56 protein-coding genes and 1 tRNA gene (1 of these 57 running past the window's edge) are annotated in these 55,622 nt (G+C 65.5%); 24 read left to right on the forward strand and 33 right to left on the reverse strand.

What is annotated here, in order from left to right; all coding sequences use genetic code 11:
- Positions 1–374: 374 nt before the first annotated feature.
- From D4Q52_RS21570 to folE, 4 genes are all read right to left on the reverse strand, one after another.
- Positions 375–1,544 (reverse strand): DUF2336 domain-containing protein, encoded by a 1,170-nt coding sequence (locus tag D4Q52_RS21570; protein WP_119858690.1) that lies wholly within the window; start codon positions 1,542–1,544, stop codon positions 375–377.
- 383 nt (positions 1,545–1,927) lie between these two features.
- Positions 1,928–2,947 (reverse strand): transglycosylase SLT domain-containing protein, encoded by a 1,020-nt coding sequence (locus D4Q52_RS21575; protein ID WP_119858634.1) that lies wholly within the window; start codon positions 2,945–2,947, stop codon positions 1,928–1,930.
- A gap of 273 nt (positions 2,948–3,220) precedes the next feature.
- Positions 3,221–3,667, reverse strand: a complete 447-nt coding sequence (hisI, locus tag D4Q52_RS21580) for a phosphoribosyl-AMP cyclohydrolase (RefSeq protein ID WP_182915403.1) — start codon at positions 3,665–3,667, stop codon at positions 3,221–3,223.
- A 28-nt stretch (positions 3,668–3,695) separates the two neighbouring features.
- Positions 3,696–4,385, reverse strand: a complete 690-nt coding sequence (folE, locus tag D4Q52_RS21585; protein ID WP_119858636.1) for a GTP cyclohydrolase I FolE — start codon at positions 4,383–4,385, stop codon at positions 3,696–3,698.
- 264 nt (positions 4,386–4,649) lie between these two features.
- Here folE and D4Q52_RS21590 point away from each other — a divergent pair, with 264 nt between their 5' ends.
- Positions 4,650–5,105 carry an iron-sulfur cluster assembly scaffold protein gene (locus D4Q52_RS21590; protein WP_119858637.1) on the forward strand — a complete coding sequence of 152 codons (456 nt, stop codon included), beginning with the start codon at positions 4,650–4,652 and terminating at the stop codon, positions 5,103–5,105.
- A gap of 201 nt (positions 5,106–5,306) precedes the next feature.
- Here the strand turns inward: D4Q52_RS21590 and D4Q52_RS21595 are convergent, their stop codons facing one another.
- Entirely contained in the window at positions 5,307–6,203 is an 897-nt protein-coding gene (locus D4Q52_RS21595; RefSeq protein WP_119858638.1) for a hypothetical protein, read from the reverse strand.
- 250 nt (positions 6,204–6,453) lie between these two features.
- On the opposite strand from D4Q52_RS21595, the gene yidD reads away from it, so the two are divergent.
- Positions 6,454–6,807 (forward strand): membrane protein insertion efficiency factor YidD, encoded by a 354-nt coding sequence (gene yidD / locus D4Q52_RS21600; RefSeq protein ID WP_234831283.1) that lies wholly within the window; start codon positions 6,454–6,456, stop codon positions 6,805–6,807.
- A 97-nt stretch (positions 6,808–6,904) separates the two neighbouring features.
- On the opposite strand, the gene D4Q52_RS21605 is transcribed toward yidD, so the two are convergent.
- Both D4Q52_RS21605 and D4Q52_RS21610 read right to left on the reverse strand, forming a co-directional pair.
- Entirely contained in the window at positions 6,905–7,615 is a 711-nt protein-coding gene (locus D4Q52_RS21605) for a DUF3750 domain-containing protein (RefSeq protein WP_119858691.1), read from the reverse strand.
- A gap of 342 nt (positions 7,616–7,957) precedes the next feature.
- Complete coding sequence (locus D4Q52_RS21610; RefSeq protein ID WP_210210162.1) at positions 7,958–9,166, reverse strand: alpha/beta hydrolase family protein; 1,209 nt, start codon at positions 9,164–9,166, stop codon at positions 7,958–7,960.
- A gap of 463 nt (positions 9,167–9,629) precedes the next feature.
- On the opposite strand from D4Q52_RS21610, the gene D4Q52_RS21615 reads away from it, so the two are divergent.
- The 3 genes from D4Q52_RS21615 (at position 9,630) to D4Q52_RS21625 (ending at position 10,587) form a co-directional block, all read left to right on the forward strand.
- A complete protein-coding gene (locus tag D4Q52_RS21615; protein WP_054162855.1) occupies positions 9,630–9,839 on the forward strand; it encodes a cold-shock protein in 210 nt (69 codons plus the stop codon).
- A gap of 190 nt (positions 9,840–10,029) precedes the next feature.
- Entirely contained in the window at positions 10,030–10,266 is a 237-nt protein-coding gene (locus D4Q52_RS21620; protein ID WP_119858641.1) for a transcriptional regulator, read from the forward strand.
- A 123-nt stretch (positions 10,267–10,389) separates the two neighbouring features.
- Positions 10,390–10,587 (forward strand): TenA/THI-4 family protein, encoded by a 198-nt coding sequence (locus D4Q52_RS21625; protein WP_119858642.1) that lies wholly within the window; start codon positions 10,390–10,392, stop codon positions 10,585–10,587.
- Here D4Q52_RS21625 and D4Q52_RS21630 read toward each other — a convergent pair.
- Positions 10,577–11,005, reverse strand: coding sequence for a DUF3574 domain-containing protein (locus tag D4Q52_RS21630; protein WP_234831284.1), 429 nt, complete (start codon positions 11,003–11,005; stop codon positions 10,577–10,579). The two genes, D4Q52_RS21625 and D4Q52_RS21630, sit on opposite strands and share 11 nt — an antisense overlap.
- 1 nt (position 11,006) lies before the next feature.
- A complete protein-coding gene (locus D4Q52_RS21635; RefSeq protein WP_119858643.1) occupies positions 11,007–11,639 on the reverse strand; it encodes a TetR family transcriptional regulator in 633 nt (210 codons plus the stop codon).
- Positions 11,640–11,729: 90 nt separating this feature from the next.
- On the opposite strand from D4Q52_RS21635, the gene D4Q52_RS21640 reads away from it, so the two are divergent.
- Positions 11,730–12,392, forward strand: coding sequence for an O-methyltransferase (locus tag D4Q52_RS21640; protein WP_119858644.1), 663 nt, complete (start codon positions 11,730–11,732; stop codon positions 12,390–12,392).
- Between the two features lie 331 nt (positions 12,393–12,723).
- Here D4Q52_RS21640 and D4Q52_RS21645 read toward each other — a convergent pair whose 3' ends face one another.
- On the reverse strand, positions 12,724–13,848 hold the full coding sequence (locus D4Q52_RS21645) for an MFS transporter (RefSeq protein ID WP_119858693.1): 1,125 nt from the start codon (positions 13,846–13,848) through the stop codon (positions 12,724–12,726).
- Positions 13,849–13,912: 64 nt separating this feature from the next.
- A complete protein-coding gene (locus D4Q52_RS21650; protein ID WP_182915404.1) occupies positions 13,913–16,384 on the reverse strand; it encodes a diguanylate cyclase domain-containing protein in 2,472 nt (823 codons plus the stop codon).
- Positions 16,385–16,829: 445 nt separating this feature from the next.
- Here D4Q52_RS21650 and thrS point away from each other — a divergent pair, with 445 nt between their 5' ends.
- Positions 16,830–18,899: a threonine--tRNA ligase gene (thrS, locus tag D4Q52_RS21655; protein ID WP_119858646.1), complete on the forward strand. Its 2,070-nt coding sequence runs from the start codon at positions 16,830–16,832 to the stop codon at positions 18,897–18,899.
- Positions 18,900–19,022: 123 nt separating this feature from the next.
- Complete coding sequence (locus tag D4Q52_RS21660) at positions 19,023–19,586, forward strand: nitroreductase family protein (protein WP_119858647.1); 564 nt, start codon at positions 19,023–19,025, stop codon at positions 19,584–19,586.
- Positions 19,587–19,849: 263 nt separating this feature from the next.
- Here D4Q52_RS21660 and D4Q52_RS21665 read toward each other — a convergent pair whose 3' ends face one another.
- Together D4Q52_RS21665 and D4Q52_RS21670 are read right to left on the reverse strand one after the other, a co-directional pair.
- On the reverse strand, positions 19,850–22,318 hold the full coding sequence (locus tag D4Q52_RS21665; RefSeq protein WP_119858648.1) for a putative bifunctional diguanylate cyclase/phosphodiesterase: 2,469 nt from the start codon (positions 22,316–22,318) through the stop codon (positions 19,850–19,852).
- A gap of 173 nt (positions 22,319–22,491) precedes the next feature.
- Positions 22,492–23,547, reverse strand: coding sequence for a hypothetical protein (locus tag D4Q52_RS21670; protein WP_119858649.1), 1,056 nt, complete (start codon positions 23,545–23,547; stop codon positions 22,492–22,494).
- A gap of 256 nt (positions 23,548–23,803) precedes the next feature.
- Here D4Q52_RS21670 and D4Q52_RS21675 point away from each other — a divergent pair, with 256 nt between their 5' ends.
- Positions 23,804–24,829: a patatin-like phospholipase family protein gene (locus tag D4Q52_RS21675; protein WP_119858650.1), complete on the forward strand. Its 1,026-nt coding sequence runs from the start codon at positions 23,804–23,806 to the stop codon at positions 24,827–24,829.
- A gap of 193 nt (positions 24,830–25,022) precedes the next feature.
- Here the strand turns inward: D4Q52_RS21675 and D4Q52_RS21680 are convergent, their stop codons facing one another.
- A complete protein-coding gene (locus D4Q52_RS21680; protein ID WP_119858651.1) occupies positions 25,023–25,451 on the reverse strand; it encodes a CBS domain-containing protein in 429 nt (142 codons plus the stop codon).
- A gap of 210 nt (positions 25,452–25,661) precedes the next feature.
- Positions 25,662–26,438, reverse strand: coding sequence for a rhomboid family intramembrane serine protease (locus D4Q52_RS21685; protein ID WP_234831285.1), 777 nt, complete (start codon positions 26,436–26,438; stop codon positions 25,662–25,664).
- Positions 26,439–26,904: 466 nt separating this feature from the next.
- Between D4Q52_RS21685 and D4Q52_RS21690 the strand changes: the two genes are divergently transcribed.
- A complete protein-coding gene (locus D4Q52_RS21690) occupies positions 26,905–27,465 on the forward strand; it encodes a PAS domain-containing protein (RefSeq protein ID WP_119858653.1) in 561 nt (186 codons plus the stop codon).
- Here D4Q52_RS21690 and D4Q52_RS21695 read toward each other — a convergent pair.
- The 3 genes from D4Q52_RS21695 to D4Q52_RS21705 form a co-directional block, all read right to left on the reverse strand.
- Positions 27,447–28,334, reverse strand: coding sequence for a Crp/Fnr family transcriptional regulator (locus tag D4Q52_RS21695; protein ID WP_234831286.1), 888 nt, complete (start codon positions 28,332–28,334; stop codon positions 27,447–27,449). The two genes, D4Q52_RS21690 and D4Q52_RS21695, sit on opposite strands and share 19 nt — an antisense overlap.
- Before the next feature lie 37 nt (positions 28,335–28,371).
- The gene (locus D4Q52_RS21700) at positions 28,372–28,572 is read right to left on the reverse strand and encodes a hypothetical protein (protein WP_119858654.1); all 201 of its coding nucleotides are present in this window, start codon (positions 28,570–28,572) and stop codon (positions 28,372–28,374) included.
- Between the two features lie 88 nt (positions 28,573–28,660).
- A complete protein-coding gene (locus tag D4Q52_RS21705) occupies positions 28,661–29,380 on the reverse strand; it encodes a Crp/Fnr family transcriptional regulator (RefSeq protein WP_119858655.1) in 720 nt (239 codons plus the stop codon).
- On the opposite strand from D4Q52_RS21705, the gene D4Q52_RS21710 reads away from it, so the two are divergent.
- The 3 genes from D4Q52_RS21710 to D4Q52_RS21720 all read left to right on the forward strand — a co-directional run bounded on the left by D4Q52_RS21710 (position 29,379) and on the right by D4Q52_RS21720 (position 31,211).
- Complete coding sequence (locus D4Q52_RS21710) at positions 29,379–29,591, forward strand: hypothetical protein (protein ID WP_119858656.1); 213 nt, start codon at positions 29,379–29,381, stop codon at positions 29,589–29,591. The two genes, D4Q52_RS21705 and D4Q52_RS21710, sit on opposite strands and share 2 nt — an antisense overlap.
- Before the next feature lie 59 nt (positions 29,592–29,650).
- Positions 29,651–30,256, forward strand: coding sequence for a PilZ domain-containing protein (locus tag D4Q52_RS21715; protein ID WP_425328505.1), 606 nt, complete (start codon positions 29,651–29,653; stop codon positions 30,254–30,256).
- A gap of 331 nt (positions 30,257–30,587) precedes the next feature.
- Positions 30,588–31,211 (forward strand): transglutaminase-like cysteine peptidase, encoded by a 624-nt coding sequence (locus tag D4Q52_RS21720; RefSeq protein WP_119858657.1) that lies wholly within the window; start codon positions 30,588–30,590, stop codon positions 31,209–31,211.
- A gap of 330 nt (positions 31,212–31,541) precedes the next feature.
- Here D4Q52_RS21720 and D4Q52_RS21725 read toward each other — a convergent pair whose 3' ends face one another.
- Entirely contained in the window at positions 31,542–32,072 is a 531-nt protein-coding gene (locus D4Q52_RS21725) for a MarR family winged helix-turn-helix transcriptional regulator (protein ID WP_119858658.1), read from the reverse strand.
- Positions 32,073–32,606: 534 nt separating this feature from the next.
- Between D4Q52_RS21725 and D4Q52_RS21730 the strand changes: the two genes are divergently transcribed.
- Positions 32,607–34,094: a porin gene (locus D4Q52_RS21730; RefSeq protein WP_119858659.1), complete on the forward strand. Its 1,488-nt coding sequence runs from the start codon at positions 32,607–32,609 to the stop codon at positions 34,092–34,094.
- Between the two features lie 326 nt (positions 34,095–34,420).
- Here the strand turns inward: D4Q52_RS21730 and D4Q52_RS21735 are convergent, their stop codons facing one another.
- The gene (locus D4Q52_RS21735; protein WP_119858696.1) at positions 34,421–34,903 is read right to left on the reverse strand and encodes a hypothetical protein; all 483 of its coding nucleotides are present in this window, start codon (positions 34,901–34,903) and stop codon (positions 34,421–34,423) included.
- 176 nt (positions 34,904–35,079) lie between these two features.
- Between D4Q52_RS21735 and D4Q52_RS21740 the strand changes: the two genes are divergently transcribed.
- Together D4Q52_RS21740 and D4Q52_RS26575 are read left to right on the forward strand one after the other, a co-directional pair.
- On the forward strand, positions 35,080–35,292 hold the full coding sequence (locus D4Q52_RS21740) for a hypothetical protein (protein ID WP_119858660.1): 213 nt from the start codon (positions 35,080–35,082) through the stop codon (positions 35,290–35,292).
- Between the two features lie 12 nt (positions 35,293–35,304).
- Positions 35,305–35,463 (forward strand): hypothetical protein, encoded by a 159-nt coding sequence (locus tag D4Q52_RS26575; RefSeq protein ID WP_182915406.1) that lies wholly within the window; start codon positions 35,305–35,307, stop codon positions 35,461–35,463.
- A gap of 48 nt (positions 35,464–35,511) precedes the next feature.
- Here D4Q52_RS26575 and D4Q52_RS21745 read toward each other — a convergent pair whose 3' ends face one another.
- A complete protein-coding gene (locus D4Q52_RS21745; protein WP_119858661.1) occupies positions 35,512–36,042 on the reverse strand; it encodes a gamma carbonic anhydrase family protein in 531 nt (176 codons plus the stop codon).
- Positions 36,043–36,115: 73 nt separating this feature from the next.
- Positions 36,116–36,454, reverse strand: a complete 339-nt coding sequence (locus tag D4Q52_RS21750; RefSeq protein WP_119858662.1) for a DUF6949 family protein — start codon at positions 36,452–36,454, stop codon at positions 36,116–36,118.
- A gap of 172 nt (positions 36,455–36,626) precedes the next feature.
- On the opposite strand from D4Q52_RS21750, the gene D4Q52_RS21755 reads away from it, so the two are divergent.
- Positions 36,627–37,334 (forward strand): hypothetical protein, encoded by a 708-nt coding sequence (locus D4Q52_RS21755; protein ID WP_119858663.1) that lies wholly within the window; start codon positions 36,627–36,629, stop codon positions 37,332–37,334.
- Positions 37,335–37,670: 336 nt separating this feature from the next.
- Here D4Q52_RS21755 and D4Q52_RS21765 read toward each other — a convergent pair whose 3' ends face one another.
- The 4 genes from D4Q52_RS21765 to D4Q52_RS21780 all read right to left on the reverse strand — a co-directional run bounded on the left by D4Q52_RS21765 (position 37,671) and on the right by D4Q52_RS21780 (position 41,254).
- Positions 37,671–37,886 (reverse strand): DUF3126 family protein, encoded by a 216-nt coding sequence (locus D4Q52_RS21765; RefSeq protein ID WP_119858697.1) that lies wholly within the window; start codon positions 37,884–37,886, stop codon positions 37,671–37,673.
- Between the two features lie 181 nt (positions 37,887–38,067).
- Positions 38,068–38,895 (reverse strand): serine O-acetyltransferase, encoded by an 828-nt coding sequence (cysE, locus tag D4Q52_RS21770; RefSeq protein ID WP_119858665.1) that lies wholly within the window; start codon positions 38,893–38,895, stop codon positions 38,068–38,070.
- Between the two features lie 212 nt (positions 38,896–39,107).
- Positions 39,108–39,863 (reverse strand): alpha/beta fold hydrolase, encoded by a 756-nt coding sequence (locus D4Q52_RS21775; RefSeq protein WP_119858666.1) that lies wholly within the window; start codon positions 39,861–39,863, stop codon positions 39,108–39,110.
- Positions 39,864–40,090: 227 nt separating this feature from the next.
- The gene (locus D4Q52_RS21780; protein ID WP_119858667.1) at positions 40,091–41,254 is read right to left on the reverse strand and encodes a hypothetical protein; all 1,164 of its coding nucleotides are present in this window, start codon (positions 41,252–41,254) and stop codon (positions 40,091–40,093) included.
- Between the two features lie 208 nt (positions 41,255–41,462).
- Between D4Q52_RS21780 and D4Q52_RS21785 the strand changes: the two genes are divergently transcribed.
- Together D4Q52_RS21785 and D4Q52_RS21790 are read left to right on the forward strand one after the other, a co-directional pair.
- Positions 41,463–41,708, forward strand: a complete 246-nt coding sequence (locus tag D4Q52_RS21785) for a zinc-finger domain-containing protein (RefSeq protein ID WP_119858668.1) — start codon at positions 41,463–41,465, stop codon at positions 41,706–41,708.
- Positions 41,709–41,715: 7 nt separating this feature from the next.
- Entirely contained in the window at positions 41,716–42,915 is a 1,200-nt protein-coding gene (locus D4Q52_RS21790) for an FAD-dependent monooxygenase (RefSeq protein WP_119858669.1), read from the forward strand.
- Positions 42,916–42,928: 13 nt separating this feature from the next.
- Here D4Q52_RS21790 and D4Q52_RS21795 read toward each other — a convergent pair whose 3' ends face one another.
- Together D4Q52_RS21795 and D4Q52_RS26940 are read right to left on the reverse strand one after the other, a co-directional pair.
- A complete protein-coding gene (locus D4Q52_RS21795) occupies positions 42,929–43,333 on the reverse strand; it encodes a twin-arginine translocation pathway signal (protein WP_119858670.1) in 405 nt (134 codons plus the stop codon).
- Positions 43,334–43,371: 38 nt separating this feature from the next.
- On the reverse strand, positions 43,372–43,503 hold the full coding sequence (locus D4Q52_RS26940) for a hypothetical protein (protein ID WP_283805681.1): 132 nt from the start codon (positions 43,501–43,503) through the stop codon (positions 43,372–43,374).
- Positions 43,504–43,553: 50 nt separating this feature from the next.
- Here D4Q52_RS26940 and D4Q52_RS21800 point away from each other — a divergent pair, with 50 nt between their 5' ends.
- On the forward strand, positions 43,554–44,408 hold the full coding sequence (locus D4Q52_RS21800) for a glycosyltransferase family 92 protein (protein ID WP_119858671.1): 855 nt from the start codon (positions 43,554–43,556) through the stop codon (positions 44,406–44,408).
- A gap of 154 nt (positions 44,409–44,562) precedes the next feature.
- A complete protein-coding gene (locus D4Q52_RS21805) occupies positions 44,563–46,287 on the forward strand; it encodes a deaminase (protein WP_147407842.1) in 1,725 nt (574 codons plus the stop codon).
- Between the two features lie 109 nt (positions 46,288–46,396).
- On the opposite strand, the gene D4Q52_RS21810 is transcribed toward D4Q52_RS21805, so the two are convergent.
- Positions 46,397–46,483, reverse strand: a tRNA-Leu gene (locus D4Q52_RS21810).
- Between the two features lie 407 nt (positions 46,484–46,890).
- On the opposite strand from D4Q52_RS21810, the gene D4Q52_RS21815 reads away from it, so the two are divergent.
- From D4Q52_RS21815 to D4Q52_RS21825, 3 genes are all read left to right on the forward strand, one after another.
- Positions 46,891–48,063, forward strand: coding sequence for a M20 aminoacylase family protein (locus D4Q52_RS21815; protein WP_119858673.1), 1,173 nt, complete (start codon positions 46,891–46,893; stop codon positions 48,061–48,063).
- Positions 48,056–49,471, forward strand: a complete 1,416-nt coding sequence (locus D4Q52_RS21820; protein ID WP_119858674.1) for an amidase — start codon at positions 48,056–48,058, stop codon at positions 49,469–49,471. The genes D4Q52_RS21815 and D4Q52_RS21820 overlap by 8 nt, the downstream gene beginning before the upstream one ends.
- 205 nt (positions 49,472–49,676) lie before the next feature.
- The gene (locus D4Q52_RS21825; RefSeq protein ID WP_119858675.1) at positions 49,677–50,567 is read left to right on the forward strand and encodes a crotonase/enoyl-CoA hydratase family protein; all 891 of its coding nucleotides are present in this window, start codon (positions 49,677–49,679) and stop codon (positions 50,565–50,567) included.
- A 262-nt stretch (positions 50,568–50,829) separates the two neighbouring features.
- On the opposite strand, the gene D4Q52_RS21830 is transcribed toward D4Q52_RS21825, so the two are convergent.
- From D4Q52_RS21830 to D4Q52_RS21845, 4 genes are all read right to left on the reverse strand, one after another.
- Positions 50,830–52,548, reverse strand: coding sequence for an AMP-binding protein (locus tag D4Q52_RS21830; RefSeq protein WP_119858676.1), 1,719 nt, complete (start codon positions 52,546–52,548; stop codon positions 50,830–50,832).
- A 171-nt stretch (positions 52,549–52,719) separates the two neighbouring features.
- The gene (gene mmsB, locus D4Q52_RS21835; RefSeq protein ID WP_119858677.1) at positions 52,720–53,607 is read right to left on the reverse strand and encodes a 3-hydroxyisobutyrate dehydrogenase; all 888 of its coding nucleotides are present in this window, start codon (positions 53,605–53,607) and stop codon (positions 52,720–52,722) included.
- 36 nt (positions 53,608–53,643) lie between these two features.
- Positions 53,644–54,717 (reverse strand): enoyl-CoA hydratase/isomerase family protein, encoded by a 1,074-nt coding sequence (locus tag D4Q52_RS21840; RefSeq protein WP_119858678.1) that lies wholly within the window; start codon positions 54,715–54,717, stop codon positions 53,644–53,646.
- A protein-coding gene (locus D4Q52_RS21845) for an isobutyryl-CoA dehydrogenase (RefSeq protein WP_119858698.1) crosses the window boundary here: on the reverse strand, positions 54,714–55,622 show its 3' portion. 237 nt of this gene lie beyond the right edge of the window; only the last 909 of its 1,146 coding nucleotides appear in the window; its start codon lies off the right edge, out of view; it ends in the stop codon at positions 54,714–54,716. The genes D4Q52_RS21840 and D4Q52_RS21845 overlap by 4 nt, the downstream gene beginning before the upstream one ends.

The following is a 55,622-nucleotide window of genomic DNA, read 5'->3' on the forward strand; positions in this document are numbered from 1 at the left end:
TAACCCCCCACCCCCGCCCCCTCCCCCCCCCCCCCCCCGGCCCCCCCCCCCCCCCCCCCCCCCCCGCCCCCCCCCCCGCCCCCCCCCCCCCCGGGGCGCGCGCCCTGGGCGCGCGAACCCGGAATCCCGACGTGATAAGTACGACCTGGCTCGCCCCGCATGTCGGGATTCCAGGTTCGCGCGCCAACGGGTCCAGCCTTCGGCCGGCCCCTTCGGCCCGCCCCGGAATGACTCGCGGAGGGGCGATGCAACGTTCGCTCGCGTAGAGAGGCTCGTAGCCCGGGTGAGCGCAGCGAGACCCGGGGAGCATTGCGCGGCGGTACATCGGTCCCGGATGTCGCTGCGCTCATCCGGGCTACAGATGAGGCACGGAACTACGCCGCCATCCGCTCGAGCCGCGAGACGAAATTCTCGGCGATCAGGTCGTCGCACAAGGCGCTGGCTTCTTCGCGGGCGGATTCGGTGGCGAAGCGGCGCAGCAGAATGAGCAGCGGCGCGGCGGCGTCTTCGCTGGTTTCGCAGCGGGTCAGCACGCGTTCGACCATCAGCCGGCGCAGATGCGCCGCGCCTTGCTCGCTGCCGACGTACCCGATCTCGTGGATCGCCTCGATCGCGGCGCGGAACGCCGCGAACGTCGTCTGCGGCAGCCCGGCACGCGACAGCAACGCGCTGATACTCGTGCCGCGGCGATCGTGCAGCAGCGCGCCGACGCGGGCGAGCGGCAGACCTGATAGTTCGGCCAGCGCGTGCTCGAACAATTCGAGATTGCCGGACAACAGCGCGCGCAGGATCAGCCCGGTGGTGAGCTGGCCGGTGGCGCGCAGATGCTGCATCAGGGCACACATGTCGTCGCCGCGCGAGCGTGCTGCGACCGCAACGGTCGAGCGATCGACCGCCTCCGCAGTGGCCCGTTCGGCGCGATCGGCCGACAGCCAGCCGCGCGCGACGACGAATTGCTGCAGCGTGCCGGCGAGTTTGGCGACCAGCGCCAGCCGCGTCGCGGCCGGCAGATCCTCCAGCACCAGCATCGACTCGCGGATCGCCGCGAGATGGCCGTGGCGTTCGACGATGCGATCCCACGAGAACGGCGCCAGCTCGGCGTGGGGATTTTCGATCAGTTCGAGTGCGGCGGAGGCGCAGCCGACTTCCGCGATCGCCGCGCAGACCGAGGCCGGCAACCGGACCCGGCGCGCCACCGCGCATTGCACCGCGTCGTCGCCGGTAGCGACGAGGTCGACCAGGTCGGCGTCGATCAGCAGCGGCGAGAATTCCAGCACCGGCGCAGCCACCGAGGGCTGATCGGCCGCCAGCGCGCGCACGATCGCGGCCGGCGCCTGCGCACTGCGTGAGAAAACTTGCGCCATCGCCTGGCGCACCAAGGGGGAGACGTCGTCGAGCATCAGCAGCAGCGCGCCTTCGGCGGCGGCGCGATCGTCCGAGGACAGATCGGAGATCAGCCAGGCCCGCGCCAGCGCCCTGGTCGCCTCGGCGCGCTCGCTCGCGGGTGCGTGACGGATCCAACTAATGAACTGCCGAACGATCATGGCCATTCCGGCTGAGTGACTGACGCGATCACCTGACGCTGTGTCACCATTCGTAAACCATGCGGCTTAACAAAGGGTTCACTATGATACAGTTGAGGAATGGTTAAGTTCAGACGTTGTTAACCGGCAACCGAAAACGCCACGAGCTGCTGTTCCAGCGGGAAGCTTGACATGGCCTCTCCGCGAGTCATTCCGGGGCGACCGCCGCGCAGCGGCGGGCGAACCCGGAATCTCGCGCGGTGAAGCACGGTGCACAACAACATCGGGATTCCGGGTTCGCTCGCTACGCGAGCGCCCCGGAATGACGTGCTCGGGGCTGACGGCGCGTTGGCGTAGGTTGCGGCGCGTGGGCTCGCTGCGCTTTGCCAAACCTAGGGAAGTGATCAGCTCGCGAAGCTGCCGGTGCGGTCGCTGAACAAATCGAGCGGGGTTGGGGCGCGGACGGTTGGCGCGTAGGACAGGCCGGGCATCGCTGGCGCCGCGGATGCCGGCGGCGCGCCGACGGGCGTCACCGGGTTGGTCCACAGCTGCTGCACGGCCGGCGAGATCGGCTCGTTGCGGTCGCCGCCGAGGAACAGGGTGCGGAACATCGGCTCGCTGCTTTGCTGCGTCGGCGACGGCGTCGCGCTTCCGCCGCTGGCCGGGGCGACGTGGCGCACGTCCGGAAAGCTCGACAGATAAGCGGCGTTGTCGACCGGCGCCGCGGCCAGCACCAGCGGCGCGCCGCCGGCGGCGACCAGCGCGCTCTGCGTCGCCGGCGAGTTCGCCGCGGAATTGTAGCGTGCGCTGAGATTATCGTAGACCTGCGCGACGCTGCGGGCGTTGCCGGTGCGGTCGTAGAAGATCGATGGATTGGCGGCGGCGGCGCTGGGAAACAGCGATGCGGCGACCGCGTTCGGACTGTCCTGCGCGGTGCCGATCAGCTTGGCGGCGCCGCCGGCGCCCATGAAATGCGCCATGTACAGTTCAGCGTCGCTCGGGCGGCGGCCGAGCTCGGCGGTGAGCTTCGAACTATTGGACTGCGTCAGCGCGCCGGCCATCGCCGAACTGATCACCGGATCATTACGCAGATCCATGATGGCCTGCTTGGCCGCCGGATCGCTGACCGAGTAGCTGCCGGACGGCGACTTGCTGATCGCGTCCGCATAGGCGCCGTAACCGAATTGCGCGCCGGCTTCCTTGACGGTGCCGAGCCAGGTCTGATCGATGAACTGATACAGGCCCTTGGCCGACGAGGTCGACGCCGCCGCCTGCGGGTTGAAGTCCGACTCCATCTTGGCGGTGGTGAGCAGGTATTCGAAGCTGGCGCCGGTCGCGCCGGCGGCCTGCTTGATGGCGCCGGCGATCCTGCTGCGGGCCTGATCGACGATCGTGACCGCGGATGTGACGATGTCGGCCGACATAACGGAGCCCCCGCTCCCCGAGCGCATAGCGCGCAGCATGTCTGCGCGGACTGCGGCCGACCCTGCGGCGGTTATGGTTAACGGGGGGTTAATCCGAGGTCGAAGTCCCTTTGCCCCACACCGTCATTCCGGGGCGCGCCTCTTGGCGCGAACCCGGAATCCAGAGGTTGTGGAAACGCCGGAGTCGCAGAACCCATCGAGATTCCGGGTTCGCTCGCTGCGCGAGCGCCCCGGAATGACGTGCTTGGGGGTTAGAAGAAGGAAACGGCGTCGCTATTTGCCGTACACCTTGTCCGGATCGAACTGCCGCTCGGCATCGACCTTCGTCAGCAGCGGCTCGCCAGAGGGGTCACGGTCGATGCGGCGGTAGAAGCAAGACATGCGGCCGGTGTGGCAAGCGGCGCCGCCGGCCTGGTCGACCTTGATCCAGACCGCGTCCTGGTCGCAGTCGATCCGCATCTCCAGCACCTTCTGGACGTGGCCGGAGCTCTCGCCCTTCTTCCACAATCGCTTTCGAGAACGGCTGTAGTACCAGGCGTCGCCGCTCTGGATGGTTTTCTCCAGCGCTTCCGAGTTCATATGGGCGACCATCAAGACGTCGCCTGAACGCGCGTCGGTGGTGACGCAGGTGATGAGGCCGGCCGCGTCGAATTTCGGACGCAGCGCGATGCCCTCCTCGACGTCGTCGAGCGCGGGCGCTGAGCCGGCAGATGAAGTCACGGGCAATTCCTCTCGCAGAACCGCCGACTTAGCGGTGGTTGCGAATCATCGACATGAACCGCGCCTGCTCCGCCGGATTGTCGCGGAACATGCCGGTGTAGCGGCTGGTGAAGGTCGAGGCGCCCTGCTTGCCGATGCCGCGCACCGACATGCAGGTGTGCTCGGCCTCGATCATCACCGCGACGCCGCGCGGCTTCAGCACCTCGTCGATCGCCGCGGCGATCTGCGCGGTGAGATGCTCCTGGGTCTGCAGCCGGCGGGCAAAAATCTCCACCAGCCGCGCCAGCTTCGACAGCCCGACGACGCGCTCGACTGGCGTGTAGGCGATATGCGCCTTGCCGTAGAACGGCATCACATGGTGCTCGCAATGCGAGGTGAAGCTGATGTCGCGGACCAGCACGAAGTCGTCATAGCCGGCCGTCTCGCCGAAGGTGCGGTCGAGCACTTCGGCCGGGCACTGGTGATAGCCCTGGAACAATTCGTCATAGGCCTCGACCACCCGGCGCGGGGTGTCGAGCAGGCCTTCGCGATCGACGTTCTCGCCGATATAGGCGAGCATAGTCTTGACCGCGGCCTCGGCCTCGGCGCGCGATGGCCGCGGCTGATCGGGCTGCACCGCGACGGCGAGGAATTCCGACGGGTCGAGCTCGGCGGGCTGAAAATCGGAGCGGGCCTCCGGCAGCTTGCCGGTCCGCAGCGGCTTGATCTTGGCGTCCATCTTCACTCCGTTCGACCGGCCTCCAGGGCCGGATGTGTCACCGGGCAGACGGGCGGCCGATCGCCTTGCGTCTTGATCCCTTCGGCAGGCCGGCTTGCGCAAGTCGCTGCGCGGGCTCGGCTTCGCCAGTTTTGCCGGCGGTTTCGCGCCGCGGCCAGACTGTTTTTCACAGCCTTGCGTCCTATATAAGATGAGACGCCGGGACCGCCAAGACAGCTCCGCCGAATCCTCGGCGGCGGACGGGCCGGCCCGGAATCTCCGCGCATGCTGAACGACATCTACAACAAGCGAATCATCGAGCTCGCCGGCAATATTCCGCGGCTCGGCCGCCTGCCCGATCCCGACGCCACCGCCACGGCTCACTCGAAATTGTGCGGCTCGACCGTCAAGGTCGACCTCAAGATGGACGGCGACACGGTCAGCGACTTCGCCCACGAGGTCAAAGCCTGTGCACTCGGCCAGGCGTCGTCCTCGATCATGGCGAGCCACGTGGTCGGGTCGACCGCGGCCGAACTGCGCGCGTTGCGCGATTCGGTGCGGGCGATGCTGAAGGACAACGGCGCGCCGCCGGCGGACGGCAAGTGGGCTGACATCGCCGTGCTCGAACCGGTCCGCGACTACAAGGCCCGCCACGCCTCGACGCTGCTGACCTTTGACGCCGTGGTCGACGCGATTGGTCAGATCGAAGCCAAGCGGCAGGGCGCGGAGGCGACGGCTTAGCCGTTTAGTCCAGGGTAGGTCGCCTTGCCCGCTTTTGCCCACCGCCTCTCCGCGAGTCATTCCGGGGCGCGGCGCGCAGCGACGCGAACCCGGAATCTCGCAGTTGTGGAAACGGCAGGGTCCCAGAACAACGTCGGGATTCCGGGCTCGCATCAAGGGGCACGCCCCGGAATGACTCGCGGACAAGGTAGCGCGAACCCGCTAATGCCCCGGTGCCGGCGGCTGGCTTGGTGCCGTGCCGCCCGTCGGCAAAGCTGCTTCGGCGGTCTTGGTCGGCGCGGTCGGGGCCTGAACGAAGCGGTCCTGGACCGGCTTGGGACCGGCGGCGACCGGTGTCCTGGTCCCCTCGCCCTGTTGCGGCAGTAAGTCGGCGAGCGCCCCGGTCGTCACCAGATTGGCCTCGGCGAGTTCCTGCGCCGACATCCGGTGCAAATCTTCCCATGGCGCCACGCTGAGCGCGAGCTGAAGCAGGTCGCCGGTACCGCCCATGTCGAAGGTGTACTTGGTCAGCCGGCCGATATCGCGCTGGATGATGGTGAGGTCCTGCGCGGTGTAGCTGGCGGCGCGGGCGTCGTCGGCGCGGTCGCCCATCCAGATCTGATGCACGCGGACCCGGGCGCCATCGGGCACGTAGCGCGTGGTGCCGGACAGCAGCAGGAACACACACATCGATTCGCAATAAGCTTCGGGCACGATGCTGGCGCGCATCCCCGCCGGGGTCCGGGACTGCACGCTGGTGCCAACCGTCGTCCGCAACCCCATTTTTCGCCAGCGCCGGCCGAGCGTGATTGCGTCGTTGACGGAGCCGCCGCTCGAATCCAGCACCAGCGCGGCGCCCTGGAGCGATCGATCGCGAGCGAAGGCATCGAAATCCTTCGGAGTGTCGGCGGTGACGATCCCGACGGCGGTGATCCAGCCGCCGCAATTCGGCTCGCAGGCAACCCAATCGAACCGCATCGGCAATTTGCGCGCTTCAAGCGTGCCGCCAGCTTTGGCGAACTCCACGGGGGCCGACGCGGCACTGATCAATACCAGGCCGAGAGCCGCCGCGCGAAGCAGCGCGGATCGAGCGAACCGGGACAAGACAGCGGCGTTCACCGAGCCTCCTCACATCTTCGTCAGCGACGGCGTGAAAGGTTCCAGTCCGACCGACCAGAAATCTGTCACGCTTGCGTTATCTAATGGTCATGGAAAACGCCGGGTTGATCAATCGCAAACGCATCAACTCGTGCTGCGCTGCGCTCAACAAAGTGCGATATCTGTGCGGCTGTTGCGCAAATGCAGTAGCGCATGAGTTCCGCGCCGAGGAACCCGGCAAATCGCCGGTCAACGACAAGGCATTCTGCTCGTGAACCATTCAGCTTCACCGCGACGCGCGATCGCCCGGCTGCCCCGGCAGGCGGGACGCGGGCTGATCTGGCTGTATCGACATTCGTTCTCGGCGCTGGTCGGCTCCAACTGCCGGCATCTGCCGACCTGCTCGCAATACGGCGACGAGGCGATCGCCCGGTTCGGGCTGTGGGCGGGCGGCTGGATGACGCTGGCGCGGCTGCTGCGCTGCAACCCGTGGGGCACGGCGGGCATCGACAACGTCCCGGCCGCCCTGCCCGCTGGCGCCCGCTGGTACGCGCCGTGGCGCTACGCGCTGTGGCGCGGGGTGAATGCGCCGCCTTGCGGCTGCGGCGAACGCCATCAGCCGTAGGATGGGTTGAGCGCAGCGAAACCCATCAGCGGCGGTGCGTGAGGCTTTATGGGTTTCGCTGCGCTCAACCCATCCTACGAACCACAATCGGTGAAGATTAAATCGCGCTCAGCCCGATCCGCCCTAGTCCCGGCAGCTTGATGGCCGGGCGGCGCAGGTCGACGCCGAGCACGGCGCCGAGCAGGTTGAGTTCGATGCCTTCGATCCAGCCGAGCGTCAGGCCGGCATAGCCGCCGAGCGTGGCGCGGATACCGGTGCCGGACGCCGTCCAGCCGATCCACCCGCCGTCCCACGGATAGTCCTTGCCGATCGCGGTCGGCGGCAGCGTCGTGCACAGTTCCGGCACGGCGGCGAGCGCGGCGGCCACGAACGTGTTGGAGTTCGGGCCCGGCCAGGCGCGGTAGTCGCCATAGGCGTTGAGCTTATAGCTTTTAATCGCGGCCTCGATCTTCGGAATCATCGCAGCCGCTTCCTCGCCGTCGGCGGCAGCGATCAGCTGCGGCAGATCGCCGAACCAGCGGCCATCGGCGACGAAGCCGTTGACGCGGATCGGATCGCCCCACGCGGTGTAGTCGTAGCGGGTGTAGCGCGTCGCATGGGCCGGCTTGACCACGATCCAGCTATGCACCGCGAAAATGCCGCGCCAGCGTACGGTCCGCGCGGCAAAGACCCGGACCAGCGCCTCGGGATGCTCGGCCGCCGGCGGCAACAGGCCGGCACTGGACCGGTCCGCCGACTGCCACGACACGCTGCGATCGCCCATCATGTATTTGCCGGCCGACACCACGATCGGCACCACCAACAACATCAGAAGTAACAGCACCAATCGTCTCACGGGATTCTTCGGGATCGGGGAAGGTTGTTGATGATGAATATAGGAACGGTGCGCGCCTTCGCCACCCACGCGCCATGCGACCCGGCGGCGCGATCAAATGAGGCGATCCGGTGCAGGGGGCGCTCCAGAAGAAGCCGGAGGCACGGCTGTGACGGCTCCAACCATCAAATGCCGGCCTCACCTGACAGCCGGCGGCAAACGCCGGATCACGGAGCGGCGCCGCGATCCGAACGCGTGTTTCAGAGACATGCAAGCGGCGGAGGCTTCTCGGCAACTCGCGTATCCGCATGGTTGTCTGAGGCCTCCGAACGCGGCTCACATGGTGTCGAACCAGATCTTCCACTGCGGCACGGCGGTCGCGAATGTGCCGCGATGTGTGGTCGGGCCGGTCGAAATCGCCTCGACCCGCGTATTCCCGGCGCCCATGGCGCGCTGATAGGTCATGCCCAGCTGACCAAGCCCGATGCTGATCGCCTCGTCGCTCTCGCCATAGTAGTTGCGCACCGGTGTCTTGATCACCCAGCGATACGCATGGGTGGCGGCGATCAGCCGGCCATAGGCCGAGTCGGCGAAGAATTGCGGATCGAAATACGCCGGCCGGATCAATTTGTGCAGATCGGTCGGGACGTCGGCGGCGTTGTAGGGCTGGCGCTGATAGGCCTTGCGGGCGATGTCGTAGACATCGTCGTTGATCAATGACCGCGCCAAGCCGGGCACGCCGTAGTAATTCTCGAACGAGAACGACGACAGGATGAACAGCGACGTCACCCAGGCGGCGTCATTCTTGCGCGGAAAGCTGAGGAAGCCGTTGAGCGCGACGCCGACGTCGAGCGGCGCGCTGGCGGTGGCGGCGGCCGTCACCGGCACGCCGTCGTGCTCCAGTTTTTCCAGCATCGCCATGGTGACGAAGCCGCCCTGCGACCAGCCGGCGAGCAGCAGTTTGGTGGTTGTCAGCTTCAGATGATCCAGCACAGCGCGGCTCGCCGCCAGCAAGTCGGCGGTCGCCTGCTGATGGCTGGCCTTGACCATGTAGCCTTCCGGCTCGCCGGACGTGCCCATGCCGAAATAATCGGCCCCGATCACGATGGTGCCCTGCCCGGCGAACTGCGCCAACATCAGCTGCGTCTCCGGCGACTGCTCGGGGAACGACGGCACCTCCTGCTTTCCGTATACCGTGCCGTGCTGATACGACAGCAGCGGGAACGACGTCGCCGCGGTATCGGGAATGGCGAGCAGCCCGGTGGCGGCGATCGGCTTGTTGCCTCGTTCCGGAATCACCGACGCGTAGCTGACGCGATACAGCCGGACTGCATTGACGGCGGGCGTGTAGTCTACTTTGATCCCGGCAAAGGCCGGCGTGTCGGTGGTCAGAATCTTGTTGAGACGCTCGACGTCCCAGCGCGCGATCAGTTCGTAGGACACGTCCGACGTCGCCCGAATTGGGCCTTGCTGCTGCGCGCGGCCCGGCGATGCGGCGGCGATCGCCACCCCCAAAGCCAACACGATCCGAATCCACATTGTCATCGTTACTCCCCGTTCTGGCGCGCCGCGGTTACTGCAGATCGTGTAGCGCTTGACCGTAAACATTGTATTTTCCGAGCATCCGCCGGGAGGCGGCGCGAACGAAGACCGCGCCAGATGGGGGCTGCCCCTCACCAGTCCTCGCTTCGCTCAGGCACCTTCGCCCCGGAGAGCGAAAGGAAGGAGGCACGCGTACGATCACGTCGCACGACGGCGCGCCGCTTGCCCAACTAACGATTTGCTGATTAGCAACCATCCTGATTGCGCCGCATTGCGAACGCAATATGACGCCGAAAACGCCGCAGGCTGCTCCGCTTGTGTTGGCGGGAGGTTTCAGGTACAGTGCGGACATTCGATTAGCCGCTGTGCCTTTCTGAACGCGCCCGCGGGCTCCTTCCCAAAGACATCGATTAGTTGAACGACGTCGTGTGATGGTCGCACGACACTATGCTTTGGAGAATGGACTATGCCGACAGGCACCGTGAAGTGGTTTAATGGTCAAAAGGGTTTCGGCTTCATTGCGCCGAACGACGGCGGCAACGACGTGTTCGTGCATATCAGCGCGGTCGAGCGCGCCGGCCTTTCGGGCCTCGCGGAAGGTCAGAAGGTCAATTTCGACCTGAAGACCGACAAGATGCGCGGCAAGACCAGCGCCGAGAACCTCGAGCTGGCGTAATTACCGATCTTCCGTTTCACGGATGTACTGAAACGGCGATCTGTTGACGCGAATTGCCCCCCCCCGCTCGATCGGACCGATCGGGCGGGTGTCGGCATGTCTGGAATTAGCTTTGTTATAATTGTTCGGCCCGGAGCGCAGATCACCACCCTGTTTCATCGGCACCAGGCCTGCACGTGAGGAGATCGAGATGGTCGACAAGAACGACACCGAACGCTCACCCACCAGCATCGAGCGCGCCCGCAAGAAGCAGCTCGCGCAGGAAGAAGGCTCGCGGATGATGGCCCAGTTCCAGCAGGAAGCCGTCGCGGTGCGCAAGAACATGGAGCGCCTCCGTGCGCTGCGCCTCGCCAAGGAGTCCGAGGCTGAAGCACAGGCGGACAGCGAGCCGGCGGCCCCGAAAAAGAAGGCGCGCAAGAAGGCGTGACGCCTCGGCCGCATGCCACACCCGCCAACTCAGAGGCTTCCGAGCGTTGGTGGCGACGCCTCCCCCGTCGTTTCGGGGGCGCGCGATGCGCGACCCCGAAATGACGAATGCCAGGACTCGAGAATGGCCGTGCCCGACGATTTCCGACTGATCCGCGAGATTCGCGACGCGGGCGGTCGTGTGCAGATGTTCGGCACGCGCGATCAGAAGCGCTATGACGATCTCGTCGCGCTCGGCTGGCTGCAGCGGCTTTCGACCGATGCCAGATCGACGCATTATCGGATCACCGAGCGCGGCACCGCTGCGGCGATCAGAAGCTGACGCAGCTCGGCCGCACCGCCACCAGCACGCTCTGCTGACTGAAACGCTGCTTGTAGACCTCAGCAATGTCCGAGAGCGCCGCGCGCTTTGCTGGGTTCTCGGCGAATACGATCATCACCAGCTTGGCCTTCTCGCGAACCACGCGGTGCCGCTTCGGATCGTGCCATTGCCCGGTCCCATCGAGCACCGTGAAGCCATCCGGGAAGCGCGGCGTGATCTCCTCGGTGGCGAACCGCTTGAACTCCGCATCGCTGACGCCGGGCCGGTCGCCGATGTTGCGACCGAAGGCGAGCTCCGCGGTCAGCATCGGCTGCGCCGGGGGCGAGCACACCGGTGCCGACAACGAGGCGCATCCCGCCAGCATCGTTGCGACGGCGCAGAGGATCGGCATGCGGATCATCACGCCCGCGCTTTGCATGTCATCCTCGCCGCAGCGTCAGCAGATACGCACACAGCATATCGGCGACCGCGTCCGCATAGGCGGTGATCTCGGCCGCGCTGCGCGGACGGCTGGAGAAATCCTTGCCGAGCGCGGCGAGCGTGCGGCCGATCAGCTGCGCGGCGCGGGCCCGCGTCGCATCGGCGCTGCGCGGCGCCGCCTCGCGCAGGAACGCCGCCATCGTGCCATCCATAGCCTTGCGGACTTTGCGGGCTTCAGGCGCGTCGCGATACAGCGGCGCGGCGTCGTTCAGCGCGCCGCGCACATCCGCCTCCTCGCATTCAGAGCGGATGAAGGCATGCACCAGCCGCCGCAGCCGCTTCAGCGGCGGATCGCCGCGATCCTCGAGGATGTCGCGCAGCATTTCCGAGGTCTGCCGCCACTCGTCGCTCTGCAGCCGGAACAGGATGGCGGCCTTGTTGGGAAAGTACTGATACAGCGAGCCGACGCTGACACCGGCCTTCTCGGCGACCCGCGCGGTGGTGAAACGCGGCGCGCCTTCCTTTGCCAAAACCTGAACAGCGGCCTCGAGAACGGCTGCGACCAGCTCCGCCGAGCGCGCCTGCTGGGGCTGCTTTCGCGTGGAAAGTGAACCACTTCGGCGTTCGGCCATGGTCGCCTCGGGGAATGCGAATAGCGAATGCGAATGTTTATTCGTATTTTTGCAAGCGCGCAACAACGCGCCCAAGATCCCGGAGCAATCATGACGACCCTCACCACCGCCCCGCTCGCGCCGTTGCTGGCGCGCCTGTTCGACGATGCGGACACGCGTTCGCCGGCCGACGATCCGGCGCTTGCCGATCTGATAAACGATCGGGACCGGCTGATGCGCAGCAAGACCGATTACTTCACCTTCTACGAGCGTATGAAGGAGCAGCCGCTCGCGGTCTCGCGCGACACCGGCGCGCTGCTCTACATGTTGGCGCGGAGCATCCACGCCAACAGCATCGTCGAATTCGGCACTTCGTTCGGCATCTCGACGCTGCATCTGGCCGCCGCGCTGCGCGACAATGGCGGCGGCCGGCTGATCACCACCGAGTTCGAGCCGTCGAAACTGGCGCGCGCCAAGGCCAATCTCGCGGCTGGCGGGCTCGCCGATCTGGTCGAATGCCGCGAGGGCGACGCATTGCAGACGCTGCGCGCCGATCTGCCGGAGCGGATCGATCTGGTGCTGCTCGACGGCGCCAAGGCGCTTTACCCGGAGGTACTGGCGCTGTTGGAAGACCGCCTGGCGCCGGGCTCGCTGATCGTCGCCGACAATGCCGATTACGCGCCGGACTATCTGGCGCGGGTGCGCGATCCGGGCTGCGGCTATCTCTCGGTACCGTTCGCCGAGGATGTCGAGCTGTCGATGCGACTGCACTAACCATCGCCCACTTGGGGCACACGCCAGCCAGGCTGGCCGTAAGCGTTCGACGTCAGCCAACGCGCTCACGATCCCCTGCGATCGGAGTGCGTCGGCTGCGCTCTCCGGTCGTTCGGGACCACGACCGAGACGCATTATGGCTTTCATTTCGATCCTTCTGCCGCGCCGCGCCGTTTTACGCGCCGCCTGTCATCGTCTGGCGTTCTGCGTCGGCGACGCGCTGATCACGCTGATCGCCGGCTTGCCGCCGCATGCTCCGCCGACAACGCTGCCGGCCCTCGCGGGCGTTCGAGTGTTGCTGACACTGGCACGCGCGCTGCTTGCTTGCGGATCACGCGCGCTGCGGCGGATCGCGCGTCGCGAACACCAGCATGAGCAGCGCGAAGCTCATCACCGCAGTGGACACGTAGCCATTGGCGTGCAGCAGGCCCGCTGCGAACAGCACGCCGCCAATCGCCGAGCCGACCGCCTGGCCGAGATACAGCACCGAGGTGTTGAGCGACACGGTGGCGCCGGCGAGCGCCGGATCGGCGGTCACAAGCCGCACCTGCTGCATCGAGTTCGACGCCGCGAAACCAAGCCCCCAAATTGCCACTGCAGTGGCCATCACGGCGAAATGCCCGGCCCCGAAGGTCCAACCGGCGATGCCGGCGAGCATCAGCGCCGTGAACAGCGCCGAGGTTTTGTACGAGCCCCAGCCATCGACGATGCGGCTGGCGATCACGCTGCCGATGAAGCCGCACACCCCGTAGACCGCGAAAACCAATCCGATCTCGGCGGGACCGGCGCCGGTCAGCCCGGTCAGCAACGGCCCGAAATAAGTGAAGACGACGAACTGCGCGGAGGTCTGCAGCGACGACAGGCCGAGCAGCTTGAGAACTCGCCGGCTGCGCCCGACTGCCGCCCAGGTGGTCAGGTCGACCGGCGCGGCGGTCAGCCCGCCGGGCAACCGCGCCCACAGCAGCGCGAAGCTGACCAGGCCGATCACGCCGACGCCCGCGAACGCCGCGCGCCAGCCGAAATGGCCGGCCGCGAAGGTGATCAGCGGCACGCCGATCGCCACCGCCAGCGACCAGCCGAGAAACACATAGGCCATGGTGCCGCCGCGCTTCTCGACCGGGACGATCAGCGCCGCCGCGCCGGCAGCCTGCGGCGTGTACAGCGCGCCGACCGACAGCATCGCCAGTCGCAGCACCAGCAGCACGGTGTAGTCCGACGCCAAGGCCGAGCCGAGATTGCCGAGCGCCAGCACGAGAAGCGTCGTCGTCAGCAGCAGCCGGCGGTCGATCCGGCTGGTCAGCCACGCCGTCAGCGGCGACCCGATGCACAGCACCACCGCGCCGAAGGTGATCAGCAGCCCGGCATCGCGCACGCTGACGCCGAGCCCGTCCGACAATTCGAGCAGCATGCCGGCCGGCGCCAGAACCGACGTTCCGGTGACGAAATTGCCGAGCATCAGGGCGGTGGGCGCGAAACGGCGGGACACGCCGCGAGCCTAGCAAGGTTTCAATGCAGGTGCATTAACTTTCGAGAGACCTGTCCGGACGCGGCGGCACGGCCTCGGCTGGTTGCGGCTCAAAGAACCGATAGCCTTTGCGTCCGTCGGACTTCACCGCATAGAGCGCAACGTCGGCCATCTTGACCAGGGCTGCGGCGTCCGTTCGGGGATCGTTCGCCATCGCGATCCCCACACTGACCCCGACCGAGACGGTGACGCCGTCGATGTCGAAGGGCTGGGCAATCAGCCGAACGATCCGCTCAGCCAGCCCCTTGGCGGCTCTGGAGCGCCCCTTCGCGCCGAACTGGATGATGGCGAATTCGTCGCCGCCCAGGCGGGCGAGCAGGTCGGTCTTGCGCAGCGAGGACCGGAGCCGCTGCGCGGTCTCCCGCAGCAAGCGGTCTCCCGCGGGATGCCCGAGCGTGTCGTTGACCTGCTTGAACTTGTCGAGATCGAGCAGGAACAGCGTGAAGGCCTGGCCGTCGCGCTGCAGCCGCGCCACCGCGGCCTCCATCGCCTGCTCGAAGGCCGCGCGATTGGACAGTCCGGTTAATAGGTCGTGGTGCGCGAGGAATAGAATTTCGGCCTCACGCCGCTGCTGCTCGGTGATGTCCTCATGCGTGCTGACCCAGCCGCCGTCCGGCAGAGGCTGCCGGGTCAAATTGATCAGCCGCCCGTCCGCCAGCTTCTGAATGCGGCTGCTCGGGCCATCGTTGGTTCGACTATAAAGTTTCAGCCATTCATCGCGGCTGTCCGCGTCACCGGCGACAACGCCGCTTTCGACGCAGAAGGTGACGATCTCCCGGATATGCGTTCCGACCTGCTGCAGCGCGGGCGGCAACTGATACAGCTGTGCGTAAAGATTGTTGCACATCACCAGCCGGCTATCGGCATCGAACATCGCGACGCCGTCGCCGAGATTCTCGAGCGCGACCTTCAGCCGTGCCGCCTGAACGACCTGCTCCCGTTCGCGCGCGAGGCGCAGCTCCTTCAGTTCGGCCCTGGTGCGCCTGGCCATGTCGGCTTCGATCAGTTCGCGGAATTCCTGCGCGATCGCGAGATCGCCGTCGAGCCAGGGCGCCGAGCAGCCGCTCACGGTTTCAACCCAGACGGCGAAGGATGTGCGCGGCGAAATCGCTCCGGTCGCGGCATCGGCGATGGCGGGCTCGGCCGGGTTGCCGCCCCAGCGGGTGGTGCGCGACTGCTCCGGGCGAAACCACAGGATGGCATCGTCGGCGCCGCCAGCCAGCGGCAGCAGCAGCACGCCGCTGCCGTCACGCCTGCATTCCGGAAGTTCGGGATGCCGCAAGCCGAAATCGTCGGAGGCCAGCATCTTGCCGGCGCATTGGTCGCGCAACAGCGCCAGCGCGCGGCCGGCCTGGTCCGGCGGCGGCGTCCGTCCGATGCAGTGCACCGCCCCGGCGACATCGATGATCGCGCCCGCGGCATCGACCAGATCGAGCAATTCGGATTCCACCGCCCCCAATCCCTCGGGGATCGACGCTGCGGACGCAAGCTGCGCCGCGATCTTGGTCATCGCGGCGTCGCGCTCGGCTCTTTTCTTGGCAGCCTCGGCCTCGTTCAATGGGCCAAGCAGGGCGGACACGAACCGGCCCAGAATATCGGCCGCCGCGCGCAGATCCGGCCCCGGAATCCGCGGCGTCCGGTGGTGACAGACCAGCATGCCCCAAAGCTCCGGTCCGACCGCCAGGCCGATCGTCAAACTCGCCGCGGTGTGCATATTCTGCATGTAGGCGAGATGATAGGGCGAGATGCTGCGTAACGTGCTGTGGGTCAGATCGAGCGGCGTCCTGTCATCGATCGCCGGATCGGTGAGCAACGGCACCGGCCGATAGCGCGCATCGACAATGGCGCCGACGCGTTGGCGCAGATAGAGACGCCTTGCCTGGGGCGGGATGTCGGTAGCGGGATAATGCAGCCCGAGATACGTTTCCATATCGGCACTGCGGGCCTCCGCGATGACCTCGCCGTGGCCGTCCCGATCGAAGCGGTACGCCATCACCCGATCGTAGCCGGTGATGTCCTTCAGGCTGCGCACCGCCAGCGCACATAGCTCGCGCTGTCCCTCGGCGGACTTGAACGCCTCCAGCACCGCCCTGACCCGATGTACAGGCGAGATCGACTCGTGGCTCGCCGACGCGAATTCGATATCGATGCACACCGCCGGCCCGACCCTGTGGGCAGTCAGATGCAGATCCTTGCCGAACCGGTCGGACAGTTGATACAGCGCGCTCTGGTCGCAGGAGAGCGCGCGCAGAATGGTCTCGCTCGGCAGCGCCCCGATCGCTTGCTGGATCGGTCGCCCCAGCGCCGTCCCTGCAGCCATTCCCAGCATCTCGGCGAGATTGGCGCTCGCATGCGTCACGACATGATCGTGCAGCCGAAACGCGAGCAAGGCGCCGTGCGGTTGGATCGCACCGGGGACGTGGATCGCCTCTTCACCGCAGATGGAATAGTCCAGATTTGACTGCACGGTGCCGCTCGTCATGACTGACCAGGTCTCTCCAGGATCGGGCCCGGGGCAGCAGCCATGATGTTCGACGTGCCTCCAGCCACGGATTTGGACGAGTCGCCTGCCGCCCGAGGGCACTCCACCCTGAAGCCGCTGACGGGAATGCTGACTGAAGACGCGCAGATGCTGTGCGTCGCGACCGGCCCCAACACACCGAAACAAGCACACCACTGCTTACCGGACAATTGCAGCCCTGGTGATTTGTTCCCCGCCGCACCGGCAGGCGCCGCCGCGGCAGGGTTCATGCACCGACATCCAGCAACTGCGCCGGCCGGCGACTTGTCGGGTTTTGCCGGAACCGGAGCCGGCACTCCGCCTCAGCTTGGTTGCATCGCCCGAATCGCCTGCTATATCGCTCGTCCGCTTACCTGCGCTCGTGTGCAGGAGTGAGCCACAGGAGAAATCGATGACCGACAAGCCTTCTGCCGACAAGCCCGCCGCCGACAAGCCCGCTTCCGGCTTCCAGTTCACCCTGTCCAATCTCAAGCCGGCCACCCACGCCGCACAGGTGACCGTCACGTTTCCGGACGGCAAGACCCGCGACTATCCGCGCGGCACCACCGGGCTCGACATCGCCAAGGGGATCTCGCCGTCGCTGGCCAAGCGCACCGTGGCGATGGCGCTGAACGGGCGCCTGACCGACCTCGCCGATCCGATCGAAGAGAACGCGGCGATCGACTTCGTCGCCCGCGACGACGCGCGCGCGCTCGAATTGATCCGCCACGACTGCGCCCATGTGCTCGCCGAAGCGGTGCAGAGCCTGTGGCCGGGCACCCAGGTGACGATCGGCCCGACCATCGAGAACGGCTTCTACTACGACTTCTTCCGCAACGAACCGTTCACGCCCGAGGATTTCGCCGCGATCGAAAAGCGGATGCGCGAGATCATCCAGCGCGACAAGCCGTTCACCAAGGAAGTCTGGACCCGCGACGAGGCCAAGCGGGTGTTCGCCGACAATGGCGAAGCCTTCAAGGTCGAACTGGTCGACGCCATTCCGGAAGATCAGACCATCAAGATTTATCGCCAGGGCGAGTGGTTCGATCTGTGCCGCGGCCCGCACATGACCTCGACCGGCAAGATCGGCACCGCCTTCAAGCTGATGAAGGTGGCCGGCGCGTATTGGCGCGGCGACAGCAACAATCCGATGCTGACCCGGATCTACGGCACCGCCTTCGCCAAGCAGGAAGACCTCGACGCATACTTGAAGCAGATCGAGGAAGCCGAGAAGCGCGACCATCGCCGGCTCGGCCGCGAGCTCGACCTGTTTCACTTCCAGGAGGAAGGCCCCGGCGTCGTGTTCTGGCACGCCAAGGGCTGGAGCATCTTCCAGTCGCTGGTCGGCTATATGCGCCGCCGCCTCGCCGGCAATTACGACGAGGTCAACGCGCCGCAGATCCTCGACAAGGTGCTGTGGGAGACGTCGGGCCACTGGGACTGGTATCGCGAAAACATGTTCGCGGCGCAGTCGGCCGGTGAGGACGCCGAGGACAAGCGCTGGTTCGCGCTGAAGCCGATGAACTGTCCGGGTCACGTGCAGATCTTCAAGCACGGCCTGAAGAGCTATCGCGACCTGCCGTTGCGCCTCGCCGAATTCGGCGTGGTGCATCGCTACGAGCCGTCGGGGGCGATGCACGGCCTGATGCGGGTGCGCGGCTTCACCCAGGACGACGCGCATGTGTTCTGCACCGAGGCGCAGCTCGCCGACGAGTGCATGAAGATCAACGACCTGATCCTGTCCACCTACTCGGACTTCGGCTTCGAGGGTGAACTGACGGTGAAGCTCTCGACCCGTCCGGAGAAGCGCGTCGGCACGGATGAGATGTGGGATCACGCCGAACGCGTGATGGCCACGGTGTTATCCGAGATCAAGGCGAGCGGTGGCAACCGCATCAAGACCGAGATCAACCCCGGCGAAGGCGCGTTCTACGGGCCGAAGTTCGAATACGTGCTGCGCGACGCGATCGGCCGCGACTGGCAGTGCGGCACCACGCAGGTCGACTTCAACCTGCCGGAACGCTTCGGCGCGTTCTACATCGACGCCGACGGCGCCAAGAAGGCGCCCGTCATGGTGCACCGCGCGATCTGCGGTTCGATGGAGCGCTTCATTGGCATCCTGATCGAGCACTACGCCGGCAACTTCCCGCTGTGGCTGGCGCCGGTGCAGGTGGTCGTCACCACGATCACGTCGGAAGGCGACGACTACGCGCAGAAGGTTCTTGCCAGCTTGCGCAAGGCCGGCCTGCGCGCCGACATCGATCTGCGCAACGAGAAGATCAACTTCAAGGTGCGCGAGCACTCGCTCGCCAAGGTCCCGGCCCTGCTGGTGGTCGGCAAGAAGGAAGCCGAGACCCATCAGGTCTCCGTCCGCCGCCTCGGCAGCGACGGCCAGAAGGTGATGCCGACCGACGAGGCGATCGCCGCGCTTGTCGATGAGGCGACGCCGCCGGACGTGCGGCGGGCGCGGGAGGCGGCGTAGAAGCACACGACGCGAGGCGGTCGGCGAGCGGATCACAATCGCTCCAATCCGCGCCGCTTCGCCTCGCCTGGGCAGGCGTGGTGCGGTAACACGCGGGGACCGTATCTGCTCGAAAGCCTGTCCATGCCCGACACCATCGACTTCCTGAAGACCCGCCGCTCGGTCAAGCCGCGCGAGATGACCGAGCCGGGGGCCTCGCCCGAGGAGCTGGAGACGATCCTGACGATCGGCGCGCGGGTGCCGGATCATGGCAAGATCGCGCCGTGGCGGTTCATCGTGTTCGAGGGCGAGGCGCGGGCGCGCGGCGGCGCGGTGATCGCCGAGGTGTTCGCCCGCAAGCATCCGGAGGCGACCGCCGCGGAGATCGCCACCGAACAGGGCCGGCTGTCGGAAGCGCCGCTGGTGATCGCGGTGGTGAGCTCGCCGAAGCCGCATCCCAAGGTGCCGGTTTGGGAGCAGGAATTATCCGCCGGCGCCAGCTGCATGAACATCGTCGCCGCCGCCACCGCGCTCGGCTACGGCGCCAACTGGCTGACCGGCTGGATCGCCTATGACCGCGACGTGCTCGCCGGCCTCGGCCTCGCGGCGCATGAAAAGCTCGCCGGCTTCATTCACATCGGCACGCGAACACGCCCGAACGACGACCGCCCGCGCCCGGCGCTGTCGGACGTGGTGACGCGGTTCTGAGGCGTTGCCGTCATTGCGAGAAGCGAAGCGACGAAGCAATCCACGCCGCGCGCGTGGCGCTGGATTGCTTCGCTGCGCTCGCAATGGCGGAAGGGTCGGCGAAACTGCGCCGCCTCTTAAAGCGTCGTTGCCGGGCTCGCAATCCGACACGATGGCGTCCGGATGACGCCGAGATCCAGCGACTCGCGGCGCCCTCACCCCACCCCTCTCCCGCAAGCGGGAGAGGGAACGCGCTGTGCTTGACGCAACCACCTTGCTAGTGACTACGCCGCCCTCGACGCTGCATGCCCGTACTTCGCCAGGAGCCCGGCGATCTCCGACGCCGGGCGTGCCGGGCTGAACAGGAAACCCTGCACCTCGTGGCAGCCTTCGGCGCGCAGCGCGCCGAGTTGCTCTACCGTCTCGACGCCTTCGGCCAGCGTGGTGATGTCGAGGCTGCGGCCGAGGCCGGCGATGGCGCGGACGATGGCGAGGCAGTCCGGGCGCGCGGTGACGTCGCGCACGAACGAGCGGTCGATCTTGATCTTGTCGAACGGGAAGCTGCGCAAGTAACTGAGCGACGAATAGCCGGTGCCGAAATCGTCCATCGAGATCCGCACGCCGAGCGCGCGCAGCTGATGCAGCGTTGCCAAATTAGCTTCGCTGTCGGCGAGAAACAGCGACTCGGTAATCTCCAGCTCCAGCCGCCGCGGCGCCAAACCCGACTGCGCCAGCGCCGAAATCACCACCTGCACCAGATTGCGGCTGCGGAACTGCACCGGCGATAGATTGACTGCGACCTTGATATCATTCGACCAGCGCGCCGCCTCGAGGCACGCCTCGCGTAGCACCCATTCGCCCAGCCCGACGATCAGCCCGATGTCTTCGGCGACCGGGATGAAATCCGCCGGCGAGATCATGCCGCGCTCGGGATGGCGCCACCGCAGCAGGCTCTCGAAGCCACTGACGCGGTCGTCGGCAAGATCGATCAGCGGCTGATAGTGGAGTTCGAACTCGCCATGCGCGAAGGCGTGGCGCAGATCGATCTCCATGTCACGGCGGATCTGCGCCTGGCGGTCCATCTCCTTCTCGAAGAAATGGTGGCAGCCGCCGCCGGCCGCCTTGGCGCGGTACAGCGCCATGTCGGCGTTGCGCAGCAGCGCCTCGCAATCGTCGCCGTCGCCGGGCGCCAGCGCGAGCCCGATCGAGGCGCCGATCACGACTTCGAGCCCGTCCATGTCGTACGGCGCGCTGACGATCGCGATCAGCCGCGCGGCGACATCGCTGGCCTCGTTGGGTGAGCCGACCTGGCTCAGGACCAGCGCGAATTCGTCGCCGCCGAGCCGCGCCACCAGATCACCGCCGCCGATCGCGCCGCGCAGCCGCTCGGCGACGCAGCGCAGCAGCCGGTCGCCCATCGGATGACCGAACGAGTCGTTGACGTTCTTGAACAGGTCGAGGTCGAGGCACAGCACACCGACATGGCCATGGCCACTGCGGCGCTGGTCGAGCGCCTGCTGCAGCCGCTCCTGATACAGCACGCGGTTCGGCAGATTGGTCAGGCCATCATGATGCGCCATATGGGCGATCTTGGCCTCGGCCTTGCGCCGCTCGGTGATGTCGACCACCGCGACCAGAAATCCGTCGCGGCCGTCGAACACCACGCGGCGACCGAACGTCAGCACTTCGATCAGCGACCCATCGGCCTTGAGGTGGCGCCAATTGCCCTGTGACTGATAACTGTCCCCGATGCTGAGCAGCGCGTGGCTGTGCGCGGCCCATTCGTCGCGCGGCCAGATCTCACGCAACGTCATCCCGAGGAAGGTCTCGCGATCGTAGCCATAGTGCTGCACGGCGGCGTCGTTGACGCTGAGAAATTCGGTCGTGGCGGAATCGAACACCCACATCGGCATCGGATTGCCGTCGAACAGCAGCCGGAACGACTCCTCGCGCTTCTTCAGCGAAGTGATGTCGGAAATCGTCAGCGACACGATATCGCCGAAGCCGTTGGCGCCGAGGCTGAGATTGCGATCGATGGTGTCGATCGCGATGGTATCCTGGCCGCCATTGTCGACCAGCGCCAGCAGCCGCGCGACCACGGCCGGATCGCACAGCAAATGCTTGCCGGCCGACAGCCGGCTCCATTGCAGCGCGGAGGGCGCCTCGCCGAGCAGCTCCGAAGCGCCGTCGTTGAGATGCACGATCTGGAAGTCGAACGGCCGCTCGTCGGAGTCGCGGATCGCGGCGAGCGAGACGATGCCGTCGTCGGTCGACGAAAAGATCGCATCCAGCAGATTGTAGCGGAAGCCGTCTTCGTTGATGTAGACCCCGATCAGCGTCGCACCCCAGCGCGACGCGGTCGGCAGCGCCAGCAGCACATATTTCTGCACGATGCCGTCCCGCACCACATGCGCCGTGCCGAGATAAGGCTGCTGGTTCTGCAGCGCGCTGCGCGCCGTCTGCATCAGCGCCGTGGCGCAATCCGGCGACAGTGCGTCGAGCGGAATGTCCCAGCGCGCGTCGCCGAGCCATTGCTGCACGTAGCGGCCGGTGCGCGACACGCCGGGCTTGTCGCCGGTGATCTGAAGCAGCGCCATCTGGTCGGCGAGCCGACCGAGACTGCCGAGCATCACCTCTTCATAGCTCGGCAGCGACTGTCCAGGCTGGACCGCCGCGTACCACTTGCGCTGCAAAATTGCGAGATCGGCAGAGAGCTGAGTCCGCAACGTCTCCCGATTGAGTCTGGCCGTCACTTGTCGCGTCCCCGCGCCCACACAGTTCCAGGCGCAGTCGACGTATTCCAGATTAAGACGATGTAAACGTCGCGGTACCAGGGCGCGCAACGCCTGATTATGATAGTTTTATGTCGTGCGATGGTTAGTTGGCGTTAGGGAATATGACGCCGGCAACCGACGCAAGGCGACCGTCAGCGCGCCAGCACTTCGATCTCGCCGTCAACGCCGTTGACGACGTTGAAGCCGCGCTCGAACATCTTGCCTTCGTTCTTGGCGATGGCGCGGTATTCGCCTTCGGACAGGATGACGCGGGGAAACGCGCCGATCGATTCCTTGACGACGTCGCCGCCCGGAGTGAGCACCGACCAGGCGGTGTTGGCGAGCGCTTCGCCGCCTTTGTCCGACACCAGCTTCAGCGTGATCACCGCGGCGCGGTGGGTGACGGTGACGTCGGTGAGCTTGCCGGCGGTGACGCGGATGTCGGATCGGACCACCGAGTTGGCGTCGCCGTAGTTCGAGACGATGTAGTACGTGCCTTCCGGCACCAGCACGACATCGCCGGCGGCGGCGTTCGGTACCAGCGGCGCGCGCTGGGCGTTGTCGAACTGGCTGCCCTTGAAGATCGAGAACGAGATCTGGTTCTGCGGAATCCGCGTGCCGCCGACGCGGCCCTCGATCCGCAGCCCGCCGGCCGGCAGCACAAAGGCTTCGCGATCGGTGTCGGCCTTCAGGCTCACAGGCCGCACGGCGCTGACCAGGCCGTGGGCGACGTGCACCACGTAGTTGCCTGGCGGCAGCACGATGTTCGGCGTCGCGCCGTGATCCTCGCGTACCAGCTTGATCACACCGGTCTCGTCAGGCCGGTCGGAATAGACCCGCCACACCAGGCCGCTGTTGATGGTCGGCAGATCCTTGCCGTAGCGCGCGGTCAGTGCCAGCACGCCCTGCGGCGCAGCGGCGGGGGCCGGCAACGGCGACGTGACAGGCGAGGTCACCGCGGCGACGGGCGGCTGCGTGAGCGGAGCCGGCAAGGTCGGTACGGCCGCTGGTCCCGCGGAGGGCGCGAGGCTGATGGCACCGCCGGCCGGCGGCTCCGGCACCGAGGCAGGCGGGATCGGCGGCGGCCGATCGCTGAAGAACTGCGCCGATGCCGGCTGCAGCAGGAGAGCGGCCCAGCACACGGACGCACAGGCGAGCGTCAGCCGTGCGCGCGGCCCTGCCCGGCCAATTTTACCCCTGCAAATCATGTCCGTTGGTTTTCACTGAAAACGCGGCAAATTCAAGCCTCCGCCGGACGCACGGTCCGCGACACACAGCCTAAGCGGTATCGTGGTCATTTTCGCCGGATTGTCACGATTTCCCCCTAGTTCGGACCCGCGCAGCGCTCCATGATGCGGCGCAAGGCATGCTGGCACAGATCAATGGATCGCGCTTCGATGCCGACTGATTTACACCGCGCAGGCCTTCTTTCGCAGAAGGGCTTGCCGGTTCGAGGAGACTACCGTGCTGGAAAATCTGATTGGTCGCGGGTCCAGCAGCCCGCCGGTGCCCGGAAAGGTCGGGCTCGACACCATCCGTCGGCCGGTGATCGGCCTGGCGCTCGGCGGCGGAGCGGCGCGCGGCTTCGCCCACATCGGTATCCTGCGGACCTTGCTCGGCGCCGGCATCACGCCGGACGTCGTGGTCGGCACGTCGATCGGCGCGGTGGTGGGCGGCGCCTATGTGGCCGGCCACCTCGATACGCTGGAGGACTGGGCCCGCCAGCTGCAGCCGCGCAATATTCTCGGCTATCTCGACATCCGGCTGAATGGCTCGGGCCTGATTGGCGGCAGCAGGCTCGCCGCGCAGCTCGAGGCGACGCTCGGCCAGATTCAGATTCAGGACCTCAAGCAGAAATTCGCCAGCGTCGCGACCGAGATTCGCACCGGCCACGAGATCTGGCTGACGCATGGCCGGGTGGTCGACGCGGTGCGGGCGTCCTACGCACTGCCCGGCATCTTCTCGCCGGTGCTGATCGGCGATCGCTGGCTGGTCGACGGCGCGCTGGTCAATCCGGTCCCGGTGTCGGCGGCGCGCGCGCTCGGCGCCGAGATCGTGATCGCCGCCAACGTTTCCAGCGATATTTTCGGCCACGGCACCACCATCTTCTCGCACGGCGCCATCGAGGAGACCATCGAGCCCGCGCCGGAGCCGGCGCCGAAGCGCGGCTTCGGCCGGTTTTTCTCGCCGGAGCGGTTCGTGAAACAGGAGCTGTTCGGCAGCGACAGCCGGCCGGGCATCTCCAAGGTGATGGTCGATGCCTTCAACATCATGCAGGACCGCATCACGCGCGCCCGGCTCGCCGGCGATCCGCCCGACATGCTGATCTCGCCGCGGGTCGGCCGGATCGGCTGGTTCGACTTTCATCGCGCCGACGAAATGATCGCCCACGGCGCCCGCGCCGCCGAACGCGCCATCGATTCGATCCGCGAAGCGATCGAAGAGGTTTCTCCGGACGCCGCGAAGGCCGAAGTGCCGGTCGAGACCTAACGCGCTCAACTTTCCGCGAGTCATTCCGGGGCGCCCGCACTTCGCGGGCGAACCCGGAATCCAGCGGTTGTGGAAATGCCGGAGTGCAGAACCCATCGAGATTCCGGGTTCGGTCGCTTCGCGACCGCCCCGGAATGACGTGCTTGGGGCAGGAACGCGCTACTTTAGGCCGATGCGGGGGGGCAAGAACGCGCTACGCCGACTTGATGTAGTCGTGCAGGGCCTGCTGTTCGTGTTCGTATTCGCTGAGCCGCCACTTCACGATGTCGCCGATCGAGATCAGGCCGACGACGCGGTCGCCGTCGAGCACCGGCAGGTGACGGAACTTGGAGTTGGTCATGACTTCCATGATGCTGCCGACGAGGTCGGTCTGCCGACAACTGACGACGTCGTGGGTCATCACCGTGTGCACCGGCTGCTCCAGCGCCGCCGGGCCGCGATCGGCCAGCACGCGGACGATGTCGCGCTCCGACAGGATGCCGTCGAGCCGCGCACCGCGCATCACCAGTACGGCGCCGACGCGCCGCTCCGCCAGCGTCTTCACCGCAGCCGACAACCGCTCGTCCGGCTCGACGCTGTAAATGTAGCGACCTTTGGATTCCAGAATTGCCTGCACCGTCATCGTCGCCTCCCTGATTGGCCACGCTTTTCGGGAGCGCGGCGCGTCGTTAGTTCATGTGGTCAAGACCCGAGGCCGAGGCAAGGGTTCTACGTACCAGAACGCCCGAACTGATCAGCAAGGATATGCAGGAATAAGGCAAATCCGCGTTGCCGTGCGGGCGTCGCAACAAACCTGTCGCAACGCAACGGTGCATCTCGCAGCTGCTAACTGTTAGTTCGGCCCGGCTGTTACTGCGTTGCGGCGCGGCACCGGATCGAACAGCGAGAACAGCAGCAGACCAGTGAAGAAGCCGCCGATATGCGCCTGCCAGGCGACGCTCGCGCCTTCGTTGCCGACCGCGATCGAGCCGACGCCGAAGATGATGTTGATGCCGAACCAGATGCCGAGGAACGCCAGCACCCGCGGATCGCGCAGCGCGCGGGTCAGCGGCTGCGCCGGCACCCGTGCTGCCGCGTCGGCATCGCCGCGCCGCAGCGACAGAAAGCCACCGCGCGCAAAAGCAAACCGGATCGCCGCCGCCATCGCGCCGGACACCGACGCCGAGGCGCCGATCATCGGGGCGATCTCGTGCTCATGGGTGACCAGATGGGCGAGCGCGCCGCCGACCGCCGCGACCGCCATGAACAGAAAGAAGCGTGCCGCGCCGAACCTTCGTGCCACCGCGCTGCCGAACGGCAGCAGCCAAAGGACGTTGAAGACGATATGGCTGAGATTGGCGTGCAGCAGCGAATAGCTGACGAAGGTCCAGATCTCGGCGCCGGCGCCGCCCGGGAATGGCGCGGCCAGCAGCGTGGCGTCGTAGCGCTTCGGGATGAAGCCGAACACCTCGATGGTCCAGTATTCGAGGTCCGGCGGCAGCAGCACGCGCAAATGAATGATCGCGAGCAGCGCCACATAAGCCGTCAACGCGCCCGGCAGGTTGAGGATCGGCTCGCGCGGCGGCTCCGGCGGAGACGGCAGCGGCGGCTGGGCGGGCTGAGATTCCAACGGGATACGACCTGTTGCGGAAAGGCCCGCCGCGGCGCGGCCCGGACCGGACATGTGATCCCTTAGAGCATTTCCCGATGGAGTGAAATGCAATCGGGCTGCGCTCAGACCGAAACGGCAAAGGGGACGCCCTGAGAAAGCGCCCCCTCCGATCCTGCCGTGCGATCCGCTGCGGTGACCCCCGCGCGACGCCGGTTTTGTTTTGCAGCCACCCTGCCCGTCTGCCCGGATGCCTGGAGCTCATCCGCGCCGAAGAAGAACGAGCCCACCATAGCAACCGCGCGGCCGATGCAAAGCGCGTAGTTAACTTAGGGTTAACGCCACAAAACAGGGGTTAACCGGGACTCCTTGGGCTTCCGGCATGGACGCTGCAATGCCCCTCCGGCACAACAATTCATGGGCCGGCGCCGCGCGGATCCGGGACAGACCTGTCCCGAGACGCGCTGGACGTGGGCCAGGGACCGGTATGAAGCATCCGTCGAGTCGCGCCTTTTTTGCGTATTGGGACAGCCAGCGCGGCACCGCGCTGGCGCCCGAGCGCGGCGCTATCGAGCCGAGCGCGGTCCGCGGACTGCTCGGCGATATCTTCGTGCTGTCGTGCGACGCGGCAGCCGGCTACCCGTTTCGGGTGGCCGGAACCCGGCTGTGCGCCTTGTTCGGCCGCGACATGAAGGGCCTGAGCCTGCCTGGCCTATTCGCCACCGACAGCCGAAGCGAGTGCCAGGACCTTCTCGGCGTCGTCGCCGAAGAAGCACTGCCACTGGTCGCCGGCGTCACCAGCACCCAGCGGGGCGCACCACCGGCGCATCTGGAGCTGCTGCTCCTGCCGTTTGCGCCGCGGCTGCACACTCCGCTGAGCATGACCGGCTTGCTCGCCGTGGTCGGCCCAAGGCTCGACAGTCCGCTCGGCGAACTCCGTCTGACCGCGTGGCGGACGCTTGGCCGGCCGTCGCGGCGGTTGCGGCCGCGGATCTTGCGCAAGTGGGAAGTCGCGCGCGGCCTGATGGTCTATGAGGGGCTGCGCTGAATGCTGCATTCGGGCACCGCGCGCGGCGCCAGCGACAGCCGCGGGGACGCCAGCGGCCGGATCGACCCATCGGCAAGCTGGCATTCGCACGAACGACTGGCCAGCGCGTCGACATCGATGATCGCCATGCGCCCGCGGCTGTAACGGATTACGCCCTTCTGCTGCAAGGCGTGCGCGATCAGCGAAATGGTATTGCGCTTCACGCCGAGCATCTGCGCCATGAGATCCTGGCTCAGCAGCATCGTGTCGCTGCCGCTCAAAGTGCGCGAGTGAAGCAGGCGGCGGCACAGCCGCTGCTCGGCGGAATGCGCCGCGTTGCAGGCGGCGGTCTGCTCGGCCTTGACCGACCGCGTCCACAGATCCCGCATCACCACGTCGCGCAGCGCAGCGCTGATGCCCATCAGGCTCCGGAACTGGCCGGCCTCGATTGCCGACGCGGGACCAGGGAAGCGCACCACAGCGGCAGATGGCGACGGCACGTCGTAGAAGGCCGCACCGCTACCGACGACGCCGCCGCGGCCGATCATGCCGGTTTCGATCGACTCGCCGCGGCTCAGGATCTCCATCGTCGCGACGATGCCGCCGTGCGGGAAGATGACTTGTTTGACGGGCAATCCGGCCTCGATCAGCGCCGGACCGAAGTTCAACTCGATCACGCGCAGATGCGGCCGCAGCAAGTCCCAATCGCGTGACGGCAACTCGGCCAAAAGGTCGTTCAAGGATTGGCGGCTCGTCAGCATGGCACCCACCCCGGCAGAGGCCGAATGCGGTGCGACCACGCGCTCCGGCAGGGATTTCGCAGTGCCGCGGGCTGTCACTATCAGAGCGCGGGCGCAGCAACTATTCGTGCCGCGGACCGCAGAGTCCACTTCGTACAACTACTCACAGCAAGTAGTTGTGCCGTCGTCAGCCCGCTTTGGCGAGCCCGGCCATGTTTGGCGGGGTCAGGTGATGCAATGGCTTGCGGCTGTCCTGCTGACCGGTCGCGTCCTCGGCGACCATGATGCAGCCGATCAGAGCGGTGAGCACACGCAATTCCTCTTCGGCATCGGCGAGCGTCTCGCGGCCGTCGCGCAAACCGGCAAGGCTGGTAGTGATGGTGGCCATCGGGTTCTCCTCAACGGAGTGTGCAATAACGCACGCCGCAATAGGAGGTTTGATCTTGCGCAAAGTCGAAAAAAACTGATGCCCTTTTTCACATGGGCGCGGCGGTCGGCCGCACCGGCTGCTGCCTGAAGGCCACCTCCCGGGCCGTATAACAGCAGCACGCCCGCTCCAATAGGCCTTCTCTATCCAGGATCTGCAAGCTGCCCCGGCTGTAGCGCAGGAGCCCTTCCCGGCGCAGCGCAATCGCGGCCAGCGAAACGCTGTTGCGCCGCACACCCAGCATCTGGGCGAGATGCTGCTGGGTGAGCGGCAGCCGGTCGCTGCCGGCAAGATCGCGCAGCATCAGCAGCCGGCGGCACAGGCGTGCCTCGATCGGGTGCGCTGCATTGCAGGCCGCGTTCAATTCCGCGGCGCCGAGTTGCCGCCACAGCCAGCCGGTCAACGCTGCGCGCAGTTGCTCGCTCTGCTGCCAAGCGTGCCGGAAGACATCGCGGTCGATGGCCGATGCGGTCCCCGGACAACGCACGATCGCAGCCGTGCGCGCGACGTCGGCCTCTGCGGCCGTGATCCCGATCACACCATCCCGACCGACGATGCCGACGTCGATCGCCACATCGTCATCGAGGCCGAGAACCAGCGAAACCACGCCGCAATGCGGAAACCAGATCCGCCGGAACGCGGTGCCGGCTTCCACCATCACCATGCCGGTGTTGAATTCGACAGTGGCGAGATGCGGGTGCAGAAGCTCGAAGCAAGCGCGCGGCAATTTGCCGAGAAGCTCATTCTGCGACTGCCGGAACGAGCTCATGCCAAGTATCCTCGACGTGCGCGAGCAAAAGCAGATGCATGATGACTACAAACTAATCGGCATCATGATGATCGACGCCCTTCGCAAGATCAATGGGGCGAGGAATGGACCCGGATATCTCGAACACACGCGCGATCACGCGGCGCGTGTCGGCTCGATCACAGATTGGAACGGGAGCGTGCGCAAATACCGATCGCTAACGTGGTGTTAACCGTGAGCAGCCTATGGTTGCAGTCATTGCACTCCGGCGAGCAGCGGAAATCCGTGGCGTTGCACAAACCAATCCATCTGCCGGCAGCTGCCGAGCGCCGTCGTTTCCAGCGCGTCAAGGTGCACCTGCTGGGCCGCTACATGCTGCCCGATCGCCGGGAATATCCGTGCCAGGTGATCAACATGTCGCCCGGCGGCCTGGCGATGCTGGCGCCCGGCATCGGCAATGTCGGCGACCGCGTCGTCGCCTATCTCGATCACATCGGCCGGGTGGAAGGCAAAATCACCCGTATCATCGACAACGGCTTCGCCATGACGGTGGGTGCCACGCCCCGCAAGCGCGACAAGCTGGCGGCGCAGCTCACCTGGCTGGCCAATCGCGACATCCTCAACCTGCCGGAAGACCGCCGCCACGACCGCATCGTGCCGCGCAATCCGATCGCGGTGCTCACCCTGGAGGACGGCAGCCGGATGAGCTGCCGGATCATCGACATGTCGCGCTCCGGCGCGGCGATCGCGGCCGAGAGCCGCCCGCCGATGAACTCGATGGTGTATCTCGGCCGGGTGCAGTCCCGCGTCGTTCGCGCCCTCGACGACGGCTTCGCGCTCGAGTTCGTCCACGAACAGCTCGAAGAAACGCTCGAAGACAGCGTTACCGCCCGGTGAACGGTCGCGGCCTCGAGGCCGCTTCACCGCCCCAATTTTCCGTGCCTCCCACAGCGCAGCGACGCCCCATCCCGGCCTCTTCGCGGGGCCGAGCGATGGTTAATGCAGCCGAGCGCTGGATCGATTAGCTGCCTTTCCGCAATGGCTTGTCGCTTAACCGGTCGCATTTGAATCAAATCCGATTGCATCAAATTTTACGCAAATTCGATTCAAGTATAAATCGAACACGCTCCAGGTTTTACGAGTATTCGCCTCGACTTTGCTTCGTTGATTTAGCGGCCCTGCAAATCGTTTGTGCAAAACATGGTCCCAACAAGAAACGGGGGCCACAATGTTTGGTAGCAGGGGATTTCGGACGGGACTACTCATCGCCGCGGCGATCACCGCAATGACCGCGACGGCACAGGCAACGGAGAAAGTTCGCTACGCCAGTATCGGTGATACCACGCGCGCACCGATCGGCTGGATCGAATTCTGCGCAGACAATCCCGCGGATTGCCGCGGCGGCCGCACCCAGGCGCGCGACATCGTGTTGACGCAGACCGCCTGGCGCGACCTGCTGAAGGTCAATCGCTGGGTCAACGACACGATCAAGCCGCTGACCGACATGGACCATTGGGGTGTGGTCGAGAAGTGGTCGCTGCCGAACGACGGTTACGGCGATTGCGAGGACTACGTACTTCTCAAGCGCAAAATGCTGATCGACGCCGGATGGCCGCGCGAGGCGCTGCTGATCACCGTCGTCCGCGACAAGAAGAATGAAGGCCACGCGGTGCTGACGGTGAAAACCGACAAGGGCGAATTCATCCTCGACAATCAGAACGAGGAAGTCGTCGCCTGGACCGAGACCGGCTACCGCTTCGTCAAGCGCCAGTCGCAGACGGACGTCAGCGAGTGGGTCGCTCTCGGCGACAATCGCCCGGCCGTCGCCACCGCCAGCGCACAGCAGCGCTGATACGTTTACCGAGCAACAGCTCACGCAAAACAGGACTCACGATCCGGTCGAATCCCCACCCCTCCCCGTCCCAGATCGGATCGTGCGCGGCCAGCCTCCCCCAGGGCTGGCCGCAACTTTTTCGGGGCGGCATCGAGCGACGCCGCCATCCCGAGAGCTCGGATCAAATCTGACACCTTCCGATTCAACGCGTCATGCCCGGCCTCGTGCAGGCTCGTGCCGGGCATCCGCGCCTTGCTCGAGGAAATGCGGAAGAGGCGTGGATGGCCGGGACAAGCCCGGCCATGACGGAGCAACTAAGCGAATTGGAAGCAGCTGATAATCTCGCGCTCAGTCTTCCGCTACGCGCTGCATTGCGATCTTGGTACGACGCTTGAGCATTTCGAGCTTGGCTTTGACGTCGTGCAGCGCAGCGGCGTCGAAGTCGCTGAAGATGTAAGCGTGCAGCGCCTCCCAGCGCGGCGTCAGCTCGGCCATCTTGGCCTGCGCCGTTTCCGACAGCGACATCAATACAACGCGGGCGTCGTTCGGCGAGGTGACGCGATTGATCAACCCGAGACGCTCGAGGATCTTGGTCTGCGTCGTCACGAAGGTCGAGACGGCGTGGATCTTGTCGGAGACCTCGCCGACGGATACGCCGTTGCCCTTGTCGAGATCGCTGATCGCCATCAGGATCAGCCATTGCGATCCGCTGATGCCGAACAGCTTTGCCCAGGATCGGCGCATGTCCTCCAAATTGTTGCTGATCGAAACGAAATCCCAGATCACCTGATACGACAAGCAATGATCAGGACGCGCGGTCGCGTCGCCGAGATCAATCTCGGTTGGTTCGAGCTTCTGCGCGCTGTGCCTTGCCGGCATACCCTGGACCTCCAATCGCCGTTTCCCCACGCCTGCCGAGCATCGATTCGCCCTGTGGTGAGGGACTGAATGTATTTTGATAAGCTATTTGTTCCGCCCGGCGGCGACCAAAGTATTACCTTCAGTGCGCAAGAATGTAGCGTCTCCCGGAGTTTCACGCCACCTTCACAAAGCCGCATATTCTGAATCCGCTTGAGATTCAGAGGATTATGCCAACTTCGAGAACTTTGCTGCGCACTTTTGTTCATCGGCAAGGTGCGTGCCAGTTCAACGAGGTGTGACAGATCCGTGACACAGTGTTGCGGTGCGGCCACAAGTTCCCCGAATGACGGCGTGCCCCCTGGTTAGGTCCTTCCAATAGCTAACTTTGTTATGTATCGAATCTGAGATCGACGGAGGGGGGCACCTCAAAGTCGTCCCTGCCCACCGGGCGCCCTGCAGACATGCCGGCGCTCAGCGGGTGGTTCGCGGGCAGACCGTGCGGCGATCTTTGAAGCCAACGGTGTGCCCAACCGGCAAACTTGGAGGTTTCAAATGAATTTCGTCAAGGGCCTGATGCTGGGCAGCACGGCCGTTCTGATGGCAACCAGCGCGCAAGCCGCCGACCTGCCGCTCAAGGCCAAGGCAGTCGAATACGTTAAGGTTTGCTCGCTCTACGGCGCGGGCTTCTACTACGTTCCGGGTACTGACACCTGCATCAAGCTCGGCGGTTACATCCGCGCCGAGTACGCGACCAACGCGTCGGGCATGACCGAAACCCCAGCCTGGAACGGCAACGCCGGCCAGCAAAACCGTCTCGCGAACCAGACCATTTACCGCTCGCGCGCCGACGTGAACATCGACACCCGCACCGCCACCGAATACGGCGTTGTCCGCACCTACTTCGACTCGGTGTTCACCTGGACCAGCGGAGACGCGGTCGCCGGCGGCAGCCTCGGCGTTTACTTCGCCTTCGTGCAGTTCGCCGGTTTCACCTTCGGTAAGGCGGTGTCGCAGTTCTCGACGCCGTGGAACGGCTCCCCCGGCAACATTACCTCGAACCTGCTCGGCGGCGATGACACCTCGACCGGCGTCAACCAGGTTTCGTACACTGCCGAATTCGGCAACGGCGTGTCGGGCTCGATCTCGCTCGAAGACCAGAGCAGCTACCGCCAGGCGCAGGGCGTTTCCAACGTGTTCAACGTCGCCGGTCTCGGCGCCACCAACACCGCGGCAACCTGGCTGTCGGGTGCTGGCGTCGGCACCAGCTACACCGCCGGCACGCAGATCCCCGACATCGTCGGCAAGATCCGCGTCGACCAGGCCTGGGGTCTGTTCCAGGTGTCGGCCGCGGCGCACCAGATTCGCGCCAGCTACTACAACCCGTCGCTCGAGACCACCGGTCATCCGGACGACAAATGGGGCTACGCGGTGCTTGCCGCGCTGTCGATCAAGAACCTGCCGACCGGCCCGGGCGACACCATCAACTTCGACGCGACCTATGCTGACGGTGCGATCCGCTACGTGATCGGCGGCACCAGCCCGAACAACTTCTCGATGTTCGGCAACAACTCGATCCCCGGCACCTACCAGTCGATCGCGTTCGGCTCGGCGGTCGACGGCGTGTTCACCACCGGCGGCGGCATCGAAACCACCAAGGCCTGGGGCATCCGCGGTGCCTTCAACCACAACTGGACCCCGCAGTGGGCCACGTCGTTGTTCGGTGCCTACACCTCGGTCGACTTCGGCAGCACCGGTGGCGCCCTTTACACCGCCGGCCTGCGCGCTGCGGTCGGTGGCGCGGCGTCGAACTTCACCGGCACGCCGAACTTCAACATCGCGCAGATCGGCACCCGCACTTCGTGGACGCCGGTCAAGAACCTGACGTTCTCGGGCGAAGTCCTCTACACCCGGATCGACCAGAACTACGAAGGTGTGACCGGTCCGGCTGTAAATCCGGGCTCGACCAAGCCGGTTGCGCGCTATCAGTTCAAGGATCAGGACACCTGGACCGGCGCCGTCCGCGTCCAGCGCACTTTCTAAACAACCACGAAAGGACCCATGTAAACCTCCAGGAACCTCCGGCGATGCCCCGCCGGAGGTTTTCCTGATTCTGGAGGCTGACAGGGTCAGGGCTGTCGCGGGTTCGCGATGAGCAGGACGACGTTTGAGGGCAAAACAAACGGCGACGAACTTCGCCTACCTGATGCCCGGCCTCGTGCTGGGCGTTCGCGTTTCATCGATGGACCGCGCCACGATGCAACTGACCGGACAAAGCCGGCCATGACGGCGTTGGTGAGCGGACCAGCGCTTCCGCATCGTCGCAGCGGACGCGGCGTGCCGATTGCGAGCACGCCGCCGAACCGGGCTTAGTAACAGACCTCGACGCGGCGCAGCCGCCAGCCATAAGGCGTCCAGACGCGCTGGGTCCTCAGATAGCAGCCGCCGTCATCGTAGCCGACCGCGTAGGGATAGCCGTAGCCATAGCCATTGTAGTAGCCGGGGTATCCGTAACCACCCCACGCGTAAGGCGCTGCGGCGAGGCCAAGGCCGACGCCGAGACCGACCGCGCCCCAGCCCGGCCCACGCCATCCGCCACGCCAGCCGCCGCCATGCCAGCCACCGCCATGCCAGCCACCGCCATGCCAGCCGGCTGCCCGGAAGCCGCCGCCGGGAAAACCACCGCCGCGGAAACCACCACCGTGGAAGCCGCCACCATGAAAACCGCCGCCATGAAAGCCGCCGCCCCCGTGGAAGCCGCCTCCGCCAAATCCGCCGCGCGCCGACGCAACGCTAGGCACGGCCAGCGCCGTCAGCGCTGCGACCGATAAAGCCACGATTGCCTTACGAATCATTCTGCAACTCCATTCCGAAAGACCTCGCCCCGCCTCCTAACATGCGCTCTCCTGTCGCAGTTTGTTCGGCAGCAGAGCCTTCCGGGTTTTCAAATTTGCGCGATTAGGCCCGATGATACTGGCAGCGGAACGATTTGGCCAGGCGACGGCTTGTGCTCGCGGGAGATCCATCGATGCGCAAGCTGATCGGATTCGACGAAGACACCTTCGACAAGCTGAAGCAGCTTGGCCGCGACCGCATGGCGACATTGCAGGAGCTGGCGGACGAAGCATTCGCCGATCTGCTGAAGAAGCATGGCGTACCGATCGATCTGAAGGATGCGCTCAAGAAGAGCGCCAGGGCCACGAAGCGCCCGGCGTCAGCCGAGCACCGCGGCAAACATTGAAAGGACGACGACATGGCTGACGACCCGTTCGAACTCGGCGAGCGAGCCGCGCGCGAGAACATCCCTGCCGAAGCCAATCCCTTTGCCGAAGGCACCGAGGAGTTCGCGCTGTGGGCGGCCGGCCACGAGCGGATCGCGACCGCGGTCGAAGCCAGCGAATCGGAAGGCTGATCTGTGACCCTCGCCGCGCCCCTCATCGCGGCGAGGCGGATCGGCCAATCAGTCGATCTTCTTCAGTCCCTTGGCGTAACGTTTGCCATTGGCGACGTAGAAGCCCGCCCCCATCAGCATCGCCTTGACCTGCTCGGGCGTCAGCGTCCGCGCGACTTTGGCGGGCGCGCCAAGAATCAGCGAGTTCTCTGGGAAGGTCTTGCCTTCGGTGATGACGGCGCCCGCGCCGACCACGCAGCCGTTCGCCAGCTTGGCGCCGTTCATGACGATCGAGCCCATGCCGACCAGCACATTGTCGCCGATGCTGCAGCCGTGCAGGATGACGTTGTGGCCGATCGTGCAGTTCTTGCCGACGGTCAGCGGAAAGCCCGGATCGGTATGGCAGGTCGAGCCGTCCTGGACGTTGGAGCCTTCGCCGATCTCGATCCACTCGTTGTCACCGCGTAGCACGGCGCCGAACCATACACTGGCTGAAGGATGAAGCCGCACCTTGCCAATCACCGATGCGGTGTCGGCAATGAAGTAGTTTCCATCCTGCGGAAGATCAGGCTTGTTGCCGTCCAGCTCGTAGATCGCCATCTCGGTCTCCTGTTGCAGGGCCAGTCATGGCAATGCGGGCAGCCGAGGGCAATTGTTTTTAGGGTGGCAGCCGTCAGGCGATAACGCCGGCGGCGTGCAGCCCCATCAGCAGCACGGTGCCGGACATCATGCTCCAGGTGCCGGCCAGCACCGTCGCCAGCATCACGAACTCGGCGCGCCGCCGCGGCTTCCGTTCCAGGCGCGGGCCGAGCAGCGTGTTGCGCATGATGATGAAAGGCGCAGCGAACATCAGGAACGGGATCGCCGCGAAGCTTTGCACCACGACGCCCTGCTGCAGCAGCCCGAACCCGGCCGGCCGCCGCAGCATCGCCTGATAACCGCTGGCCAGCGCGCCCGCGACCGCAAACCCGATCAGCAGCGAGAACAGATTGTTGAACGCATCCGGCGACATCGGCCCAATCCCGCTTTCGCAACTCTCCAGCCATTCCTGATGTCGCAAAAAGTCGGCCCGATCGCTACCGCATGATTAAGTTTCGGTTAACGCGGGCGTGCGAGGGATAGGACTCGCGCCGCGACCTCCGCTGCGGCGCGATATTGTCTCATCGCACGGGTTCTGATCTGCAATGCGTTCGGTTTCGTCAGCGTCCCGCCCTCGCCGCGCGCCCGCGGTGCGGCGCAGCTATCGTGTGCCGGTTGCCCTGGGCAGCACGATCGCGTGCCTTTCGGTTGCAGCCGTGGTTTATCTGCTGTGGCCGACCTGGCGCGCCCAGGCCGTCGGCGATCCCGATCGCACGCCGGTCAGTGTCGGCGACACGCTGTTCAACGTCCCGACCAAAGCCTTCCGGGTGAAATTTCAGCGTCATTCCGGGCCGCAGGAGCGCGTCGACCTCGCCTTCATGTACCCGTCGCTGCTGCCGCCGGAGAAGCCGAAGCGCGCGACGCCGGAGGACGTCGAAGAGTTTCACCCGATCGACCGCATCTTCGTCTCGATCGCCGCGCATCACGACGCGCTGGCGCCGGAGACCCGGCTGCGCACCATCCTGCCGCGCTATCTGGCGCCGTCGACCGCTCTGGTCGACGACGGGCTGCGCGTTCGCCTATTCGTCGAAGGCTCGCCCTACAGCACCGAGGACCTGATCACGGCCGACGAACCACAGCTCGCCGCACGCTGCACCCGCGACCGGCAGACGCCGGGCATGTGCATCAGCGAACGCCGCATCGACGGTGCCGACCTCACCTTCAGGTTTCCCCGGCAATGGCTGACCAACTGGCGCGACGTCGCCACCGCGATCGACCGACTAACAGCGCAGCTACACGCTGTGCGGGGATAGCTGCCTCGTCATTGCGAGCGAAGCGAAGCAATCCAGCGCCGTGCACTGAGCTGGATTGCTTCGCTTCGCTCGCAATGACGAAGTTCAGCAGCTTCTGCGATGCTCGGTTGTGCGTGCTCATTCGGGTACTAACGCATCGGCTGCACGACGAGCGTCGTTAGTTCGCCGTATCTCCCCACGTCATGCCCGGACTTGTCCCGGGCATCCACGCCTTACGGCGGGAGAGGCAACAAAGACGTGGATGGCCCGGACAAGCCCGGCCATGACGAGTTGATAGTTCATTTGCAGAGACGAAGCGCCCCGGCTGCAGCCAAGCAAACGGAGAGCTAACCGCCCTCACACGTCGGCGAGGTCGTCCTCGAGGATCGCCATCTGGAACTGGAACGAGCGATCGTCGTCCTCGTCATCGACGAACAGCACGCCGACAAATTCCTCGCCGATATACACTTCGGCGGAGTCGTCCTTCTTCGGCCGCGGCACCACGCGGATCTTTTGATTGCCGAATACCTTTTTCAAATAGGCATCGAGCTTTCTGACTTCCTGAACGTCCACGGTGATCTCCAATTCTGGATGAGGTTCAAATCTGGATGAGGCTCGAGGCTGGCGGCGCTGCGGACGACAAGGTCCGGGACACAACTGCGAGCGGGGCCGCCGTCAGTACGGGGTCGAGGCGCTCGCCGCAACCCCTCGTGTCAAGTTGCAAACCGCAATCCCGCGATTCGCGTGCGGCGGATCACAATCCGATGGCGTTGAGCATCTGATCCATGGTGCGTGACGGCTCGGCGCAGCCCGCCTCGCCCACCACCTTGGCCGGCACGCCGGCCACCGTCATGTTGTGCGGCACCGTCTTCAGCACCACCGAGCCGGCGGCGATGCGGGCGCAGTGACCAACTTCGATGTTGCCGAGAATCTTGGCGCCGGCACCGATCATCACGCCGCGGCGAATCTTCGGATGACGATCCTCATGCTCCTTGCCGGTGCCGCCGAGCGTGACGCCGTGCAGGATCGAGACGTCGTCTTCGATCACCGCGGTCTCGCCGACGACGAGGCCGGTGGCGTGGTCGAGGAAGATGCCGCGGCCGATTTTCGCCGCCGGATTGATATCGGTCTGAAACACCGCCGAGGCGCGGCTTTGCAGATACAGCGCGAAGTCCTTGCGGCCCTTCAGATGCAGCCAGTGCGCCAGCCGATGCGCCTGGATGGCGTGGAAGCCCTTGAAGTACAGCAGCGGATCGATGAAGCGCGAGGTCGCCGGATCGCGGTCGAACACCGCCACCATGTCGGCGCGGAAGGCGTTGCCGAGGTCGGGATCGTCACGCAGCGCGTCTTCGAAGGTCTGGCGGATCAGATCGCTCGACAGCGCGGAATGATCGAGCCGCGACGCGACGCGGTGCACCACCGCGTCTTCGAGGCGGTCGTGATGCAGAACGCTGCCGAAGATGAAAGAGGCGAGTTCGGGCTCGCGGCGAACGACGTCTTCCGCCTCGCTGCGCACCCGCTCCCAGATCGGATCGAGCGTCGTCAGCGTTGCAGTCTGTGGATTGACCTGATGCATCACCATGCCGGCTCTCTCGATCTCATCTGTTCCGGTCACTATAGCACGCCGGCGGCGAACCTGTCGCGGCGGCCGAGGGCGGCTTCCGCGGGCTGTCGCCACCAGGGCTAAGCCGCTGATTCGTCCCAATATTCACAACGCTCGCCGTGTAAGCCTCGCGAAAGTCTTACTTGAGGTGGGGAGCGTCGCAGCGGGATCAACCCGGCGGGCGATGGCGATCACGGCCGGCGCGCCAGAAAATCGACCACGCCTTCCTTATAGACACGGTCGCCGACTGCCCGCATGTGGTCGCGGCGCGGGATGTCGAGCACTTCGGAGCCAGGGATGATGGCGCTGAGTTCGTGCGCCGAACCGGCGACGTCATCATCGGTGCCGACTGCGATCAGCACCGGCACCGCGATCTTGGCCGCATCCTCCCGGCTCATCAGGCCGCGCGACCCGCGCATGCAGGCGGCGAGCGCGGCGTGATCGGACCGGGTCTGATCGGCGAAGGCGCGAAACGTCCGGCCGACCGGATCGGTGACGTCGTCGAGCGACGGCGCCAGCAGCGCCTGCGCGACGTTCTCGCCGGGACGGCCCTCGTTGCTGAGCAAGCCCATGCCGAGACCGCCGAGCACGACCGAGCGCACCCGCTGCGGCTGCCAGCGCGCCAGATTGGCGCTGATCCGCGCCCCCATCGAATAGCCCATCAGGTCGGCGCGCGAGATCGCCAGATGATCCATCAACGCGGCAACGTCATCAGCCATCTTGGCGAGTTCGTAGTCGGCGGGATCGTACAGCTTGGACGACTCGCCGTGGCCGCGATTGTCGAGCGCGATGACGCGGCGTCCCGCGCGCTTCAATTCCGACAGCCAGGACGGATACACCCAATTGACGTTCTTGTTCGACGCGAAGCCGTGCACCAGCACGATCGGCTCCCCCTCGCCGTCGTCGAGATAAGCGATATCGATTCCGCCGTGGTCAAAGCTCGGCATGCACCATCCGGATGTTGTGAACGGGAAGGTTGGTAGTTGAAAACGAAGGGCTCAGGTGGGGGTAGCAAGCACGGGCACGGAGCGCGCTCGGCGTCATTGCGAGCCGAAGGCGAAGCAATCCAGCCCCGCGCACTGCCCCGGACGATGGATTGCTTGGTCGCTTCGCTCCTCGCAATGACGATTGTGAGGCAGACGGCGCATTTTTTCCGCTCGCGGCCATACGCTGGCTAAGACGGCGCCACCAGGCCCCCGACCGCAGCGTCCGCACGGAGCCGTTCGGACTCGGCGCGTTTCGCTGCAGCGATCAGGCGTCGGGCGCGGCGGGCCTTGCGGCGGTCGATCCAGCTTTGCGTGATGCGTTCCACGCCGGACTTCAGCGACACCACCAGGCCGAACAACGTCATCAGCGCGCCAAAAATCCACCAGGCGAAGTTCCACGCCCCCGTCGTCAGCAGCAGCGCACCGCGGCCGAGGATTTTCAGAAACGCGCGGGTCTGGCCGCCCTTCGACTCGGCGAGCTTCGCCGCGCGGGCGACGTCTTTGGGGCCTTGCGAGATCTTGAGCGTATCTAGGGCGCCGCGGGTTCCCGCCTTCTCGCCGACCTTGCCGACATCCTTGGCGAGCCGCATTAGCCCGCCCGCTTTGTCCGTCCGGAACGCCGCCTTGACGGCGGTCACCGTTTTGTCCGGACGAACCGACGTGCCATCCGCCACCGCGCGCCTCAGTGCAGGCGTGTCGACCACCTCCCGCGCCGAGCGGCTGGCCCAGATCGCCAGCCCCTCGCCGAGCCGGCCGACCTTGCGGGCGTCCTTGACCAGCGTCAGGCCGGCCCGCACCGGGGTGGCGCCGCCGACCGTGACGTAGGTCGCAGCCGTAATGGCAATGCCCGCCGCTGCGAGGCCGAGCACCAGCCTGTCGACCTCGGCGCCGGTCGCGAGATTGCTGCCCTCGCGCACGACGTCGCGGATGTCGCCGAACACGAACAGATCTCCCGCCATGGTGCCGGACAGGCTGGCGCCGTCGTCGGCCTTGCCGGTGATCAGGCCGGTCGCGAACCGCGTGGCCACGCCGGTCGCCGAGCGTTCGGCTGTGACCGTCTCGGCGACGCGCTGCTTGAGATCGTCGGGCAGCGCGACGTTGCGGCTCGCGGCCAGCTGCACCAAGCTGTCGGCGAGTTCAGGGTCGTGCGCGTCGAGCGCTTCGCGGGTGTGCCGCTCGATCAGGCCCGGCTCCTGCTGTAACGCCGCCCCGAGTTGCAGGTCCGCCAGTTGCGCGGGGTCGTCCTGTGCGGCAAGAAACGTCGCAGCGCGCTGGGCGTGCGGCCACGTCAGCACCAGCGCGACCGCGCAGAGTGCGATGCCAGCCTTCGCCACGCCCAGCTTCAGACCCATGACGTTTCAACCCTCATCTGTCGCATGTGGGGGCGTCACACCTCGGACACAACCGATCCGACCAAAGAAGGGCTTCTCCAACATCATGGGATTGTGTCGAATTTCGACGGGCAAAGCCTGTCCGGGCGGTCTAGGAATCATGCAGCGACGCCGGTATGGTGCGCTGCACCGTGATGTGCCCTCTCCGTCGCGAGCAAAGGTGAGCTGAATGTCCGACCATGTGGTTCCACATTTCCAGAACGATGCCGGCGTTGCCATGATCGAGATCGGCTCGAAGGAATTCATGTGCGTCGGCGCCAACCCGCCGTTCGATCATCCGCACGTGTTTCTCGATCTCGGCAACGACAACGAGATCATCTGCCCGTACTGCTCGACGCTGTATCGCTACGCGCCGGATCTCGCGCCCGGCGCGGCCCGGCCGCCCGAATGCGTGCTGAAGGACAAGGTCGCCTGAACCGGCCGTGACGGCGACCCGCACCATTGTCGTTGCAGGTGCGGGCATCGGCGGACTGACGGCCGCGCTGGCGCTGGCCGCGAACGGCTTCCGCGTCATCGTGCTGGAAAAAGCCGAGCGGCTGGCCGAAGCGGGCGCCGGCGTGCAACTCTCCCCCAATGCCAGCCGCGTGCTGGTCGATCTCGGCCTCGCCGATCAGCTGGCGCCGCTGGCGCTGGCGCCCGATGCGGTGACCGTGATGAGCGCCCGCAGCGGCGAAGCGTTGGTGCGGTTGCCGCTTGGCGCACAGGCGGCGGAGCGGGCCGGCGCGCCATATTGGGTGATTCACCGCGGCGATCTGCAGGGCACGCTGGTCGCCCATGTCCGCGCCAATCCGGCCATCGAGCTGCGGCTCGGCTGCGTGGTCGAGAGCTTCGCTGACCAAGCCCACGGCACAACAGTCGTGTATCGCCACCGCGGCGAGCGCGGCGAAATGCAGGCGCAGGCGCTGATCGGCGCCGACGGCATCTGGTCGGCGGTGCGTCGGCAGTTGTTCCCGCAGCTGCAGCCGCGCTTCAGCGGCCTGATTGCCTGGCGTGGCACCGTCGACGTCTCGGCTCTGCCGCCCGGCTTTGCGCTGGGCGGAGTGCAGCTGTGGATGGGGCCGCAGGCGCATCTGGTGGTGTATCCGATCTCCGGCGGACGGCTGATCAACCTGGTCGCGATCGTGCCGGGGGACTGGCAGCGCGAGGGCTGGAGCGCGCCCGGCGAACCGCGCGAGCTCCGCGACCGCTTCGCCGCGGCCGGCTGGGCGGCTCCCGCGCGGTTGCTGATCGATACGGTCGAGAGCTGGAAGACATGGGCGCTGTTGGCAATGCCGGACGGCGGTGCCTGGACATCCGGCGCCACCGCCCTGCTTGGCGATTCAGCGCATGGCATGCTGCCGTTCGCGGCCCAGGGCGCCGGCATGGCGATCGAAGATGCCGCGGTGCTGGCGCGATGCCTTGGCGACGCCGGCAATGACATGCTGGCGATGCCAGAAGCGTTGCAACGCTACGCGAACGCTCGCCGTAACCGTGTCGCCCGGGTGCAGCGGCTGGCCCGGCAGAACGGCCGAATCTATCATCTGACCGGACCGCTGGCGCTGGCGCGCGATGTCGCCATGCGGGCGCTCGGCGGCGAACGGCTGCTGGCGCGGCAGGCCTGGATCTACGACTGGAAACCGTAGTGGGCGACCTCGCTCAGCGCGCGGTGCGGCCGCGCGGCGCCGGAGCCGGCGGCACGGCTGGCGCCGCAGCCGCAGCCGGCGTCTCGGTGCACTTGTTCTCGCGCCAGGTCTGTTCGGCCAGCCGCGACTGCGCCTTCACGTTGATGTAGTCGTTGCGATAAGCGACCTCTGAGACGACCGACCCGGCGACGCCGGTCTGCGCCTTGCGCATCAGCCCGTCGAGCTCCGCGAGCCGCGCATCCAGCCCCTTTCGCTCGGCGGCGAGTTGCTCGCAGTTGAACAGCTCATAGCGGGCAGGATCGACGAACGCTTGCGACATCGCGCTGTCGCCGATCGCCGCGCAGCCGGACACGCCCGCGCCCGCCATCAGCAGGGTGCCGAGCACAGCAAACCGGGAAAGCCTGGAAAAATTCGTCATGAGCCGCGTCTATAGACAGAAACCAGGCCCTCGTACAATCAGCCGGCCATGTCCGGAGTATGGCGGTTGACGTGATTGGAGGCGGCGCCACCCGGCCCACCCTCGCGGCTGGCTTGATAGAAAGTGCTGTGGTCGCTGCACAGCTTGCAAAAGCCCGTTCGGTCGGCCATTCATCGCGGCTTCTTATTGCCTGCCGATCGCCGGACACGGAGCGACGGAAATGCCGAGCTTCAAAGACCTGTTGCGCGCGCCGTTCGTGTGGCGCGCCCGCGCGCTGGACCGCGCCGTCGCGAGCCGCGACGTGCCGACGCTGGCCGTCGTCGCGATCTTCCGCGAGGAAGCCCCGTTCCTCGACGAATGGCTGCGCTTCCACGAAGGCGTCGGCGTCGGCCACTTCTATCTCTATAACAATTTCAGCACCGACCATTTTCGCGACGTGCTGGCGCCGTGGATCGCGCGCGGGCTGGTGACGCTGACCGATTGGCCGGTCGATGTCGGGCAGCTGCCGGCGTATCGGCACTGCATCAAGCAGCACCGGCTCGACGCCAAATGGATGGCGTTCATCGACATCGACGAGTTCCTGTTCTCGCCGGTGGCCGACAAGGTCACCGACGTGCTCGGCCGCTTCGACGGCGCGCCGGCGGTTGGGGTGTTCTCGCCCTATTTCGGCTCCGCCGGGCACGAGCAGCGCCCGCCGGTGCCGATCACCCGCGCCTTCACCAAGCGCTCGCCGCTGTCGAAAATCTCCGCCAAGACCATCGCCAACCCGCGCTGGATCCGCGCCATCCGCAACGTGCACCTCTACAAATACTGGCGCGGCGAAACCATCGATACGAGCGGCCGCCCGTTCGACGGCGATCGCCCCGTCCTCGACCTGCTCCGCCTCAATCACTACTGGTCACGCTCGCTATCCGACCTGCAAACCAAGATCCAACGCGGCGACGCCTCGACCCCCGTCCCGCGCGACAGCGACTGGCACTTCGCCGCCGAAAAGGACATGAACGCGGAAGACGATACGTCGATTTTGCCGGTGCTGGAGAGGGTGTTTGGGAAGGGAAAGACACTCTACCCCTAGCCATCCCTTCCCTTTGGCAAACGCTGCAATCGAATTGCGACTGACGTCTGAACAACTAATACTATTGGTCAACAAATGCCAAGGCCACACAAATTGCTTCCATGAAGCACATGTGTATTCTTTCGCTGTTCCTTTACAGCGATTGAGCTACTCCGTGACTACCACATCATCAACATACACTAGCTACGCAGACGCGATATTCGCAGCTAAGCGTGGTTTTGTTGTGATTGGACTAACTGGTTTCACGGGATCTGGATGCACAAAAACCGCTGAAATCCTAAAGAAAGACAAGGCTTTTTCACTCCCACCTGCGTACGACGACAGAGCGTCTTCGACAGATCAGCTCGCATCCCTGCAGTATAAAAACCTGAGGCGAATTTGGAATCAGACACCTTGGCATTCTTACACTGCAATTGAAGTCGCCGTTGTGATTATGGCTTTACTTCTAGAACAGGCACTCAAAGGTGAACGACCGCAAGGCTTTCCGGACGAAGTCAGTACCGCAGCAGACGCAAACGTTAGCAAGCTGGAATCACTGACGCTTCTCCGCCGTCCAGGCTCTATGAGCCAGGACGAATGCCATCAACTAATCGAGTCTTATGAAGAGTCCGCAAACATTTTGCGTGGAATTAAGAAGGCCATCCCGCTCGGTCAGTTCATTTCGATGATGCAGCAAGCTGGTGACAAAATCCGCCTATATGGCGGCTATCGAAGCTACACACCTCACCCTGATCACATGATCGTGCTTCCCGAAGCGATGCGTAAGATCTTGCGCGCCTATCGTACGGCCCAAGCACGCCGCCGATTTGTTATCGATGCTTTTAGAAATCCGTTTGAAGTCGAATATTTCAAACGACGCTATGCAGAATTCTACCTTGTTTGCCTTTATCGATCTCCAGAAAACCGCGGCCGATCGCTAGCAATGAGAATGCCGCGAGGTGAAATCGAGAGCATCTGGGAAAAGGAGAGCGGACGCCATCCAGCCGACGGCCGAAGCGAAACCGATATTCCGAAAAATAGAGAGAACATTGCCTGGTGGATCACTGGACAGGATATTCCCGCATGCGCCCAGAAGGCAGACGTTTTCATTAGTCCCAGAACAGGCGAACCCGTGCATTTAAAATATCAAATCGCCCGATTACTCACGTTAGTTCACAAGCCAGGCTCTCTCACACCTAGCAGAGATGAGCATTCTATGCAGATTGCCGCGACAGCGAGAAGAATGTCCGGCTGCCTTTCTCGACAGGTTGGCGCAGCGGTGGTCAGTCCCTCTGGATATGTCCTAGGCATCGGATGGAACGATCCTCCCGACGGGCAAATCCCTTGCTCTCTTCGATCCTGTGAGGGTCTTCTAGAGGTGAGCGAGACTAACAATCGGGACTACAGCGATTACGAGAAGGCCGAACGTTTCCGACAACATATCGAACTAAAGAATGGCGGAGAAACCCCGTTCTGTTTTCGCTCGGAGCTTGCTCTCATCCTGAAAGAGCGCAAGGCAGAATACACTCGAGCCCTCCACGCAGAAGAAAACGCGTTTCTCCAGACTGCTAAAATGGGTGGCGTTTCTCTTGTCGGCTCAACGCTTTACACCACAGCCTCAACCTGCACCCTTTGTGCTAAGAAGGCGTATCATTTGAGGATCGAGCGCATCGTATTTATCGATCAGTACGACGACATGGCTCGCGATCAAACTCTCCGCGGGGGGCACTACAATATCACTTATGAACAGTTCGAAGGCATTACGGGCGCGGCTTATTGCAGTTTGTATTCGCCTCTGATTCCCGAGAAAGATTTACTCGAGGATTTCGGAACTGGGCAGAAATCGAACGCGGAATCTTGCTTACCTGGCCAACCTCCTACCGAAGGACATTCAGAGTGACGTCGCGCATGCAATCTTCTGGAGCAGCAAAATCTCAGCCTTTTAAATGGACGTAGAACATCGCAGCTGCGTGGTCGGAAATCGGCGATCCAAAGATCGCTCAGCCAATTGGTGCGGACGGCGGGGGTCGAACCCGCACGACGTTGCCATCGAGGGATTTTAAGTCCCTTGCGTCTACCAGTTTCGCCACGTCCGCATCGGCGCAGTCAGCTCAATCGAGCGAGCGACATCGTCTGAACGGGAGCAAGCCGAGGCGGCCCCCATCATTCGATGCCGCAGCGCATCATGCCGACGGCCGGCTCGGGGCGGCAGCGCAATGCCTGCTTCCGCGCCAGAGCGCCGCATTCATAGTCGAGCGCGCGGCGCAACGCAAAGCGGGGTTGCGGCGGCGACGCAGCTTCGCCGGCCGCGCGCTTTGACATCACCCCCGACTTTCGAGTGAGATGCGCGCAGTGCCTGCATGCTCGGGCGCGGTCGGCTGCAGCGGTGCCCCTGGACGTTGTCCAACCCACCCTGGCCGCCTCGCAACTTCGGTCTGAAGCCTTGCATGCGGCGCGCCGACACGTCCCGCCTCAACCTGCGACCGCAAGGGTAATCCCTCACATGCCGACCATCGACCGCATCGACGCTTTCGCCGACGAGCTGACCGCGATCCGCCGCGATCTGCACATGCATCCGGAGATCGGCTTCGAGGAAGTCCGCACCTCCAATATCGTCGCCGAGAAGCTCGACCAATGGGGCATCGAGGTGTTTCGCGGGCTCGGCGGCACCGGCGTGGTCGGCGTGCTGAAGGGCAAGGGTGACGGCGGCCGCCGTATCGGCCTGCGCGCCGACATGGACGCGCTGCCGATGGAGGAGCACACCAACCTCGGCTGGCGCTCGACCATTCCCGGCCGTTTCCACGGCTGCGGCCATGACGGCCACACCACCATGCTGCTCGGCACCGCGCGCTATCTCGCCGAGACGCGCAATTTCGACGGCACCGTGCATTTCATCTTTCAGCCCGCAGAAGAAGGCCTCGGCGGCGCGCGGGCGATGCTGAAGGACGGGCTGTTCCAGAAGTTTCCGTGCGACGAACTCTACGGGCTGCACAACGCGCCCGACCTCGCCCATGGCGAGATCGCGATTCTGCCCGGCCCGGCGATGGCCGGCGCCGACTTCTTCGACATCACCATCTCGGGCTACGGCGCGCACGGCGCGATGCCGGAGCGCTCCAAAGATCCGGTGGTGATCGCGATGACGCTGGGCCAGGCGCTGCAGACCATCGTCAGCCGCAACGTCGATCCGCTGCATTCGGCGGTGCTGTCGATCACCCAATTCCATTCCGGCTCGGCCTACAACGTGATCCCCGGCGAAGCGCGGCTCGCCGGCACCGTGCGCTGCTTCTCCGACGACATCCGCAAGCTGGTGCGCGAACGCATGCGGGCGCTGGCGGCGGGCATCGCCGCGGCGTTCGACGTCGAGATCCACGTCGATATCCGCGACATCTTCAGCGTACTGGTGAACCAGCAGGAGCAGAGCGACGTCGTCGCCGAGGTGGCGCGCGGCGTCGTCGGCGACGCCAACGTCAAGCTGCGCGAGCAGCCGAAGATGGGCAGCGAGGATTTCGCCGACATGCTGCAGGCGATCCCTGGCGCGTATTTCTGGGTCGGCCACGACGGCGACGTGCCGGTGCACAATCCCGGCTACGTGCTCGACGACAAGATCCTGCCGATCGGCGCCAGCATGTTCGCCCGCATCGTCGAGACCCGCCTGCCGGTGGCCGCCAATGTCTGACGGCATCAGCAGCAAGGCCATCGCCCTCAACGATCTCTCCGCCACCGAACTCCTCGCCGGCTACTACGGCAAGCAATTCTCGCCGAGCGAGGTGATGGACGAAGTGATCGCCCAGGCCGAGCGCTGGGAGCCGCATATCAACGCGCTGTATGCGTTCGATCCCGACGGCGCCCGGCGCGCCGCGCGGGCATCGACCGAGCGCTGGGCGAAGGGTGAGCCGCAGGGCGTGCTCGACGGCATTCCGGTGACCATCAAGGAGAACGTCGCGACCAGAGGCACGCCGGTGCCGCTCGGCGTGCCGATCACGCCGCTGACCCCGGCTGCCATCGATGCCCCGCCGGCGGCGCGGCTGCGCGAGGCCGGCGGCATTCTGTGGAGCAAGACGACGATGCCGGATTTCGGCATGCTGTCGTCCGGACTCTCCAGCTTCCACGGCGTCACCCGCAATCCCTGGGATCTGACGCAGAACACTGGCGGCTCCTCCGCCGGTGCGGGCGCCGCGGGGGCGGCCGGCTACGGGCCGCTGCATCTCGGCACGGACATCGGCGGCTCGGTGCGGCTGCCGGCGAACTGGTGCGGCATCTTCGCGCTGAAGCCGTCGCTCGGCCGCGTGCCGATCGATCCGCCCTATGTCGGCCGCTGCGCCGGACCGATGACCCGCACCGTCGACGACGCGGCGCTGATGATGAGCGTGCTGTCACAGCCCGATGCGCGCGACAGCATGAGCCTGCCGCCGCAGGACATCGCCTGGAGCGAACTCGACGGCGATGTACGCGGCAAGACCATCGGCCTGCTCACCGATCTTTCTTTCGGCATGGCGCTGGATGACGACGTCCGCCGCGTCGTCACAGACGCGGCGCGGCTGCTGGAGCAGCAGGGCGCGATCGTCAAGGAGGTGCAGCTCGACTTCACCCGCGAGGTGATGAACGGGCTCGACATGTTCTGGCGCGCGCGGATGTGGGACGACGTCAGCAAGCTCAGCGACGCGCAGCGCGCCCAGGTGCTGCCCTACATCGTGCGCTGGGCGGAAGGTGGCGCGAATCTCTCCGGCGTCGACGTGGTGCGCGGCTTCAACCAGACCATGGCGATCCGCGCGATGGGAGCGAAGCTGTTCGCCGATATCGACTACCTGATCTCGCCGGTGGCGCCGGTGGTCAGCTTCGCCGCCGATGTTGCTTCGCCACTCGACGATCCGGATATCCCGTTCGATCACATCCTCTATACCGTTGTGTGGAATATGGCGGAAAATCCAGCCGCCTCGATCAACGGTGGATACAGTTCGAAGGGTTTTCCGATCGGCGTGCAGATCGTCGGCCGCCGCTTCGACGATCTCGGCGTGCTGCGCATGGCGAAAGCGTTCGAAGGCCTGCGCGGCCCGCAGCAGCCGTGGCCGCAATCGCCGCGCTGAGTCATCTCACCTGACCTCGTAGGATGGGTTGAGCGCAGCGAAACCCATCACCACTCGCGAAAATCGTGATGGGTTTCGCTTCGCTCAACCCATCCTACGAAGTTCGCAGGCTCGACCTGCGCGCTCATCTCCTTCATAAGGAATGCATGGCCGGGCCGAGCCGGCCGCGACGTCCCATAAACAAAAACACGCTGGAGGAAACCAGATGCCGTTCGAGACCATCAAGTACGAGGTCGCCGACCAGATCCTCACCATCACGCTGAACCGGCCGGAGAAGCTCAACGCCTTTAATCCGAAGATGCAGGCCGAGCTGATCGAGGCGTTCGACAACGCGGATGCGGACGACAACGTGCGCGCCGTCATCGTCACCGGCGAAGGCCGTGCATTCTGCGCCGGCGCCGACCTGTCGTCCGGCGCCGATACGTTCGACCGCGACGCGCGACGCGGCCCGGTGCGGCGCAATGCCGACGGATCGATCGATTACTCCGATCCGCAGGTCCGCGACGGCGGCGGCCAGGTGACGCTGCGCATCTTCAAGTGCCTGAAGCCGGTGATCGCGGCCGTCAACGGCCCGGCGGTCGGCATCGGCGTCACCATGCAGCTGGCGATGGATATCCGCATCGCGTCGGAAGCCGCGCGGTTCGGCTTCGTGTTCTCACAGCGCGGCATCGTGCCGGAAGCGGCGTCGAGCTGGTTTCTGCCGCGCATCGTCGGCATCGCCCAGGCGCTGGAGTGGTGCTACACCGGCCGCGTCTTCCCGGCGCAGGAAGCGCTCGCCGGCAAGCTGGTCAGCCGCGTGGTGCCGGCCGATCAGTTGCTGGACACCGCGCGCACGCTCGCCAAGGAAATCGCCGCCAAGACCGCACCGGTGTCGGTGGCGCTAATCCGGCAGATGATGTGGCGGATGCTCGGCGCCGATGATCCGATGGAAGCGCACAAGATCGACAGCCGCGGCATCTACGAGCGCGGCCGCTCCGACGACGTCAAGGAAGGCGTCACCTCGTTCCTGGAAAAGCGCCCGGCGCAGTTCAAGAACAAGGTCACCGCCGACATGCCGGCGTATTTCCCGTGGTGGGACGAGCGCGAGTACAAGTAAGCGCCCGACTGCGCGGCCTCACGCGATCCAGCCCCACACACGTCATTCCGAGGCGCGAGCACTTGCTCGCGAACCCGGAATCCCGACATTGTTGCAAAGAGAGATTCCGGGTTCGCGCTTCGCGCGCCCCGGAATGACGAACGAGAGGGCGCTATGCGCCCCGCCGTCGAGAACTCGTAGGATGGGTTGAGCCGAAGGCGAAACCCATCGCCGCACGTCCCCGCCGCTGATGGGTTTCGCTGCGTTCAACCCATCCTACGGACTAATCGTCCTTGGCGGGCGCGGCTTTCAATTCCGGAAAATCCTCTTCGCGAAACTCGAGGCCGCGCAGCGTGTCGGACTGGTCCTGCTGATGCTCGATGCGGCGCAGCTGCACGCGGCGGATCTTGCCGGAGATCGTCTTCGGCAGTTCGGTGACGATCTCGAGCTTGCGGATGCGCTTGAACGGCGCCATCCGCGCCTCCATGTGGCGGAAGATCGACAGTGCGGTGTCGCGCGAGCGGTCCGCCTCCGCCGTCAGCAGCACATAGGCTTTCGGAATCGCCAGCTTGATCGGATCCGGGCTCGGCACCACCGCGGCCTCGGCGACGGCATCGTGTTCGAGCAGCACGCTCTCCAGCTCGAACGGCGAGATGCGATAGTCGGAGGACTTGAACACGTCGTCGGTGCGGCCGACGAAGGTCAAGTAACCATCCTCATCGGCAAAAGCGACGTCGCCGCTGCGATACACCTCGCCGTCGGCGCCCGACAATTTGCCACCCTCGCCCTGATAGCCCTGCATCAGCCCGGCGGGGCGCGCGTCGCCGAGCTTGAGCGTGATCTCGCCTTCCTTCGCCGGATGGCCGTCCGCATCGGTGATGGCGACGACGTAACCCGGCAGCGGCCGGCCCATCGAGCCGATCTTCACCGCCTGCCCCGGCGAATTGCCGACCATCGCGGTGGTCTCGGTCTGGCCGTAGCCGTCGCGGATGGTGAGGCCCCAGGCTTCCTTGACCTGATCGATCACTTCCGGATTGAGCGGCTCGCCGGCGCCGCAGACCTCGCGCAGCGAAACTTGGTAGTCTGCCAGCTTCTCCTGAATGAACATCCGCCACACTGTCGGCGGCGCGCACAGCGTGGTGACCCCGCAGCGGCCGATCGTCGTCAGCAGGCTCTTGGCGTCGAACCGCGGCTGATTGACCACGAACACGGTGGCGCCGGCATTCCACGGCGCGAACAGGCAACTCCAGGCGTGCTTGGCCCAGCCCGGCGACGAGATGTTGAGGTGGATGTCGCCCGGCTGCAGCCCGAGCCAGTACATCGTCGACAACGCGCCGACCGGATAAGAGCGCTGGCTGTGCCGCACCAGCTTCGGCTTGGCCGTGGTGCCCGAGGTGAAGTACAGCAGCATCGGATCGTCGGCCTGGGTCGGCCCGTCCGGCGTGAAGACGTCAGACTGCAGCGCGGTGCCGTCGTAATTGAGCCAGCCATCCTGGGCATGGCCGACGACGACGCGCAGCAGATCGTCACCGCCGAGCCCCTTGAACTTGGCGATCTGATCCGGAGCCGCGACCACGGCCTTGGCACGGCCGCGGTCGAGCCGGTCGCGCAATTCCTCCGGCGTCAGCAGCGTCGTCGCCGGGATGGTGACGAGGCCGAGCTTCATCGCCGCCAGCATCACCTCCCACAATGGAACCACGTTGCCGAGCAGCAGCAGCAGATGATCACCGCGCTTCAGGCCCCGGGCACGAAGATAGTTTGCGACCTGATTCGAGCGCTTCGACAGATGCGCGAAACTCGGCTTCTCCTCTCTCCCGGTGACACCATCGACGATCCACAGCGCCGGACGATTGCGATTGCTGTTGGTCGCCAGTTCGGCGTCGAACCAGTCGAGCGCCCAGTTGAACGGCACAGGATCCGGCCAGCGGAAGCCGGCGACGGCGGCCGCGTAGTCGGTGCGATGGTCGAGCAGGAACGAACGGGCTTGCTGGAACGTGGTCATGGGGCCCTCACAATGCTTTGCAACGCACTTAACGTCATCCTGAGGAGCCCGGCGCAGCCGGGCGTCTCGAAGGATGGGCCGCAGGCACTCGGAGCCGCATCCTTCGAGGCTCGCTTCGCTCGCACCTCAGGATGACGACGCAGTGCGAGCGGCACGCGGTGGAAGAGCGAACTACTTTCGCCCCTGCTCGCGCAGGTAGTTGATGATCCCGGAAAAATCCGTACCGCCGTGGCCGGCCTGTTCGAACGCTGCGTAGAGCTCGGCGGCGTGGGAGCCGAGCGGCGTGGCGGCGCCGGAGGACTTTGCGGCTTCCTGCGACAGATTGAGATCCTTCAGCATCAGCGCGGCGGCGAAGCCCGGCTTGTAGCCGTTGTTCGCCGGCGACGTCGGCACCGGGCCGGGCACCGGGCAATAGGTGGTGAGCGACCAGCACTGGCCGGACGAGGTCGAGGCGACGTCGTACAGCGCCTGATGCGACAGGCCGAGCTTCTCGGCGAGCGTGAACGCCTCGCCGACCGCGATCATCGAAATGCCGAGGATCATGTTGTTGCAGATCTTCGCCGCCTGCCCGGCGCCGGCGCCGCCGCAATGCACGATCTTCTTGCCCATCAGTTCGAGGATCGGCTTGGCGGCGGCGAACGCCGCCTCGCTGCCGCCGGCCATGAAGGTCAGCGTCGCCGCCTTGGCTCCGCCGGTGCCGCCGGAGACCGGCGCATCGACCGACGCCGCGCCGAGCTTCGCCGCGAGCGCATGCGCCTGCACCGCGCTCTCGACGTCGATCGTCGAGCAATCGATGATCAATGCGCCCTTTTCGGCATGCGGCAGGATCTCGTTCCAGACCGCCAGCACGTGCTTGCCGGCCGGCAGCATGGTGACGATCACGTCGGCGCCTTGCACCGCGTCGATCGCACTCTTGGCGGTGGCGACGCCCCCGGCCTTCACCGCGTCGCACGACGCCGCGGCGAGATCGAAGCCGGTGACCTGCTGTCCGGCCTTGGCGAGATTGACGGCCATCGGGCCGCCCATGTTGCCGAGACCAATAAATGCGATGGCCGTCATGTCCGTCCCCCTTCGTCCCTCGATGATCCGGTTTCTTCAGCCCGGGAATTTAAGCTCGTCGGCGCCGCGGTCGACAAAATAACGCGCCACAATCTCAGGCGTCACCTCCGCGATGGTCGCGGGGCGCCATTTCGGCTGGCGATCCTTGTCGATCACCGCAGCGCGCACGCCCTCGACGAAGTCCTCGCTGACGAACACCTGTAGCGCGGCGCGATATTCGTGGACCAGACACTCCTGCAGCGACGCCGCCTGCCGCGCCATCCGCAGCAGTTTGAGCGTCACCTTGAGACTGGTCGGCGATTTGATGCGCAGCGTCTGCAGCGCCGCCTGCGCGAACTCAGAGCCGTCCTGCTCCAGCGCCGCGACGATCTCGTCGATGCTGTCCTTGCCGAACGCCGCATCGATCTCGGCCTGATGCTGCTGCGCCGGTCCCGGATCCGGTGCGAGGCTGAAGCGGGCGATGATGTCGCGCACCTGCGCGGCGCTGGCTCCTAGGGGCGCCGCGGTCAACGCTTCGCGCAGATCCGGCCACACCACGCTCGGCACAAAGGCATCGGCGAATTTGGCATGGATCGCATCGGCGCCGTTCATGATCTCGCCGGTCAGGCCGAAATACGTCCCGATTTCGCCGGGGGCGCGCGTCAGCAGCCACGTGCCGCCGACATCGGGGAAGAAGCCGATACCGACTTCCGGCATCGCGATCTTGGTCTTCTCGGTAACGATGCGATGGCTGCCGTGGCCGGCAATGCCGACGCCGCCGCCCATCACCAGCCCATCCATCAGCGCCACATAGGGCTTGGGATAGGCCGCGATGCGCGCATTCATGATGTATTCTTCGCGCCAGAACACCTTGCCGAGATCGCCGCCCTCGCGTGCACTGTTGTACAGCCCGACGATGTCGCCGCCCGCGCACAGGCCGCGCTCACCAGCGCCTTCGACCAGGATCAGCGCGATCTGTGGATCGTCCGCGAACGCGATCAGCGCGCGATCGAATTCGCGGGTCATTTCCAGCGTCAGCGCATTGATGGCCTTCGGCCGATTGAGACGAATGACGCCGGCCGCTCCTTCGCGGCGGACGATCAGATCGGGCTCGCTCACCGGCGCGTTCATCGCGCGCCCTCGATCAGCTTGCGCGCCACGATCAGCCGCATGATCTCGTTGGTGCCTTCGAGGATCTGATGCACGCGCAGATCTCGGACCAGCTTCTCGACGCCGTATTCGGCCAGATAGCCGTAGCCACCGTGCAGTTGAAGGGCTGCATTGGCAACTTCGAAGCCGGTGTCGGTGCCAAAGCGCTTGGCCATCGCGCACAGCTTGGTGGCGTCCGGGTCCTTGCGATCGAGCGCCGCGGCGGCACGCCACAGGAACGTGCGCGCGGCCTCCAGCTCGGTCGCCATATCGGCGAGCTTGAATTGCAGCGCCTGGAATTCGTCGAGCCGTTTGCCGAACGCCTTGCGTTCTTTGGTGTAGTCGAGCGCGCGGTCGAGCGCGGCCTGCGCGCCGCCGAGCGAGCATGCGGCGATGTTGAGGCGGCCGCCGTCGAGCCCGGACATCGCGATCTTGAAGCCGATGCCCTCGTCGCCGAGCCGGTTGGCGACCGGCACGCGCGCATTCTCGAAGATCACCGCACGGGTCGGCTGCGCGTTCCAGCCCATCTTGCGCTCGTTGGCGCCGAAGCTGAGGCCGGGCATGTCCTTGTCGACCACCAACGTGGAGATGCCGCCCGGGCCGTCGCCGCCGGTGCGCACCATCACGACATAGAGATCGTTGGCGCCGGCGCCGGAGATGAACTGCTTCTGGCCGTTGAGGACGTAATGATCTCCATCGCGCACCGCGCGGGTGCGAAGTGCCGCAGCGTCCGAGCCGGAGCCGGGCTCGGTCAGGCAGTAGCTCGCGATCAGTTCCATGCTGCACAGCTTCGGCAGCCATTGCTGACGCTGCGCCTCCGAGCCGTAGCTGTCGATCATCCACGCTGCCATGTTGTGGATCGAGATGAAGGCCGACACTGCTGGGCA

The organism is Rhodopseudomonas palustris, from assembly GCF_003591005.1.
In the GTDB taxonomy this organism is placed as follows: Bacteria; Pseudomonadota; Alphaproteobacteria; order Rhizobiales; family Xanthobacteraceae; genus Rhodopseudomonas; species Rhodopseudomonas palustris_K.

Bases quoted from the DNA above. Each gene is read 5' to 3' on its own strand.
- D4Q52_RS21720 (WP_119858657.1), top strand. From the start codon at position 30,588: ATGTTTGGTAGCAGGGGATTTCGGACGGGACTACTCATCGCCGCGGCG.
- D4Q52_RS21640 (WP_119858644.1), top strand. From the start codon at position 11,730: ATGACGACCCTCACCACCGCCCCGCTCGCGCCGTTGCTGGCGCGCCTG.
- D4Q52_RS21670 (WP_119858649.1), bottom strand. From the start codon at position 23,547: ATGATTTGCAGGGGTAAAATTGGCCGGGCAGGGCCGCGCGCACGGCTG.
- D4Q52_RS21800 (WP_119858671.1), top strand. From the start codon at position 43,554: ATGCCGAGCTTCAAAGACCTGTTGCGCGCGCCGTTCGTGTGGCGCGCC.
- D4Q52_RS21700 (WP_119858654.1), bottom strand. From the start codon at position 28,572: ATGGCCACCATCACTACCAGCCTTGCCGGTTTGCGCGACGGCCGCGAG.
- D4Q52_RS21745 (WP_119858661.1), bottom strand. From the start codon at position 36,042: ATGGCGATCTACGAGCTGGACGGCAACAAGCCTGATCTTCCGCAGGAT.
- thrS (WP_119858646.1), top strand. From the start codon at position 16,830: ATGACCGACAAGCCTTCTGCCGACAAGCCCGCCGCCGACAAGCCCGCT.
- D4Q52_RS21590 (WP_119858637.1), top strand. From the start codon at position 4,650: ATGCTGAACGACATCTACAACAAGCGAATCATCGAGCTCGCCGGCAAT.
- D4Q52_RS21815 (WP_119858673.1), top strand. From the start codon at position 46,891: ATGCCGACCATCGACCGCATCGACGCTTTCGCCGACGAGCTGACCGCG.
- D4Q52_RS21645 (WP_119858693.1), bottom strand. From the start codon at position 13,848: ATGCTCGGCAATTTCGTCACCGGAACGTCGGTTCTGGCGCCGGCCGGC.
- D4Q52_RS21755 (WP_119858663.1), top strand. From the start codon at position 36,627: ATGCGTTCGGTTTCGTCAGCGTCCCGCCCTCGCCGCGCGCCCGCGGTG.
- D4Q52_RS21775 (WP_119858666.1), bottom strand. From the start codon at position 39,863: ATGCCGAGCTTTGACCACGGCGGAATCGATATCGCTTATCTCGACGAC.
- D4Q52_RS21840 (WP_119858678.1), bottom strand. From the start codon at position 54,717: ATGAACGCGCCGGTGAGCGAGCCCGATCTGATCGTCCGCCGCGAAGGA.
- cysE (WP_119858665.1), bottom strand. From the start codon at position 38,895: ATGGTGATGCATCAGGTCAATCCACAGACTGCAACGCTGACGACGCTC.
- folE (WP_119858636.1), bottom strand. From the start codon at position 4,385: ATGGACGCCAAGATCAAGCCGCTGCGGACCGGCAAGCTGCCGGAGGCC.
- D4Q52_RS26940 (WP_283805681.1), bottom strand. From the start codon at position 43,503: ATGGCCGACCGAACGGGCTTTTGCAAGCTGTGCAGCGACCACAGCACT.
- D4Q52_RS21825 (WP_119858675.1), top strand. From the start codon at position 49,677: ATGCCGTTCGAGACCATCAAGTACGAGGTCGCCGACCAGATCCTCACC.
- D4Q52_RS21780 (WP_119858667.1), bottom strand. From the start codon at position 41,254: ATGGGTCTGAAGCTGGGCGTGGCGAAGGCTGGCATCGCACTCTGCGCG.
- mmsB (WP_119858677.1), bottom strand. From the start codon at position 53,607: ATGACGGCCATCGCATTTATTGGTCTCGGCAACATGGGCGGCCCGATG.
- D4Q52_RS21750 (WP_119858662.1), bottom strand. From the start codon at position 36,454: ATGTCGCCGGATGCGTTCAACAATCTGTTCTCGCTGCTGATCGGGTTT.
- D4Q52_RS21575 (WP_119858634.1), bottom strand. From the start codon at position 2,947: ATGTCGGCCGACATCGTCACATCCGCGGTCACGATCGTCGATCAGGCC.
- D4Q52_RS21795 (WP_119858670.1), bottom strand. From the start codon at position 43,333: ATGACGAATTTTTCCAGGCTTTCCCGGTTTGCTGTGCTCGGCACCCTG.
- D4Q52_RS21625 (WP_119858642.1), top strand. From the start codon at position 10,390: ATGGCCGTGCCCGACGATTTCCGACTGATCCGCGAGATTCGCGACGCG.
- D4Q52_RS21620 (WP_119858641.1), top strand. From the start codon at position 10,030: ATGGTCGACAAGAACGACACCGAACGCTCACCCACCAGCATCGAGCGC.
- D4Q52_RS21725 (WP_119858658.1), bottom strand. From the start codon at position 32,072: ATGCCGGCAAGGCACAGCGCGCAGAAGCTCGAACCAACCGAGATTGAT.
- D4Q52_RS21785 (WP_119858668.1), top strand. From the start codon at position 41,463: ATGTCCGACCATGTGGTTCCACATTTCCAGAACGATGCCGGCGTTGCC.
- D4Q52_RS21740 (WP_119858660.1), top strand. From the start codon at position 35,080: ATGCGCAAGCTGATCGGATTCGACGAAGACACCTTCGACAAGCTGAAG.
- D4Q52_RS21630 (WP_234831284.1), bottom strand. From the start codon at position 11,005: ATGCAAAGCGCGGGCGTGATGATCCGCATGCCGATCCTCTGCGCCGTC.
- D4Q52_RS21680 (WP_119858651.1), bottom strand. From the start codon at position 25,451: ATGACGGTGCAGGCAATTCTGGAATCCAAAGGTCGCTACATTTACAGC.
- D4Q52_RS26575 (WP_182915406.1), top strand. From the start codon at position 35,305: ATGGCTGACGACCCGTTCGAACTCGGCGAGCGAGCCGCGCGCGAGAAC.
- D4Q52_RS21660 (WP_119858647.1), top strand. From the start codon at position 19,023: ATGCCCGACACCATCGACTTCCTGAAGACCCGCCGCTCGGTCAAGCCG.
- D4Q52_RS21610 (WP_210210162.1), bottom strand. From the start codon at position 9,166: ATGACAATGTGGATTCGGATCGTGTTGGCTTTGGGGGTGGCGATCGCC.
- D4Q52_RS21690 (WP_119858653.1), top strand. From the start codon at position 26,905: ATGAAGCATCCGTCGAGTCGCGCCTTTTTTGCGTATTGGGACAGCCAG.
- D4Q52_RS21635 (WP_119858643.1), bottom strand. From the start codon at position 11,639: ATGGCCGAACGCCGAAGTGGTTCACTTTCCACGCGAAAGCAGCCCCAG.
- D4Q52_RS21605 (WP_119858691.1), bottom strand. From the start codon at position 7,615: ATGTTGTTGGTGGTGCCGATCGTGGTGTCGGCCGGCAAATACATGATG.
- D4Q52_RS21830 (WP_119858676.1), bottom strand. From the start codon at position 52,548: ATGACCACGTTCCAGCAAGCCCGTTCGTTCCTGCTCGACCATCGCACC.
- D4Q52_RS21615 (WP_054162855.1), top strand. From the start codon at position 9,630: ATGCCGACAGGCACCGTGAAGTGGTTTAATGGTCAAAAGGGTTTCGGC.
- D4Q52_RS21820 (WP_119858674.1), top strand. From the start codon at position 48,056: ATGTCTGACGGCATCAGCAGCAAGGCCATCGCCCTCAACGATCTCTCC.
- D4Q52_RS21730 (WP_119858659.1), top strand. From the start codon at position 32,607: ATGAATTTCGTCAAGGGCCTGATGCTGGGCAGCACGGCCGTTCTGATG.
- D4Q52_RS21710 (WP_119858656.1), top strand. From the start codon at position 29,379: ATGCCAAGTATCCTCGACGTGCGCGAGCAAAAGCAGATGCATGATGAC.
- D4Q52_RS21570 (WP_119858690.1), bottom strand. From the start codon at position 1,544: ATGATCGTTCGGCAGTTCATTAGTTGGATCCGTCACGCACCCGCGAGC.
- D4Q52_RS21705 (WP_119858655.1), bottom strand. From the start codon at position 29,380: ATGAGCTCGTTCCGGCAGTCGCAGAATGAGCTTCTCGGCAAATTGCCG.